The sequence below is a fragment of the uncultured Algibacter sp. genome (genome assembly GCF_947487575.1).
Taxonomy (GTDB): Bacteria; Bacteroidota; Bacteroidia; order Flavobacteriales; family Flavobacteriaceae; genus Algibacter_B.
The window spans coordinates 1-57,671 of sequence record NZ_CANKXG010000002.1; the positions used below are offsets into that span (position 1 = coordinate 1).

52 protein-coding genes and 2 tRNA genes (1 of these 54 running past the window's edge) are annotated in these 57,671 nt (G+C 31.0%); 34 read left to right on the top strand and 20 right to left on the bottom strand.

What is annotated here, in order from left to right:
• Positions 1-800 precede the first annotated feature (800 nt).
• From thrS to Q0870_RS02145, 5 genes are all read left to right on the top strand, one after another.
• Positions 801-2,735 carry a threonine--tRNA ligase gene (gene thrS, locus Q0870_RS02125; RefSeq protein ID WP_298550633.1) on the top strand — a complete coding sequence of 645 codons (1,935 nt, stop codon included), beginning with the start codon at positions 801-803 and terminating at the stop codon, positions 2,733-2,735.
• A gap of 33 nt (positions 2,736-2,768) precedes the next feature.
• Positions 2,769-3,314 carry a translation initiation factor IF-3 gene (gene infC, locus Q0870_RS02130; RefSeq protein WP_219930756.1) on the top strand — a complete coding sequence of 182 codons (546 nt, stop codon included), beginning with the start codon at positions 2,769-2,771 and terminating at the stop codon, positions 3,312-3,314.
• Positions 3,315-3,360: 46 nt separating this feature from the next.
• Positions 3,361-3,558 carry a 50S ribosomal protein L35 gene (gene rpmI / locus Q0870_RS02135; protein ID WP_067150881.1) on the top strand — a complete coding sequence of 66 codons (198 nt, stop codon included), beginning with the start codon at positions 3,361-3,363 and terminating at the stop codon, positions 3,556-3,558.
• A gap of 99 nt (positions 3,559-3,657) precedes the next feature.
• Entirely contained in the window at positions 3,658-4,002 is a 345-nt protein-coding gene (rplT, locus tag Q0870_RS02140) for a 50S ribosomal protein L20 (protein WP_298550635.1), read from the top strand.
• Between the two features lie 174 nt (positions 4,003-4,176).
• Positions 4,177-4,983, top strand: coding sequence for an HAD family hydrolase (locus Q0870_RS02145; RefSeq protein WP_298550637.1), 807 nt, complete (start codon positions 4,177-4,179; stop codon positions 4,981-4,983).
• Here Q0870_RS02145 and Q0870_RS02150 read toward each other — a convergent pair.
• The 7 genes from Q0870_RS02150 to tgt all read right to left on the bottom strand — a co-directional run bounded on the left by Q0870_RS02150 (position 4,980) and on the right by tgt (position 12,909).
• The gene (locus Q0870_RS02150) at positions 4,980-5,402 is read right to left on the bottom strand and encodes a secondary thiamine-phosphate synthase enzyme YjbQ (RefSeq protein WP_298550639.1); all 423 of its coding nucleotides are present in this window, start codon (positions 5,400-5,402) and stop codon (positions 4,980-4,982) included. The two genes, Q0870_RS02145 and Q0870_RS02150, sit on opposite strands and share 4 nt — an antisense overlap.
• Positions 5,403-5,696: 294 nt before the next feature.
• Entirely contained in the window at positions 5,697-6,881 is a 1,185-nt protein-coding gene (locus tag Q0870_RS02155) for an asparagine synthetase B (protein ID WP_298550641.1), read from the bottom strand.
• Positions 6,882-7,081: 200 nt separating this feature from the next.
• Positions 7,082-8,623 carry a replicative DNA helicase gene (gene dnaB / locus Q0870_RS02160; RefSeq protein WP_298550643.1) on the bottom strand — a complete coding sequence of 514 codons (1,542 nt, stop codon included), beginning with the start codon at positions 8,621-8,623 and terminating at the stop codon, positions 7,082-7,084.
• Between the two features lie 170 nt (positions 8,624-8,793).
• Entirely contained in the window at positions 8,794-9,747 is a 954-nt protein-coding gene (locus Q0870_RS02165) for an acetyl-CoA carboxylase carboxyltransferase subunit alpha (RefSeq protein ID WP_298550646.1), read from the bottom strand.
• Between the two features lie 69 nt (positions 9,748-9,816).
• On the bottom strand, positions 9,817-10,710 hold the full coding sequence (locus Q0870_RS02170; protein ID WP_298550649.1) for a DMT family transporter: 894 nt from the start codon (positions 10,708-10,710) through the stop codon (positions 9,817-9,819).
• The gene (locus Q0870_RS02175; protein ID WP_298550651.1) at positions 10,697-11,770 is read right to left on the bottom strand and encodes an LptF/LptG family permease; all 1,074 of its coding nucleotides are present in this window, start codon (positions 11,768-11,770) and stop codon (positions 10,697-10,699) included. The genes Q0870_RS02170 and Q0870_RS02175 overlap by 14 nt, the downstream gene beginning before the upstream one ends.
• Positions 11,771-11,778: 8 nt before the next feature.
• Entirely contained in the window at positions 11,779-12,909 is a 1,131-nt protein-coding gene (tgt, locus tag Q0870_RS02180; protein ID WP_298550653.1) for a tRNA guanosine(34) transglycosylase Tgt, read from the bottom strand.
• A 125-nt stretch (positions 12,910-13,034) separates the two neighbouring features.
• Between tgt and Q0870_RS02185 the strand changes: the two genes are divergently transcribed.
• Positions 13,035-13,670: an outer membrane beta-barrel protein gene (locus tag Q0870_RS02185; protein ID WP_298550655.1), complete on the top strand. Its 636-nt coding sequence runs from the start codon at positions 13,035-13,037 to the stop codon at positions 13,668-13,670.
• Positions 13,671-13,745: 75 nt separating this feature from the next.
• On the opposite strand, the gene Q0870_RS02190 is transcribed toward Q0870_RS02185, so the two are convergent.
• Positions 13,746-14,792 (bottom strand): hypothetical protein, encoded by a 1,047-nt coding sequence (locus Q0870_RS02190; RefSeq protein ID WP_298550657.1) that lies wholly within the window; start codon positions 14,790-14,792, stop codon positions 13,746-13,748.
• A gap of 83 nt (positions 14,793-14,875) precedes the next feature.
• Between Q0870_RS02190 and Q0870_RS02195 the strand changes: the two genes are divergently transcribed.
• Positions 14,876-15,247 carry a S4 domain-containing protein gene (locus Q0870_RS02195; protein WP_298550659.1) on the top strand — a complete coding sequence of 124 codons (372 nt, stop codon included), beginning with the start codon at positions 14,876-14,878 and terminating at the stop codon, positions 15,245-15,247.
• Positions 15,248-15,277: 30 nt separating this feature from the next.
• Positions 15,278-15,781, top strand: coding sequence for a phosphoribosyltransferase domain-containing protein (locus tag Q0870_RS02200; RefSeq protein WP_298550660.1), 504 nt, complete (start codon positions 15,278-15,280; stop codon positions 15,779-15,781).
• Here Q0870_RS02200 and Q0870_RS02205 read toward each other — a convergent pair.
• Complete coding sequence (locus Q0870_RS02205) at positions 15,773-16,294, bottom strand: shikimate kinase (protein ID WP_298550662.1); 522 nt, start codon at positions 16,292-16,294, stop codon at positions 15,773-15,775. The two genes, Q0870_RS02200 and Q0870_RS02205, sit on opposite strands and share 9 nt — an antisense overlap.
• Positions 16,295-16,435: 141 nt before the next feature.
• Here Q0870_RS02205 and Q0870_RS02210 point away from each other — a divergent pair.
• A tRNA-Lys gene (locus Q0870_RS02210) sits at positions 16,436-16,508 on the top strand.
• Between the two features lie 56 nt (positions 16,509-16,564).
• Positions 16,565-16,650: transfer RNA gene (locus Q0870_RS02215), tRNA-Leu, on the top strand.
• An 8-nt stretch (positions 16,651-16,658) separates the two neighbouring features.
• Here the strand turns inward: Q0870_RS02215 and Q0870_RS02220 are convergent.
• A complete protein-coding gene (locus Q0870_RS02220; protein WP_298550664.1) occupies positions 16,659-18,971 on the bottom strand; it encodes a tetratricopeptide repeat protein in 2,313 nt (770 codons plus the stop codon).
• A gap of 196 nt (positions 18,972-19,167) precedes the next feature.
• Here Q0870_RS02220 and Q0870_RS02225 point away from each other — a divergent pair, with 196 nt between their 5' ends.
• From Q0870_RS02225 to Q0870_RS02245, 5 genes are read left to right on the top strand one after another with little or no spacing between them, the layout of a single operon-like run.
• Positions 19,168-20,067 carry a MerR family transcriptional regulator gene (locus Q0870_RS02225; protein ID WP_298550666.1) on the top strand — a complete coding sequence of 300 codons (900 nt, stop codon included), beginning with the start codon at positions 19,168-19,170 and terminating at the stop codon, positions 20,065-20,067.
• Between the two features lie 48 nt (positions 20,068-20,115).
• Positions 20,116-21,588, top strand: coding sequence for a phytoene desaturase family protein (crtI, locus tag Q0870_RS02230; RefSeq protein ID WP_298550668.1), 1,473 nt, complete (start codon positions 20,116-20,118; stop codon positions 21,586-21,588).
• 24 nt (positions 21,589-21,612) lie between these two features.
• Positions 21,613-22,452 carry a phytoene/squalene synthase family protein gene (locus Q0870_RS02235; protein ID WP_298550669.1) on the top strand — a complete coding sequence of 280 codons (840 nt, stop codon included), beginning with the start codon at positions 21,613-21,615 and terminating at the stop codon, positions 22,450-22,452.
• Positions 22,453-22,462: 10 nt separating this feature from the next.
• Positions 22,463-22,912: a sterol desaturase family protein gene (locus Q0870_RS02240; RefSeq protein ID WP_298550670.1), complete on the top strand. Its 450-nt coding sequence runs from the start codon at positions 22,463-22,465 to the stop codon at positions 22,910-22,912.
• A 3-nt stretch (positions 22,913-22,915) separates the two neighbouring features.
• Positions 22,916-23,611, top strand: a complete 696-nt coding sequence (locus Q0870_RS02245) for a lycopene cyclase domain-containing protein (protein ID WP_298550671.1) — start codon at positions 22,916-22,918, stop codon at positions 23,609-23,611.
• Here the strand turns inward: Q0870_RS02245 and Q0870_RS02250 are convergent.
• The 7 genes from Q0870_RS02250 to Q0870_RS02280 form a co-directional block, all read right to left on the bottom strand.
• Positions 23,600-24,160, bottom strand: a complete 561-nt coding sequence (locus Q0870_RS02250; protein ID WP_298550673.1) for a TlpA disulfide reductase family protein — start codon at positions 24,158-24,160, stop codon at positions 23,600-23,602. The genes Q0870_RS02245 and Q0870_RS02250 overlap by 12 nt on opposite strands.
• Before the next feature lie 71 nt (positions 24,161-24,231).
• Positions 24,232-25,110: an anti-sigma factor gene (locus tag Q0870_RS02255; protein WP_298550675.1), complete on the bottom strand. Its 879-nt coding sequence runs from the start codon at positions 25,108-25,110 to the stop codon at positions 24,232-24,234.
• A gap of 76 nt (positions 25,111-25,186) precedes the next feature.
• A complete protein-coding gene (locus Q0870_RS02260) occupies positions 25,187-25,858 on the bottom strand; it encodes a Crp/Fnr family transcriptional regulator (protein WP_298550677.1) in 672 nt (223 codons plus the stop codon).
• Between the two features lie 111 nt (positions 25,859-25,969).
• Positions 25,970-26,395 carry a DUF5606 domain-containing protein gene (locus tag Q0870_RS02265; RefSeq protein WP_298550679.1) on the bottom strand — a complete coding sequence of 142 codons (426 nt, stop codon included), beginning with the start codon at positions 26,393-26,395 and terminating at the stop codon, positions 25,970-25,972.
• 54 nt (positions 26,396-26,449) lie between these two features.
• Positions 26,450-27,040 (bottom strand): peptide deformylase, encoded by a 591-nt coding sequence (def, locus tag Q0870_RS02270; RefSeq protein WP_298550681.1) that lies wholly within the window; start codon positions 27,038-27,040, stop codon positions 26,450-26,452.
• Between the two features lie 84 nt (positions 27,041-27,124).
• Positions 27,125-27,538 carry a Holliday junction resolvase RuvX gene (gene ruvX / locus Q0870_RS02275; RefSeq protein ID WP_298550683.1) on the bottom strand — a complete coding sequence of 138 codons (414 nt, stop codon included), beginning with the start codon at positions 27,536-27,538 and terminating at the stop codon, positions 27,125-27,127.
• Between the two features lie 103 nt (positions 27,539-27,641).
• Positions 27,642-27,953 (bottom strand): hypothetical protein, encoded by a 312-nt coding sequence (locus Q0870_RS02280; RefSeq protein ID WP_298550686.1) that lies wholly within the window; start codon positions 27,951-27,953, stop codon positions 27,642-27,644.
• Between the two features lie 325 nt (positions 27,954-28,278).
• Between Q0870_RS02280 and Q0870_RS02285 the strand changes: the two genes are divergently transcribed.
• The 6 genes from Q0870_RS02285 (at position 28,279) to Q0870_RS02310 (ending at position 34,080) form a co-directional block, all read left to right on the top strand.
• On the top strand, positions 28,279-29,094 hold the full coding sequence (locus Q0870_RS02285) for a 2,3,4,5-tetrahydropyridine-2,6-dicarboxylate N-succinyltransferase (protein ID WP_298550688.1): 816 nt from the start codon (positions 28,279-28,281) through the stop codon (positions 29,092-29,094).
• Position 29,095: 1 nt separating this feature from the next.
• Entirely contained in the window at positions 29,096-29,764 is a 669-nt protein-coding gene (locus Q0870_RS02290; RefSeq protein WP_298550690.1) for a 7-cyano-7-deazaguanine synthase, read from the top strand.
• Positions 29,765-29,948: 184 nt separating this feature from the next.
• Positions 29,949-30,992: a sugar-transfer associated ATP-grasp domain-containing protein gene (locus tag Q0870_RS02295; RefSeq protein WP_298550693.1), complete on the top strand. Its 1,044-nt coding sequence runs from the start codon at positions 29,949-29,951 to the stop codon at positions 30,990-30,992.
• Positions 30,993-31,132: 140 nt separating this feature from the next.
• On the top strand, positions 31,133-32,068 hold the full coding sequence (locus tag Q0870_RS02300; RefSeq protein ID WP_298550695.1) for an ATP-grasp fold amidoligase family protein: 936 nt from the start codon (positions 31,133-31,135) through the stop codon (positions 32,066-32,068).
• Positions 32,069-32,149: 81 nt separating this feature from the next.
• Positions 32,150-33,085: a Stealth CR1 domain-containing protein gene (locus Q0870_RS02305; protein ID WP_298550697.1), complete on the top strand. Its 936-nt coding sequence runs from the start codon at positions 32,150-32,152 to the stop codon at positions 33,083-33,085.
• A gap of 98 nt (positions 33,086-33,183) precedes the next feature.
• On the top strand, positions 33,184-34,080 hold the full coding sequence (locus Q0870_RS02310) for an ATP-grasp fold amidoligase family protein (protein ID WP_298550699.1): 897 nt from the start codon (positions 33,184-33,186) through the stop codon (positions 34,078-34,080).
• Here Q0870_RS02310 and Q0870_RS02315 read toward each other — a convergent pair.
• On the bottom strand, positions 34,073-34,885 hold the full coding sequence (locus Q0870_RS02315) for a glycosyltransferase family 2 protein (protein ID WP_298551243.1): 813 nt from the start codon (positions 34,883-34,885) through the stop codon (positions 34,073-34,075). The genes Q0870_RS02310 and Q0870_RS02315 overlap by 8 nt on opposite strands.
• Before the next feature lie 117 nt (positions 34,886-35,002).
• Here Q0870_RS02315 and Q0870_RS02320 point away from each other — a divergent pair, with 117 nt between their 5' ends.
• Together Q0870_RS02320 and Q0870_RS02325 are read left to right on the top strand one after the other, a co-directional pair.
• Positions 35,003-35,827, top strand: a complete 825-nt coding sequence (locus Q0870_RS02320) for a glycosyl transferase (protein WP_298550701.1) — start codon at positions 35,003-35,005, stop codon at positions 35,825-35,827.
• Between the two features lie 41 nt (positions 35,828-35,868).
• Positions 35,869-36,636 carry a glycosyltransferase family 2 protein gene (locus Q0870_RS02325; protein ID WP_298550702.1) on the top strand — a complete coding sequence of 256 codons (768 nt, stop codon included), beginning with the start codon at positions 35,869-35,871 and terminating at the stop codon, positions 36,634-36,636.
• Here Q0870_RS02325 and Q0870_RS02330 read toward each other — a convergent pair.
• The gene (locus tag Q0870_RS02330) at positions 36,633-37,385 is read right to left on the bottom strand and encodes a lipopolysaccharide kinase InaA family protein (RefSeq protein ID WP_298550704.1); all 753 of its coding nucleotides are present in this window, start codon (positions 37,383-37,385) and stop codon (positions 36,633-36,635) included. The two genes, Q0870_RS02325 and Q0870_RS02330, sit on opposite strands and share 4 nt — an antisense overlap.
• Before the next feature lie 13 nt (positions 37,386-37,398).
• Between Q0870_RS02330 and Q0870_RS02335 the strand changes: the two genes are divergently transcribed.
• The 4 genes from Q0870_RS02335 to Q0870_RS02350 all read left to right on the top strand — a co-directional run bounded on the left by Q0870_RS02335 (position 37,399) and on the right by Q0870_RS02350 (position 40,784).
• Positions 37,399-37,557: a hypothetical protein gene (locus tag Q0870_RS02335; RefSeq protein WP_298550706.1), complete on the top strand. Its 159-nt coding sequence runs from the start codon at positions 37,399-37,401 to the stop codon at positions 37,555-37,557.
• A 249-nt stretch (positions 37,558-37,806) separates the two neighbouring features.
• Positions 37,807-39,228 carry an HD domain-containing protein gene (locus Q0870_RS02340; protein ID WP_298550709.1) on the top strand — a complete coding sequence of 474 codons (1,422 nt, stop codon included), beginning with the start codon at positions 37,807-37,809 and terminating at the stop codon, positions 39,226-39,228.
• Positions 39,215-40,231 (top strand): COX15/CtaA family protein, encoded by a 1,017-nt coding sequence (locus Q0870_RS02345; RefSeq protein WP_298550710.1) that lies wholly within the window; start codon positions 39,215-39,217, stop codon positions 40,229-40,231. Before Q0870_RS02340 ends, Q0870_RS02345 begins: the two co-directional genes overlap by 14 nt.
• A gap of 40 nt (positions 40,232-40,271) precedes the next feature.
• Entirely contained in the window at positions 40,272-40,784 is a 513-nt protein-coding gene (locus Q0870_RS02350; protein ID WP_298550712.1) for a hypothetical protein, read from the top strand.
• Here Q0870_RS02350 and Q0870_RS02355 read toward each other — a convergent pair whose 3' ends face one another.
• On the bottom strand, positions 40,785-41,852 hold the full coding sequence (locus tag Q0870_RS02355) for a hypothetical protein (protein WP_298550714.1): 1,068 nt from the start codon (positions 41,850-41,852) through the stop codon (positions 40,785-40,787).
• 223 nt (positions 41,853-42,075) lie between these two features.
• Between Q0870_RS02355 and gap the strand changes: the two genes are divergently transcribed.
• From gap to Q0870_RS02390, 7 genes are all read left to right on the top strand, one after another.
• Positions 42,076-43,065, top strand: coding sequence for a type I glyceraldehyde-3-phosphate dehydrogenase (gene gap / locus Q0870_RS02360; protein WP_298550716.1), 990 nt, complete (start codon positions 42,076-42,078; stop codon positions 43,063-43,065).
• A 330-nt stretch (positions 43,066-43,395) separates the two neighbouring features.
• A complete protein-coding gene (locus Q0870_RS02365) occupies positions 43,396-44,292 on the top strand; it encodes an ATP-binding cassette domain-containing protein (protein ID WP_298550718.1) in 897 nt (298 codons plus the stop codon).
• 10 nt (positions 44,293-44,302) lie between these two features.
• The gene (locus tag Q0870_RS02370; protein ID WP_298550721.1) at positions 44,303-45,127 is read left to right on the top strand and encodes an ABC transporter permease subunit; all 825 of its coding nucleotides are present in this window, start codon (positions 44,303-44,305) and stop codon (positions 45,125-45,127) included.
• 28 nt (positions 45,128-45,155) lie between these two features.
• Positions 45,156-47,945, top strand: a complete 2,790-nt coding sequence (locus tag Q0870_RS02375) for a T9SS type B sorting domain-containing protein (RefSeq protein WP_298550723.1) — start codon at positions 45,156-45,158, stop codon at positions 47,943-47,945.
• Between the two features lie 4 nt (positions 47,946-47,949).
• Positions 47,950-50,403, top strand: coding sequence for a T9SS type B sorting domain-containing protein (locus Q0870_RS02380; protein ID WP_298550725.1), 2,454 nt, complete (start codon positions 47,950-47,952; stop codon positions 50,401-50,403).
• Between the two features lie 147 nt (positions 50,404-50,550).
• Entirely contained in the window at positions 50,551-55,488 is a 4,938-nt protein-coding gene (locus Q0870_RS02385) for a choice-of-anchor L domain-containing protein (RefSeq protein ID WP_298550727.1), read from the top strand.
• A 139-nt stretch (positions 55,489-55,627) separates the two neighbouring features.
• Positions 55,628-57,671: the beginning of a T9SS type B sorting domain-containing protein gene (locus Q0870_RS02390; protein ID WP_298550730.1), read on the top strand. 3,092 nt of this gene lie beyond the right edge of the window; only the first 2,044 of its 5,136 coding nucleotides appear in the window; it begins with the start codon at positions 55,628-55,630; its stop codon lies beyond the right edge, outside the window.

A 57,671-nucleotide genomic window follows, 5' to 3' on the forward strand; every position in this document is an offset into this window, starting at 1 on the left:
TTTTTAAGCTTTTTTTTATTCTTTTTTTACACCCTTTTTAAATGCCTTATTATCTGCGATTTATAATACATGTTTTTGTTAACATTTTTTAAATTAATATGTGTTGGGTATAATTATAGTGTCGTGTAGAAAATTTTTTGGCGCACAAAGGCACTTAGTCGCCAATTAAAGTAACTGGTTTTATTAAATTATTACTTTTTACTTTGACTTATTTGTCTTTGAATTGCTGGTTTGTGTGTTTGAATACTATCATATATAATAGATATAAAACTAAAAAACTTAATGTTCATTTTGCCTTGATGCTAAACGAACCAAAAAATCAAAGCGATTTATAAAAAATTACTAAAGCACCATTCGCTGATGATTTCGTATTTGTAGTCCTTAATAGTATTTATGATTTCAATCCTAAAATCAGGAATTTTAACTTAACCTGATGCTCATTATTTCGAAAATCGCTGTTTCCTACCTTATCGGAACTCCAAGTGCTATCAAAACTTTTGAGATATTGGAAATGGAACTATTCTGAAAGGTTTAACAACTAGGAAGTTTATTATCGAGGTTATTTTTTTGCAGATGGTTCTGATACTGGAAATTGTAATACTTTGGCGGATTTGTACGCGTTAAGGATAGTAGTGGATAGCCCACAGCCTAATCCCGATAGCTATCGGGAGAAGTGCGAGGACTTGGAACGAATAGCCTGACCCGACAGGGGAACGCCCAAAAAATAAATTATACCTTTATATATATTGTGTGGGTTTGTTTATACTATTATCTTTGCAGCCTTAATTTAATTTATTTTAATGATACATATTACTTTACCTGATGGTAGTGTGAAAACGTTTGATGAAGGCGTTACACCAATGGATGTTGCGAAAAGCATTAGTGAGGGGTTTGCTAGAAATGTAATTTCGGCGAACTTTAATGGTACAACAGTGGAAACTGTGACCCCATTAACCACCGATGGTTCGTTGGTTTTATATACATGGAGGGATGATGCTGGTAAAACTGCTTTTTGGCATAGTTCTGCTCACGTTTTGGCTCAAGCGATTGAAGAGCTTTACCCTGAAGCTAAACTTACTATTGGTCCTGCGATTGAAAACGGGTATTATTATGATGTAGACTTTGGTGAACATAATGTTTCTGAAAAAGATTTTAAAACTATTGAAACTAAAATGCTGGAGATTGCACGCGGGAAACATGATTTTAATTTAAGACCTGTTTCTAAGGCAGATGCTTTGTCTTTATATAAAGGTAACGAGTTTAAAACTGAATTGATTGAGAACTTGGAGGATGGTACGATTACATTTTGTGACCATTCTACGTTTACTGATTTGTGCCGTGGAGGACATATCCCGAACACAGGTATTATAAAAGCGGTTAAAGTATTGAGCGTTGCTGGTGCATACTGGCGTGGTGATGAAAACAAACCTCAGTTGACTCGTGTTTATGGGATTTCTTTCCCAAAACAAAAAGAGCTTACTGAGTATTTAAACATGCTTGAAGAAGCTAAGAAACGTGACCATAGAAAGCTTGGTAAAGAGTTGGAGCTTTTTACGTTTTCACAAAAGGTTGGACAAGGTTTACCATTATGGCTACCTAAAGGTGCTGCTTTACGTGAACGTTTAGAGAATTTTTTGAAGGCTGCACAGAAAAAAGCAGGTTATGAGATGGTGGTAACGCCACATATTGGACAAAAAGAACTTTATGTAACTTCTGGGCATTATGCTAAGTATGGCGAGGATAGTTTTCAGCCGATTACAACACCCAAAGAAGATGAGGAGTTTTTATTGAAGCCGATGAATTGCCCGCATCATTGTGAAGTTTATAATAATTTTCAATGGAGTTACAAGGATTTACCAGTACGTTATGCTGAATTTGGCACCGTATATAGGTACGAACAAAGTGGTGAGTTACACGGATTAACACGTGTTAGAGGGTTTACCCAAGATGATGCCCATTTGTTTTGTACGCCAGAACAGTTGGACGAAGAATTTAAAAATGTAATTGATTTAGTTCTTTATGTTTTTGGTTCTTTAGGTTTTGAAAATTTTACTGCTCAGGTTTCTATAAGAGATCCTGAGAATCCTGATAAATATATTGGTGATGTTGCTAATTGGGAAAAAGCTGAACAGGCTATTATTAATGCAGCTACTGATAAAGGTTTAGATTTTGTAATTGAGGAGGGCGAAGCTGCTTTTTATGGCCCTAAGTTGGATTTTATGGTAAAAGATGCTTTGGGCAGACGTTGGCAACTTGGAACTATTCAGGTAGATTACAACTTACCTGAACGTTTTGATTTGACCTATAAAGGCAGTGATAATGAGTCTCACAGACCTATTATGATACACCGTGCACCATTTGGTAGTATGGAGCGTTTTGTAGCATTGTTGCTAGAACATACGGGTGGTAATTTCCCGCTCTGGTTAATGCCAATTCAGACTATTATATTATCAATTAGCGAGAAATATGAAAAATACTCTGAAAAAGTTTTAAATTTGCTAGAAAATGACGAAATTCGCGCCCTTGTAGACCATAGAAATGAGACAATAGGGAAGAAAATTCGGGAGGCCGAAATGCAGAAACACCCTTATATGATTATTATTGGGGAACAAGAAGAGCAAGAAGGAAAAATTACTGTTCGTAAACACGGTGGAGAAGATTTAGGCATGATTTCTGTAGAAGCCTTCTCTGAAATAATAAAAGAAGACATTAAAAAAACGTTGAAATCGTTTTAATAAATAATAAGTTTAATTTAAAACCATAACGCCATAGCAATTAGAAGAAGACAGCAACCTAGAAGGGTTTCACAAGAGGACAAACATAAGATTAACTCTAAAATTACAGCACAGAAACTACGTCTTGTAGGAGATAATGTAGAAATTGGTATTTATACCAAAGGTGATGCTATGCGAATAGCAAACGAACAAGAGTTAGATTTAGTAGAAATTTCTCCAAATGCTGATCCACCTGTTTGTAAGGTTATGGATTATAAAAAGTTTCTTTACGAGCAAAAGAAACGTGATAAAGCTTTAAAGTCTAAGGCTACTAAAGTTATTATTAAAGAAATTCGTTTTGGTCCAAATACTGACGACCACGATTACGAATTTAAAAAGAAACATGCCGAGAAATTCTTAAAAGAAGGTGCAAAGCTTAAAGCTTTTGTGTTTTTTAAAGGACGTTCTATCATATTTAAAGAAAAAGGACATATATTATTATTACGTCTGGCTCAAGATTTAGAAGAGTTTGGTAAAGTAGAACAAATGCCAAGGCTTGAAGGAAAAAGAATGACCATGTTTATTGCTCCAAAAAAGTAATAACATTAAAGATAATTAAGCGAAATAATTAAAACTAGGAAAAGAAATGCCTAAAATGAAAACAAAATCTAGTGCCAAAAAGCGTTTTAAGCTTACAGGTACTGGTAAAATTAAAAGAAAGCACGCTTTTAAGAGTCACATCTTAACAAAGAAGTCTAAAAAGCGTAAGCTTAAGTTAACTCATGATGGTTTAGTACATAAAGCAGATGAGGATAACATTAAAACAATGATGCGTTTAAAGTAACATTTGTTTTAATCGGTTAAACAATTTATAAACCCTGGAGTTAGGCAAAAATTAAAGTGTTAAGCAATTAACCGCCTACTACAAAAAACAATTAAAATTATGCCAAGATCAGTAAATTCTGTAGCAAAAAGAGCCAGAAGAAAAAAGGTGCTTAAACAAGCAAAAGGTTACTTTGGAAGACGTAAAAACGTTTGGACAGTAGCAAAAAATGCGGTTGACAAAGCGATGCAATATTCGTATAGAGACCGTAGAGCAAAAAAGAGAACATTCCGTGCATTATGGATTACGCGTATTAACGCAGGAGCCAGAGAACATGGTTTATCTTATTCTCAATTTATGGGAAAATTAAAAGCTAATGATATTGAATTAAACCGTAAGGTTTTAGCAGATTTAGCTATGAATAATCCTGAGGCTTTTAAAGCTGTAGTAGAGAAAGTAAAATAAGGCACTTAGCCTATTGTAAAACATATTATTCGCTTAATTTAAAAATCCGATTCGTTTGAATCGGATTTTTTTATCTTAATTTTTGTTTAAAATTATAAATTAGACCTACAAGGTTTCTAAAACCTCGCAGGTCTTACATAAAATATTAATTTATAAATACTCATTTTAAACTCTATGGATTTATCACAAATAAAGCTTGTTGTAACAGATTTAGATGGTACGTTGCTTAATTCTAATCATAAAGCTAGCCCATTATTCTTTGAACAATTCAAATTATTAAAGAGCCATAATATTTTGTTTGTAGCTGCAAGTGGGAGGCCATATTATAGTATTATTAAAAAACTAAATCCCATAAAAAACGACACTATAATTGTTGCAGAAAACGGTGGTATTGTTGTAGCACAAGATAAACTTCTATTGTCTACACCAATGGATAAAAAAAGTTTACTGGATATGGAATCTGTAATCAACTCTAACGACCAAATTCATCCTATTTATTGCACAAAATCTAAAGCATATTTTAGTGATACTAGCTCTGAGGATCATATTAAAGCATTAATAGAATACTACCCAAAATTTTCTGTGATTAAAAGCATCAATGACATTAAAGAAGATATCATAAAGATTGCCATATATAACTCTGAAGACTCAGAAAAGCATATATATCCTTTATTCAAAAAATTTGAAACTGAATACAAAATAAAAATTTCTGGAAAGTATTTTTTGGATATCTCTGATAATTTAGCCAATAAAGGACACGCTATACAAATGCTACAGAACACTTATAATATAAGCGCAGATGAAACACTTATTTTTGGTGATTATAATAACGATATTGAAATGCTAAAATTAGCAACTTATAGTTTTGCCATGGAAAATGCACACGAAAATGTATTAAAAATTGCCAATTACAAAACAAAAAGTAATGATAATTATGGTGTTGAATTTATATTAGAAGCGCTTATAAAATCGAAAAGTTAGTTACCAAATGCAGTAATTACTATATTTCTAGAACTCGCGTGGTTTCTATGCTCACATAAATAAATACCTTGCCAAATACCTAAGTTTAATTTTCCGTTAGTTATTGGAATTTGCACAGATGCACCAAGTACTGACGCTTTTATATGTGCTGGCATATCATCCGAGCCTTCATAGGTATGCTCATAATATGGAGCGTTTTCAGGAACCATTTTATTAAAGTGGCTTTCAAAATCTGTTCTAACTGTATAATCTGCATTTTCATTAATAGTTAAACTTGCAGAAGTATGTTTTATAAACACCTGTAATTGCCCAATATTAATTTGAGCGATTTCAGTAATGGCAGTCAAAATCTCATTGGTAATTAAATGAAAACCTCTTGAATGTGGTTTAAGTTGTATTTGCTTTTGATAAAACTTCATAAAAAAATTATTTTATCTCTTTTGCCATTTCATAAATAGCTTTTAAATTTCTTTCTATCAATTTTTCCGTCTCTATTTTCACCTCAATTTTCGTCATATACTTAAATAATTTGAGCCTACTAACCACAAAATCTATTGATTTCAAACTCCTTCAAAAGTTTAACCGCTTCTTTTTTTGATAATTTTTTATCTCCGCTTTTATCAAAGCAATTAAAATATATCTTCCATAGAATAGAAATGTTTGGTAAACACCATATGAATCTTTCTTAGAATTGATTTTTAGATGCTATAGTTTTAAGTTTTTTGTTTCTTTTTCTTTGCTGCAGGAAATAAAACGTTATTTAATATTAATCTATACCCTGGCGATGTTGGATGCAAATCCAATTCTGTTTTAGCGTCTCCTACCCTATGTTGATAATCTTCAGGGTCATGCCCACCATAAAAAGTAAAAAAGCCTTTTCCTTTTATACCATGGATATATTTGGCTTCACTATTTATCTTGGTCTCACCCATTACCAAAACGTTTGATTTTATTTCATCTCTAGAAAATGATGTTGTTTGTCCCATAAAACCTTTAACTAATGCGGTATGGTTTTGACATAGCATTGTTGGTATTGGGTCCCATTTTGCAGAAAACTCCATAAGGGAAAAATAATCAGTAGTTTTAGAAATCTTCCGTTTTCTTGTCATATCTATTGAAGAGAATTCATAAATTTTTGGGCTTCTTTCTAAAATATAATTTGAAAATGCGAATGTTTTACTGTAATCTATTTTGTTTTGATATCCAGCATCACTACCATCTCCATCAAACATAGGCTCGCAAATATCAATACCTTCAGCAGACAGTGCTATATCAAAACTATCTGTAGCACTACACATAGCAAACATAAAACCACCTCCAATTACATAATCTCTAATTTTTAAAGCAACAGCTAGCTTTTCTTCTGAAACCTTATTGTAACCCAATTTTTGAGCTAAATTTTCTGCTTGTTTTTTTTCTTCTATATACCATGAAGATGCTCTATATTGCGCATAGAACTTGCCATACTGTCCTGTAAAATCTTCGTGATGAAGATGTAGCCAATCAAAAAGTAATAGTCCATCATTTAAAACGGCTTCATCGTAAACGGTTTCATAAGGAATCTCTGCATATTTCAAAACCATGGTAACAGCATCATCCCAAGGTTGTTTTCCGTTTGGTGTATATACGGCAATTTTTGGTGCTTTCTCTAAAACTACAGCTTCCATATTTTGACTAGGACTTGCTATATTTTCTAGAATACTTTCAGCTTTAGCATTTGAAATAATTTCAAAAGAAACACCTCTTATTTGACATTCTCTTTGAATGGATTCCGTATCTGGTAATAAAAAAGAGCCTCCCTTATAGTTAAGTAACCATTTTACTTTTAGCTCTTTACTAAGTGCCCAGTATGTAATTCCGTAAGCCTTTAAATGGTTTTTTTGACTTTCTACATCCATGGGAACTAGGATGTAGGATGCGTATGATTTAAACCCTAGACATATAAACAATAAGATGATAAGTGTTTTTTTCAAATCAAAAATTGGGCTTAATGAGGTTTCTCGGTTATTCTTTCTTCAAAATGACCAAAAGCTCTTAATTACCCGGAAAGGTAATTAAAATTTATTTTTATAGAATTTATTTAACAGGAGTTTAATTTTTAAAATGGTACTTCATTGTCATCATCATCATTAAACGAACTACCAAAAGCTTGGTCTGGACTTGCTTTAAAATTATCTGTTTTAAACGTATCATCATTAGCTGCTGCATTCATTTTAGAATGAAACTCAAATGGTGAATCAAAATCATCTAAATTGTCAAATTTACCTAAATGCCCAATAAACTTTAAACGTATATTCTCTAAACCACCATTACGGTGTTTAGCTACAATAAATTCAGCTTGACCTTCAGTTGGTGAACGCTCTTCATCATCCCATTCATCAATTTTGTAATATTCAGGTCTAAAAATAAAACTAACAATATCTGCATCTTGTTCAATAGCTCCAGATTCACGTAAATCTGATAGCAATGGTCGCTTACTTCCGCCTCGAGTTTCAACAGCACGAGACAATTGAGACAACGCAATTACTGGAACCATAAGCTCTTTTGCTAAAGCTTTAAGGTTTCTGGAAATCATAGAGATTTCTTGCTCACGGTTTCCTCCATGGTTACTTCCTCCCGTCATTAACTGTAGGTAATCAATCATGATTAGTTTAATACCGTGTTGCGATGATAACCGTCGTGCTTTTGCTCTTAAATCGAATATAGATAGTGATGGTGTATCATCAATAAATAAAGGTGCTTTTTCTAACCCTTTTACTTTAACGTTAAGCTGCTCCCACTCGTGTTTTTCAAGTTTGCCAGTTCTTAATTTCTCTGAAGACAAACCTGTTTCGCTAGAAATTAAACGCGTTATTAATTGTACAGAAGCCATCTCTAAAGAGAAAAAAGCTACTGGGATGTTTTGATCTACAGCAATATTTCTAGCCATAGATAATGTTAGTGCAGTTTTACCCATACCTGGACGAGCAGCTACAATAATTAAATCTGATGGTTGCCAACCTGATGTTAGTTTATCTAATTTATTGAAACCTGTTGGAATTCCGCTAAGCCCTTCTTTATTTGAGATTTCTTCAATTTTCTTTTTAGCTTGTATTACTAAATCTTGAGCTGTTTCACTCGATTTTTTGATGTTTCCTTGGGTAACTTCGTATAATTTAGATTCTGCTTGATCTAATAAATCAAAAACATCTTTAGTTTCATCATAAGAATCTTCAATAATTTCACTTGAAATTTTTATTAAACTACGTTGTATAAATTTTTGTAAAATGATACGAGCATGAAACTCAATATGAGCTGAAGATGATACTTTCTGTGTTAAAGAAATAAGATAAAAATCTCCTCCTGCTAACTCTAATTTTGAATTTTTCTTTAATTGTGAAGAAACCGTTAATAAATCAACTGGCTCACTATTTTCGAATAATTGAAAAATAGCTTCAAAAATATGTTGATGTGCTTCTTTATAAAAGGCATCTGGGCTTAAAATATCAATAACCTCATCAACACCCTTTTTATCAATCATCATAGCTCCTAGAACAACCTCTTCTAAATCTAGTGCTTGAGGGGGTATTTTGCCTTTTTCAAGGTTGATAATTGTACTTTTATCAACTTTAAATCCTTGTAAATGGTTGGGTTGTTTCATAGTATCAAAAGTAATTAAAAAGATAAAGGTTTAGGAGTTTTATAATTTCTCTATGTTAACTACTCGTTAACAATTGAACTGTTAATAAGTTAAAAATATTGTCAATAAGCATAAAAAAGCCGAAGTTGGCCACTTCAGCTTTTTTTATAAGTCGTTGTGTTTTAAGAGCCTTATCCTTTAAAAACTCCCATTTGTGTATATTTATCCATACGCTGAGACACTAAATCTTTTGGTGATAAGTTTTTAAGCTCCTCATAATTTTTTACAATCGCGTCGCTAACAGACTTAAATGTTTTTTCTCTATCTCTATGTGCTCCTCCTAGGGGTTCTTTAATAATTCCATCAACTAACTTTAGCTTTTTCATATCTGTAGCAGTCAATTTTAAAGCTTCAGCCGCTTGTTCTTTATATTCCCAACTGCGCCACAAAATAGATGAGCACGATTCAGGAGATATTACAGAATACCAAGTATTTTCTAGCATTAAAACTCTATCTCCAACACCAATTCCTAGTGCACCTCCAGATGCACCTTCACCAATAACAATAGTAATAACCGGCACTTTTAAACGAGTCATTTCTAAAATATTTCTTGCAATGGCTTCTCCTTGCCCTCGTTCTTCTGCTTCTAATCCTGGATAAGCACCCGGTGTATCTAAAAGCGTTACAACAGGAATACCAAATTTTTCAGCAGATTTCATTAAACGCAATGCTTTTCTATAACCTTCTGGATTTGCCATTCCAAAATTTCTGTATTGTCGCGTTTTGGTATTAAATCCTTTTTGCTGCCCGATAAACATAAAACTTTGATCTCCAATTTTACCTAAACCACCAATCATGGCTTTATCATCTTTAAAGCTTCTATCTCCATGAAGTTCTAAAAAAGATTCTCCACAAATTGCTTTAATATGATCTAATGTATAAGGTCTATCTGGGTGGCGAGACAATTGAACACGCTGCCAAGGTGTTATGTTTTTATATATATCTTTTTGAGTTGCTGACAACTTCTTTTCAATTTGTTTGCAAGTTTCGGTAACATCAACATCACTTTCATCTCCTATTACTCTACACTTTTGTAATTGATCTTCAAGTTCTTTAATTGGGAGTTCAAATTCTAAATATTCCATAAGAATTTCAATTTAGGCTATTAGCTTTAGTTAGTAGACAAATATAAAAACTTTAATTCTGTTTAATGTCTATGAAGACTTTCTTTTTATTTTTTTGTTATTTTTCAATAGAGCGTTTAAAAGTACTACACTAATAATAATTGCACCATAATAAAATGAGGTACTCATTTTTTCCTTTTCAGGAAATAGTATTAACGCCATAATAATACCATATACAGGCTCCAAATTATATGTTAAAACTACTGAAAAAGGACTTATAGTCTTCATGATATAAACCGATGCAATAAACGCATAAGCCGTGCAAATTGATGCCAGTATAAATAAATACCAATAATCTGATTGACTTAAACTAAAGAAATCCATAGAAAAGCCTCCTCCAAAAAACAAAATATAAATAGATATAAAACAGACACCACTTAAAAACTCATAAAATGAAATAACAGTTGCTGTATGCTGGTTTAAAAAACGTCCATTTAGAACCGCAAATAATGCCGAAAAAAAAGCAGATAAAATTCCTAAAACAATCCCTGTAAGGTATTTTATTTCACTTTGTGTTATAATAAAAACACCTAAAATAACAATAATACCAAAAAGGATTTCGTACCAAATAATTGGGCGTTTATAAATTATAGGTTCTATAAAAGAAGCAAAAAAAGCTCCTGTTGAAAACATCGCTAAGGCTATAGATATATTTGCCTCATCAATAGCTGCAAAAAAAGTTATCCAATGCAATGCTATTATAACACCTGCAATTGATAGTCTAAAAATTGATTTTAAATTTATTTTCAATTTTACCTTAACCACTTTAATGTATATAAACATTAAAACAGAAGCTATTACCATTCTAAACCAAACTAAAGGAATTGCTTTTATTGTTATAATTTCTCCTAAAATGGCAGTAAAACCTGCTATAAAAACTAAAAAATGAAGGTGGAGAAAATTTTTTACTTTATCGTTTAGCATTGTACAGCATGTATGCTGCTAAAATACCAAAAATGATGTTAGGAAACCATACTGCAATTATGGGATTGAAATCTGATTGCTCAGCCATAACTCCAAAAATTTTATCAAAAAACACAAAAACCATTGCAATACAAATTCCAATTGCCAAATTAACCCCCATACCGCCTCGTCTTTTCTTAGAAGATACGGCAACAGCAATAATTGTTAAGATAAACACAGAAACAGGTAAACTCCATTTTCTATATAAAACCAATTTAAAACGCCCCACATTTGAGGAGCCTCTTGCTTCTTCTTTAGCAATAAATTCTTTTAACTCTCCGTACATTTTGGTTTCGGCAGCATAAATTACTGGTATTAAATCATCTACATCAAAAGAAAGCAGTGTATCCTTTCTTCTTAAAATTTCAAGTTCATCCTCATGCTCTCCTATATCTCGTTTAACATAATTTGTTAACTTATAAAGAGTATCTTTTGGTATATATTTAATACTTGAGGCTGTTATTTTATATTTTAGTTTGTTATCTTCAAAATGTTCTAAAGAAAAATTATTACCAACATTATTACCAACATTGAAGTTACTTACATAAATAATTTCGTTGTCATTTATTTGTCTAAATACATTTTTGCTATCAACTGCACCTCCTCTCTTAAAATATTTATAATGAAAATCATTAAAACCTTCACTCGCTTTTGGAGCTAGAAATAACCCTAAAATTATTGCCAATATTCCAACAATTGTAGCGCCTATCATATAAGGTCGTAAGAAACGTGTAAACGAAACTCCTGAACTTAAAAATGCTATAACCTCAGTATTGTTTGCTAGTTTTGATGTAAACCAGATAACAGATAAGAATAAAAATAATGGAAATAACAGGTGGGCAAAGTAGATAGTGAAGTCTAAAAAATAAACAAGCACTTCGTTTATAGGTACTTCATTTTCAAGAATTTTACCTATTTTTTCTGCAAGATGCACTGTTATTCCAATTGGAATAAATAATAGTAACATCATAGAAAATGTAAACAGATAACGTTTTAGTATATACCAGTCTAAAATCTTCATTAATATCTCTACAAACGTTTATTCATTTGTTTTACCATTTGGTCTTTCCAAGTTTTAAAATCTCCTGCTAATATATGTTTTCTTGCTTCGCGAACCAACCACAAATAAAAACCCAGATTATGGATGGTTGCTATTTGTTTCCCTAACAATTCATTAACAGTAAATAAATGCCTTAAATACGCTTTACTATATTCTGTATCAACAAACGTAATTCCCATGTCGTCGATTGGCGAAAAATCATCAGCCCATTTTAAATTCTTAATATTTATAGAACCATGAGCTGTAAACAGCATACCATTTCTTGCATTTCGGGTTGGCATAACACAATCAAACATATCTACACCTAACGCAATATTTTCTAAAATATTGATTGGTGTTCCTACTCCCATTAAATATCTTGGTTTTTCTTCTGGCAAAATGGAGCAAACTACATCGGTCATAGCATACATTTCTTCGGCAGGTTCACCAACCGACAAACCTCCAATAGCATTGCCAACCGCTCCAGAATTTGCAATATATTCAGCAGATTGTTTACGTAAATCTTTATAAGTACTTCCTTGAACTATTGGAAAAAATGCTTGATTATAATTGTACTTTAATGGTGTTTTTTCTAAATGATTTATACATCTATCTAACCAGCGATGCGTCATGTGCATAGAGCGTTTTGCATAATTATAATCACAAGGGTATGGCGTACATTCATCAAAAGCCATAATAATATCTGCTCCAATAGAACGCTGAATTTCCATAACATTTTCAGGCGTAAAGGTATGATAACTGCCGTCAATGTGCGATTTAAACTTAACGCCTTCCTCTTTAATTTTTCTATTAGCTGACAAAGAATACACTTGATATCCTCCTGAATCGGTTAAAATATTTCTATCCCAATTCATAAATTTATGAAGTCCTCCAGCTTTTTCAATAATATGTGTTTGCGGACGTAAATATAAATGGTAAGTGTTTCCTAAAATTATATCTGGATTTATGTCATCTTTTAATTCACGCTGATGCACCCCTTTTACCGTAGCTACAGTACCTACTGGCATAAAAATAGGTGTTTCAATGACACCGTGATCTGTAGTTAGTTTTCCTGCTCTGGCTTTACTTTGAGCATCTTTTGCTAATAATTCAAATTTCATTAATCTACAATATATAACCGCAAAGATAAATAACTGAAAAATGAAAATGATTGTAATGAAAAGAAAATAAATTATGTTTGGCAACGTTTTTGATACTGTTAATGAAATCTAAAAAAACGAACATTATGAAAAGTTTACAAAACTTTCACGAACACTTTAAAAATTTTAGTGGCGTGAGTAAAAATTTATTTTTTATTTTAATGATTGCTATTGCAATTCCTGCGACCTCAATGGCACAAACGGCATACGGTATTGGTTTAAAGGCAGGATTAAATTACAATGCCAATGGAGACTACTTTGAATCGATTAGTAGCAACTCAAAAAATCCTGATAGAAATGTTGGTTATCACATTGGTATATTTGGTAAAATTGGAAACCGGATTTATTTTAGACCTGAAATTGTTTACACCAATACAAAAAGCGATTATGACGATGATAGCTTTAAAATGCAGAAACTAGATGCACCGCTTTTAGTTGGTGTAAAAGTGTTAGGGCCAATTAGCGTATTTGGCGGGCCTGCTTTGCAATATATTTTAGATACTGAATTTGATGGTATTGCAATAAATGATATTGAAAATGAATTTTCGGTTGGTTTGAATTTTGGTATAGGACTAAACTTTAAGAAACTTGGTGTAGACTTAAGATACGAACGTGGTTTTAACAATAATGAAGCAACTTTCTTAGGAAACAATGGTATTAATACTAATAGGCTTGATACCAGACCAAACCAATTAATTTTAAGTTTATCACTTTTACTGTAATAAACACACATACTACATAAAAACAAAACACCTCGCAATTGCGAGGTGTTTTGTTTTATATCGAATTTTTAACCTCTAGTAATCTTCTGTATTATTTACTTCCATAATATCGGCGTCTAAATAATCTTTAATATTATCACCATTAGAATCTACAATTTTTAAAGTTTTAATAGTAATTACGCCATCTGCATCTTCTTCTCTACTTACTTCAAATTCTATTGTACCATCCAATACAGGCTCAATACCTCCATTTTTAGTATCTACCATATAAGTATTAGATTTTAGCTCGTCTCTGGTTAAAATACCATCTCCGTCATCATCATTATCAACAAAATTATTTAGGTTATCTCCATCAGTATTATCTTCTTCTATACTCTCACCAAATAAAATTAAATCATCATCTAAATCTTCCAAATAAGATGGTATGCCATCATTGTCGTGGTCATTCTCAAACGAATCTAATAATTCAAACTTAAAAACTAAAGGCACTAATTGAAGTGGTGACCTAACATCAAAAAGATAAGCTAATCCAGAAGGGATAAACATCATCCCTGCTCCAGAGTTATTATATGTAAAAGTACCATCTCCATTATTAACAGGATTAATAGACGTGTTAAAGCTCGGAATTACCAGTTTCCACCCATTAATTGTACCTGATAAATCTAAGCTACTTGGGTTTGGGTTTAATCTACTGTCGAAAACAGCATCATTTAATAAACTAAATCCTTCATAAGCTATTAAAACATGATCAGAAAATTTAGGCGATTTATAACCTCCTCCTTGATTTATTCTTAAAATATAATACTCATAAATAATATCTCCTAGAGTATATGATTCCTTTTCAACATTATCGAATAATAACGTATTACCAGCAGGAACGTCATCCCCCTTATTAATTTCAGTAATGACTAAATTATTAATATTTGTATTGTTAGCATCAAATGCGCTAGAATTATAATAGTGCGTCTCTAAATAACTAACTATAGAATCATTATCAGCATCTCTTTTTTCTTCTAAATCTATTTCAATTGTAGATGAAATAGCAGCGACATCATCATTTGTACATGAAGCGAAAACCAAAACAAAACTTAATATAAAAAAACCTATTTTTCTTAAACTCATTATTCCGTATTTTTGAGGCTGCAAGATACAATTTTAATATATTCTTGCACAACAATATTAACGTCCTTTAACACAATAATTGTATGCGTGTAGATAAGTATTTATGGTGTATTAGATATTATAAAACAAGAACCCTTGCTACAACTGCATGCAAGAAAGGGCAAGTTAGAGTAAATGAAGATGTTATTAAACCCAGCAGAGAAGTTTACCCGCTAGACATTATTCAATTAAGGAAAGACCAAATAAATTATAAATTAAAAGTTAATGACATACCTGAAAGTCGAGTTGGCGCGAAACTTGTTGATATTTATAGAACTGACATTACGCCTAAAGAGCAGTTTGAAGCACAAGAACTTTTAAAATATTCAAAAGATTATTATAGAAATAAAGGAGTTGGAAGACCTACAAAAAAAGATAGGCGAGATATTGACGATTTTACCAATGAAAATGAGTAATTTTATATTTTAATGTTGACAAGTACAATTATGAGTAGTAATACCAATGTAATCCTTAATCATAACCAAATTACGCATAAAATACGTCGTATTGCTTTTCAAATATATGAAAGTAATGTTGATGAAAAGGAAGTTATTCTAGCAGGCATTGATAAGAATGGTTATGTATTTGCAAAAAAATTAAAAACTGCACTTCAAAAAATATCTGATATTGACCCTGTACTTTGTAAGGTTAGTATTGACAAAAAACACCCTTGGCAAGATGTAAAGACTTCTATCTCTGAAGATGATTACAAAAACAAATCTATCGTACTGGTTGATGATGTTTTAAACTCTGGAACCACCTTAATATATGGTGTTAGACATTTTTTAAATGTGCCTTTAAAGCAATTTAAAACAGCCGTATTGGTTAACAGAAATCATAAAAAATACCCCGTCAAGGCAGATTTTAAAGGTATTTCTTTATCAACATCTTTACTTGAGCATGTTGAAGTGGTTTTAGAAGGGAAAACTTATGAAGTTGTTTTAGAATAATTCAAGAATAATATCTTCAACAACATCGTCCTTAGTTTTATTATCAATAGATACTTGAATTTCTGCCTGATTATAAAATTGAATACGTTCAAATAGATGCTTCCCAATAAATTCAGTCATTTCTTCAATAGTTTCGATATGTGAGATTAGAGGGCGTTTTGCTTTTTTTTGAATTAATTTATTAGCTAAAGTATTTAAAGATGCTTTTAAATATATGCATTTAACGTTTGTAGCGCTATTAATAACATCCATGTTTCCGCTATAACAAGGTGTACCTCCTCCAACTGATAAAATAGTGTCATTCTCAGACTCTATTAATGACTTAAGGTAATAAGATTCTTGTTTTCTAAAATAAATTTCACCTTTCTCACTAAAAACCTCGCTAACAGACATATTTTCTTTTTCTTCAATAAAATCATCTAAGTCAAGAAAATTATAATTTAATTTTCTTGCCAATTTCTTTCCAATAGACGTCTTTCCAGAAGCCATATATCCAATTAATATAATGATCATTTTCTCGCTATAAATTGATTATTAAAAACATACGTATTTGAACCACAAAAAAACGAAAATTTCTTCAAAAAAAGTATTGTTTTATTAATTAAACATTTTATATTTGCACCCGCTAACAGGAATATGTTAGTTTGGAATAATGACCTGGTAGCTCAGTTGGTAGAGCATCTCCCTTTTAAGGAGAGGGTCCTGGGTTCGAGCCCCAGCCCGGTCACAAAAAAAGTTAAGCTTTATTGCTTAACTTTTTTTATTTTTACTTACTCCATTAATGCGCACGTGGCGGAATTGGTAGACGCGCTGGCTTGAGGGGCCAGTATCCGTTTTAGGATGTGGAAGTTCGAATCTTCTCGTGCGCACTTTTAATTTACTTAACTTGATTAACTCTAGACTTAAGTTGATTGAAAAAGTTCAAGTAATTTGTGTTATTGGGATACAAATCTATTAATGTCTTGCAAATATTTAATGCCTTTTGCAATTGATTATCTTTTGAGTAAACATAAGCTAACATATATAGCAAACTCTCATTCTGAGGATCTTTTTTTAAACCTACAACTACATACTTTTCAGCATTTTTTAAATCGTTTACTTTATCGTATAACAGACTTATGTTGTAGTAAGTCCTCACATTATCAGGCATATGCCTTATAGCCAATTTCATTTGCTCAATAGCCTCAGGGTATCTGTTTTTTTCAGCCAGTAGCAAAGCATATGAATAGTAGGTTTGTCCAAAATCTGGCTCTTGTTCAATAATTGTTTTAAACGCCTTTTCTGCTTTTTCAAAATCTCCATTCCTATAATAAAGATTAGCTAAGTTTGATCTTACTATGTTATTAATTTTATCAATAGCTAATGCACTTTCGTAACCTTTAATTGCAGCTAACAAGTCCCCTTTCTTTAAATAATAATTAGCCTTTTTAATTCTACCTCCAACAAAATCTGAACTCATTTTTAAGCTTACCTCAAACTCCTTTTTTACTTTTATATAAGTGTCTTTATAGTCCTCAGGAATTTGAATCTCATCTAAAGAGGCCAAAGCAAAAAAAGCTTTTACCCTAATAGTTCTTTTTTCATCTTTAAGCAATGGAAAATAATAGTTTAAATACTCATTAGACTCCATATCTCCTAAAACATCTATAGTCGCCCCTCGTACCAAAGGTGAATCATCATCTAAAAAACTAATCATTTCATTAATGGTATTAGTATCTAAATAATTAATCAAGTTTTTAACTGCTGAAGCCCTTGCTATTTCGGGATATACTGTATCCTGTGCTAATTCTAATAATGATTCCAAACCATTTTCCGCATTGGTAACCCCAGGTGCTAATAAATCTGAAAAATGTTTACTATCGGGTTTGCCATGTTGTGTTTTAAATTTTTCCCAAGCCCAAGTGTCATCTTTATCTTTATGACATTGTGTACATGCATTTGGTGTACCGTATTTTAAACTCAAGTCTGGTCGAGGAACTCTAAAACTATGGTCTCTTCTAAAATCATTACCCATATAATGCTTACCTGTCATATGGCAATTTATACATTGAGCACTTTCTGTACCCTTTTCGTGAAAATGATGAGAAGGCGTATCATAAGTTTCAGGAACATGGCATTGTGCACATAAATTATTACCATCAAACTTTAACTCTAATGAATGCGGGTTATGGCAATCTGTACACGAAACACCATTATGATACATTTTACTTTGAACAAAAGAACCGTATACGTAAACCTCATCTAAAATTTGTCCATCCGCGTGATATATGTTTTGTTGTATAAGTTGCGGGAAATAATGATCTAGCATGGTGCCTTCAAAATTAAAACTAGATGTGATATGCTCTCTTCTCATATGACAACGAGCACATTGATTAACAAGTTCCTTAGAATCGGTGCCAAGAGTCATTTTCAAATCGTCTAAAACCTTATAATCCTTTCCTTGAATATTTACTTGCTCCACATGGTCTTTCCCTGGTCCATGACACGCTTCGCAACTTACATTGATTATAGCGTATTTAGTATCATAACTATGAGTTTCTTCATTGTAGTTCTTCCTTACATTGGTAGAATGACAATCAGAACACATGGTATTCCAATTTAAACCACCTCTAGACCAATGTAACCACTCTGAATGTACAACTTTAAAATCTGGATATAAGTCAAACCACTTTTTCTTTTCCGTATCCCAGGCAGTTCGCAAACATTGATAATGACCATCAGGAAATTTCACTATATATTGTTGCAGAGGTTTGATTCCAAAAACATATTCAATTTTATAATCATGCTGCTTTCCATCACGCCCCTCGGTATTAACATAAAAGTTATTATCCTTTTTAAAAAAATGAGAAGTTACCCCTTGGCTTGTAAATTTAACATCATTAAAATCACCTAAAACTGTAGAGTTTGAAACTTCCTGCATGGCCTTATCATGATGAGAACCTTGCCAAGTTTTAAACTCACCTACATGGCATTCCTGACACTTTTTATCTCCTAAAAAGTGACTGTCTGATATTTGTTTTGTAGAAGAAAACACATCATCCTTAGCTTGAGAAACGGATATATAATCAGTTTTTTTCTTTCCACATGAATAAAACAATGATATAATAATGAGACTAGTAAAAACTACATTTGAAATTTTCAATTCTAATTTACTTTTAAACACAAAAAACAATGCATAAAAATAACTCATTTATATTCCAAAAATGTTACAAAAATTGATATTTATTAAAAAATATTTAATCATTCACAGCACCAATAACTTTTTTTAAAAAGCGGTATTCTTTAAAAAAAATCTAACTCTAGCATAAAAAAATGATACTAAAATGAATAAAAAATGTAACTGTTAATAAAAATATGTACTTTTGTTTAAGAAAAAACAAATATCAATGAACAATATTAAGGTTAATTTTAGTATTAAGGATTTAGAAAACCTTACTGGTATTAAAGCTCATACCATTAGAATATGGGAGAAGCGTTACAATTTACTTAGTCCCAATAGGTCTGATACAAATATAAGAAACTACAGTTTGGGGAGTTTTCAAAAACTATTAAACATATCTTATTTAAACAATAATGGCTTAAAAATATCTAAGATTGCCAACTTAAAAGAAGAGGAAATCCCAATTAAGGTTAGGGAAATTGCTTCAAGAGCTAAAGTTGAAGACCACGCCATTAATGCTCTTAAAATGGCCATGATTAATTTTAATCAAGTTTTATTCTATAGTACTTACAATAACCTCTTGGAAAATAAAACATTTAGTGAAATATTCTATTCCGTTTTTCTTCCGCTTTTAAATGAAATTGGGCTTTTATGGCAAACTAATACAATTACCCCTGCTCATGAACACTTTTTGTCTGTTCATATTAAACAAAAAATACTATTAAATACTGAACGTATTCAACTTTTAGAACCAAAACCTAAATCAAAGACTTTTGTTCTGTTTTTGCCTGAAAATGAAATACATGATATAGGATTACTTTTTATTAACTATCAACTAAGAAGTAAAGGGTACCACACTATATTCCTTGGTGAAAGTGTGCCTATGTCGAGTCTTACTGATTTATTAGAATTTTTTGACCAAATTGCTTTTGTAAGCTACTTTACAGTATACCCTTCAGAAAATGACATTCCCGAATATATTAATAGTTTTAATGAGTTACTTTTAAATAAAAATAACACAGAACTTTTATTACTAGGCAAAAAATTTAAGGATATGGAATTAAATGATTTCCCGAAAAGCGTTAGCATCTTTAATTCCATTGAAAATTTAGTTAAAGATTTGTAAATATTTTATTATTGTTTATCTTTTTTGTATATTTGTTAAACAAAAAAAATGAAAGCAACTATAAATATAATTGGGTCAGGGTTTTCTTCACTTGCAGCTTCATGCTATCTGGCTAAAGCTGGTTATGAAGTCACTGTTTTTGAAAAAAACAAAACTATTGGTGGGCGAGCAAGACAATTAATTAAAGATGGGTTTACTTTTGATATTGGCCCTACTTGGTATTGGATGCCAGATGTATTCGAACGTTTTTTTGCCGATTTTAACAAAAAATCTTCAGATTATTACACGTTGCAGAAATTAAATCCTGCATACAGCGTCTATTTCGGAAAGGACGATTACATTACTATTGAAGATACTTTAGAAAAAATAACAATAGCTTTTGAAAAAGAAGAATCTGGTAGTTCAAAAAAACTCAATAAATTTATAGAAGATGCCAAAAGCAATTATGATATTGCTATTAAAGATTTGGTTTATAATCCAGGAGTTTCCCCTTTAGAATTAATCACTCCTGCAACAATAAAAAAAATTAATCAATTCTTTAGTACTATCAAAAAAGATGTTCGTAAAGAGTTTAAAAATGAAAGGTTAATTAAAATTCTTGAGTTCCCTGTATTATTTTTAGGGGCAAAACCAAGTGACACACCATCGTTTTATAGCTTTATGAATTATGCCGATTTTGGATTAGGCACTTTTCATCCTAAAAAAGGCATGTATCAAGTTATATTAGCAATGGAACATTTAGCTAAGGATCTTGGAGTTACAATTAAAACTGAAGCAAATATTGATAAAATTATAGTTGAAGATGGAGTTGCTAAAGGTTTGGTTTCAAATGGAGAAAGTATATATTCTGATATTGTTTTAAGTGGTGCTGATTACCACCATACAGAAACACTGTTAGATAAACCTTTTAGACAATATTCTGAAAATTATTGGAAAAAGAAAACTTTCGCGCCTTCATCACTCCTATTCTATATAGGTTTTGATAAAAAGCTAAAAAACGTTAATCACCACACTTTATTTTTTGATGTAGATTTTGAAGCGCATGCTGAAGCTATTTATGATACTTGCAAGTGGCCAGAAAACCCACTATTTTATGCTAGTTTTCCAAGTAAAACAGATTCAAGTTGTGCTCCTCAAGATAAAGAAGCAGGGATTTTTTTAATTCCTTTAGCTCCTGGACTAGAAGATACACCTGAGCTAAGAGCAACTTATTTTGAAAAAATCATCACGCGCTTTGAAAATATGACATCTCAAAGTGTGAAAAATAATATTTTATTTAAGGAAAGCTTTTGCTTAAACGATTTTATTAAAGACTACAATTCTTATAAGGGCAATGCTTATGGTATGGCAAATACGCTATTGCAAACAGCATTTTTAAGACCAAAATTAAAAAGCAAAACAGTTCGAAATTTATTTTTTACAGGTCAACTTACCGTTCCGGGACCTGGTGTTCCTCCATCATTAATTTCAGGAAAACTAGCTGCCAATTTAATAACAAAACATCACAGCATTTTAGTTTAAAAAAACTTTTGTAAATTTAAAAATATGAAGTCATTATTTGATACGGTATCCTACAAGAGTAGCAAAATTGTAACTAAAGCCTATAGTACATCGTTTTCTTTAGCGACCAAAATGCTATATAAATCAATACGTAGTGATATTTACAACATTTATGGCTTTGTACGTTTTGCTGACGAAATTGTAGACTCCTTTCATGACTATGATAAAGAACTCTTGTTTAATCGATTTTCAGATGATTTAGAGCTTGCTTTAAAACTAAAAATAAGTTTAAACCCTATTTTAAATGCGTTTCAACATACGTATCACAAATACAATCTAGATAAATCATTAGTAGATGATTTTATAAATAGCATGCGTTTAGATCTACACAAAACAGAATATTTAACCGAAGAAGAATATAAAGCATATATATATGGTTCTGCAGATGTAGTTGGGCTTATGTGCTTAAAGGTTTTTGTTAAAGGAGATACTGAGAAATACGAAGAACTTAAGGATACCGCTATGTCATTAGGTTCTGCTTTTCAAAAAGTGAATTTTCTTCGAGATTTAAAAGCTGATTTTGAAGGTTTAGATAGATCATACTTCCCTAATACCGATTTGAAAAATTTAAATGAAATATCAAAAAAAAATATAATAGATGATATTGAAAACGATTTTGAAAAAGGATTAAGTGGTATAAAAAAATTACCTATTGAAGCTAAATTTGGTGTTTTTATGGCGTACAGATATTATAGTCAACTCCTTAAAAAACTAAAAAATACACCTGCATTAAAAATAAAAGATTCAAGAATACGAGTTTCTAATCCAAAAAAAATTGAGCTTTTAATGCGTAGTTATGTGAAATATCAATTAAATTTAATGTAAATTTTAGGTGATGCATACTCTTTACTGGATACTTATATTTTTAGGCACATATTCCTTTATGGAATTTATGGCTTGGTTTACTCATAAATACATTATGCATGGTTTTTTGTGGCGTTTACACAAAGACCACCACCATAAAGAGCATGATAGTTGGTTTGAGCGTAACGATACTTTTTTTATCTTCTACGCTATAGTTAGCATTGGTTTCTTTTTACTTTGGAAACATACCACCTTTTGGGCTGGACTACCTATTGGTTTAGGAATTTTTGCTTATGGGCTTTCTTACTTTTTAGTACATGATATTTTTATTCATCAACGTTTTAAGCTTTTTAGAAATGCTAATAATTGGTATGCCAGAGGAGTTAGGCGTGCGCACAAAATGCACCATAAACACCTAGGAAAAGAAGATGGGGAGTGCTTCGGAATGTTATTTGTTCCTTTTAAATATTTTAAGAAATAATAGATGAATCATTTATATCTATTGTTAAACTTAGGGTCTTTAGTAGTCCCTTTTATTTTCAGCTTTCATCCTAAATTAAAATTCTATAAACTTTGGAAACCTTTATTTATTGGAATAGTAATTAGTATGTCTATTTTTATTCCTTGGGATATAATTTTCACAAAACAAGGTGTATGGGGTTTTAATGATGATTACTTTTTAGGAATTAAACTATTTTCTCTACCCATAGAAGAATGGCTTTTTTTTATATGCATTCCCTACGCATGTGTTTTTACACATTATGCATTACTTTATTATTTCCCAAGTTTAACGTTGTCAAAGTCAACAACAAAAACCATTAGTTACGTATTTGTTTTATTATTAATTATACTTTCAGTATACAATTACAATAAATGGTATAGCCTAATAAACTTCTCATTAGCTGCAATTTTAATCATTTTTGTAATAAATTATAGTATTGAGTTATTAGGTAATTTCTATCTCACTTTTATAGTTATGCTAGTCCCCTTTTTTATTGTTAATGGTACCTTAACAGGTAGTTTTATTGAAAATGAAGTCGTTTGGTATAATAATTTAGAGAATTTAAATATCAGGTTATTTACTATACCTATTGAAGATACTGTATATGCTTTTTCTCTTATTCTACTAAATTTATTTATTATGAATTTGTTAAATAAAAACAAAAAACTACTTCAATAACTCATCAATAGTTTTTCTTACTGTTTCACTATTCCAATTTGCAGCTCCGGTTTTATCAATTACCTTTCTTCCTTGTTTATCTATTAAAAATGTTCTAGGGATACTTGTAACATCAAAAGCATCAGGATACTTAGTTATTGGGTTAAATACTCTGAAGGTATAACCCTTATTACTTATAAACTTATTGATTACTGAAAACTCCTCATTTGAAACAAATACGAATTCAATTTCATCTTTGTAGTCTTCATATAATAATTGCATACTAGGCATTTCCGCAATACAGGGAGGGCACCAAGTGGCCCAAAAATTGACTAAAACCACCTTACCTTTTGTGTTTTCAAAATTTAAAATAGCACCATTTTCATCTTTTAATTTCCAGTTATAATGCTCAATTTTTAATTGTTTAGATTCATCAATTATTGAAGGACCAAAAAGAGCCAGTGTTTTGTGAAGTAAAACTTGTATAGGCTGGCGAGTTTGCGGCACAAGCAATAGCCCAATCATTATAAAAAATATAATATTCTTTATTTTACTGTTAGTAAGTTTCATTTAAATAATATTAAAAGGCACAGCTTCAAAACTGAAACCATGCCTTAAATCTAACAAAATAAACTTTAATCTTATCTAGTAACTTCACCCCAAGGTAAAGACCCTAAGTTTTGACCAAAGTTATGTGTTGCAGGAGCTGTCTCTTGTCCAGCAGTTCCCACTAATGGTTTAATTGCAAAAGGTGCAGGAGAATCATCTGGAACAGGTTCAACTGAAACTACTACAGTTCTTCCTCTAACATCTAAAGGAAATGTTTCCCCAGCTGGAGCATTTAAAAAGAAATCTTCTCCTGGAATTGGTGGTCCCATTTTAAATTCATCTCCACTAAAATCATTAAAACTATCTCGTGCTCCAAAATCGGTAAACACACCTGTACTAATTGGTCCTGCTTCACCAATAACCCAACCTTCATAAGCCCAGCCTGCAGGTAAGGTAGGTAATACAAAATTTGGAGTTGGTGGCGCTCCTGGTGTACCAAACCAAACACCAAACTGATCATTCATATTATTTGGGTTTCCTGGTTCAAGTTCATCTGTAGGGGATCTTAAAAAGAAAGCTCCTGCTGCATTACTAAAATCTCCAACAATAGCAGAATTTACATCTGCAGCATTTCCTGTAAAATCGCCTACTAAAAGCTTAGTGTCTGCTGGTGCTGGGTCTGCATCAACTGCTGGTTCAATTGAAAGCACAAATGTTGTTGCACTACTTAATTGAGCAGCATTAACTGAAAAAACTTGCGGAAATGTAACTGAAGAAAAAGTTCCAGTTGAAACTGGTGATCCATCAACTATTATCCATCCTTCATAAACATAATCACTTCCTAAAGCTTCTAAACCATTTAAATTTAAGGTTAAATTTGCATTTGTCGGTGTGGTGTTATCATCATCATCGCTACAAGATGTAGCAAAAATTCCTAGGGCTATTATTGCCAAAAACATTTTTTTAATCATGGTATTTTTTTTTAAGTTTTTAATTATACTTCAAAAGTATACCACGTAACTATTATAAAATGTTAGCTACCTAACATTAGGCGCTTTTTTCGTGAATTCTTATCTCTTTTCTTGTAAATTCTATGATATTTTCTTCTTTTAATTCGTTTAAAAGAATATTTAATGTTGGTCTAGACGTACCAATTAATGAAGCAATGTCTTTTTGTGTATAAGGGTGTTGTATAACTTTATCTCCTGTTTTTTCACAATCATAACCGAATTCCATACATAACTCATCTAGAAATTCAATCAACCTTGTTTTTGCATCTTTGAAAAGTAAAAGTTGAAGACGTCTTTCCAATTTTTTCAATCTGAAGCCAATAACTTTATATATTTTTAAACTAAACGTTTGATTGTTACGCATCAAATCATGCATTGTATTTACGCCTACAGGGCAAATACTTGTGGTATTATCAATAGATTGCGCAAACTCTTCTCTTGTAGACTCGCCTAAAATAGCAGTTTCGCCAAAAATTTCGCCACGTGTTAAAATGGCTTTTACAACTTCTTCACCATCTTCATTATAATAACCAATTTTCACTTTTCCTTTTTCTATTAAATAGACTTTATTTGCAGAGTCTTCTTCAAAATAGATATAGTCTTTCTTTTTGTAGGCATCAAAATCATGCTCTTTTTTGTAGGCTTTGAACTTATGCGGGCAAAGTACCTTGAAAAGATTGACATCATCAAAGAACCAAAGTGATTTCATTTTATTTAAGATTTGTTAGATTATTTTAGGTCGCAAAAACCTCAAAACCTTACAAAAAGACATAAAAAAAGCCTCCACATATAGGAGGCTTTCATTGATCTATTTTAAAATCTATTCTTCTTCATCAGAGGTGTTTTCAACCTCATCAACTAAAGCATTTAACATATTATGTTCTTGCAATAAATTATACCATTGAATTACTTTTTTAATATCGCTAGCATATACTCTATCCTCATCATAATCTGGTAAAACATTAAAGAAATATTCTTCCAATTTATCTTTACTGTCTTTAGCTTTTACAGATGCTTTCTCACCGTTTTCCTTTTCCTTAATATTTATAAAAACTTGGCTTAAAGGAATTTCTTCAGTTAATGTATATATAGCTATTTCGCTTAATACACTAACATTATTTTGCATACTAACAGAAATACGTTTGTTATCAATTAATGATTCTGCTACAAAACCACCACGTGTTTGAGTTATTAACTTGTATAATCCTGGTTTTCCTGAAATTGAAATTACTTTATCTAAACTCATAAATTGCTTTTTGAAAGGCGCAAATATCAACTGTTTATTGATGTCTTGCAAATATTATCGCCTCTTTTTTTGGTCTGGAAAACGCATTCTGTAGTCTACATTTATTTTTCCTTTAGAAATGTTTGTAAGCCTTCCTTTTATTAATCGCTTTTTTAAACTTGATAATTTATCCGTAAATAAAACACCTTCAATATGATCGTATTCATGCTGAATGACCCTCGCTCTCAAACCATCAAAAGACTCTTTATGCGCGTTAAAATTTTCATCAAGATATTCAACAGTAATAATAGGTTTTCTAAAAACATCCTCTCGAACATCTGGAATACTTAAACAACCTTCATTAAAAGCCCACTCATCGCCTTCCTCTTCAATAATTTTTGCATTTATAAAGACGCGCTTAAATCCATTTAAAGCTTTTTGTTCTTCTTTACTTAAATCTTCATCTTCTGAAAACGGCGTAGTATCCACCAAAAATAATCTAATAGGTAATCCAATTTGAGGTGCCGCTAAACCAACTCCATAAGCGTTGTACATGGTTTCAAACATGTTTTCTAAAAGGTCATCAAAATTTGGGTAATCCTTGGCAATATCTTTTGCTTTTTTCTTTAAAACAGCGTCTCCGTAAGCTACTATAGGTAAAATCATTCTGTGTTATATTAATCTTTACAAAAATACAATACTTATACTTTATGCATTGTATTTAACAAAAATTTATTGTTCCTTAATCTTCTATTGTTTTGAATATAAATAACTCTGCAGAATAAGTGTTGCACTAATTTCGTCAATTAATGCTTTATTTTTTCTTTGACTTTTCTTTAATCCACTATCTATCATGGTTTGAAATGCCATTTTTGATGTAAATCGCTCATCTACTCGTTTTACAGGAATATTAGGTATTTCTTTTTCTAACTTAGAAAGAAATTTAATAATATGAACTTCGCTATCAGAAACAGAATTATCCATTTGCTTTGGCTCTCCAACTATAAATAATTCGACAGATTCATTCTTTATGTAGTCTTTTAAGAACGAAAGTAACTCTTTAGTATTAACAGTAGTAAGTCCAGAGGCTATTATCTGTAACTCGTCTGTTACAGCAATACCTGTTCTTTTAGTGCCAAAATCAATCGCTAAAATTCTTCCCATATTATTTTTTTTCAAAAATAGTTTAATAAAACAAGAAAGGCTATCCATATGGACAGCCTTTCTCAATAGTTAACCTTAATTATTAATACTTGAACATTATCTTTTAAGCTCTTGCAGAACTACTAATTTCTTTAAATACTAATTTGATGTTACTCACTTTTCTTTTGCGGTTTAAGTAAATTCTAATATCACTAGAACTACGAGCAATCGTTTCATTTACTTTAGCAGCATCAATTAATAATGAATCATTTTCTTTAATAGTATTAACCGCTGCAATTACAGTAGCTATATCATCTCCATTAGAGAAAGAAATAGTCTTATTAGTTTCAATACTTACAACTTCCGTAGTACTTTGAGCGTTTCCGAAAGAGAAACTTAGTAATAAGATTAATAATATGTAAAAATTTGTTTTCATGTCTTTATCCTTGTTCGATGGGTCAAATATATATCGAGAATTGATTCCATTAATAATAAATTAGTTATACGCCGTGTATTTTCGATTATAAGAGAACCGCCTTGTTTTTACCGATAAACAGTTGAAATACACAATTACAGGATGAAAAACACTTTATTTTACATCTTATCCTAAATAGGTATAGCTCAAAAGACGAAATACACATTTACATCTATTAAAAACTACTTATAAATTTAATATTTCTTATAGATTCCCATTTATTATTATGGCTATTTCAATGTCTTTTTAATTGATAGCTATTATATTTGCCTAAAAACAAATATTAATGACAGAACTACAACAAATCATAGAAAAAGCTTGGAATAATAGAGATCTTTTAAATGAAGAAACTACCACCACAGCAATAAGAAACGTAATAGATTTATTAGATAAAGGAGAATTAAGAGTTGCCGAACCTATTACTGATGGTTGGCAAGTTAACGAGTGGGTTAAAAAAGCAGTTGTTTTATATTTCCCAATTCAAAAAATGGAAACCTTAGAAGCTGGTATTTTTGAATACCATGATAAAATTCCTTTAAAGAAAAACTTTGCAGAGCGAGGTATTAGAGTTGTGCCTAATGCAGTCGCTAGACATGGTGCTTATATTTCTCCTGGAACTATATTAATGCCAAGTTATGTAAATATTGGTGCTTATGTAGATAAAGGTACTATGGTTGATACTTGGGCTACGGTTGGTAGTTGTGCACAAATTGGTAAAAATGTACATTTATCTGGAGGTGTTGGTATTGGTGGTGTTTTAGAACCACTACAAGCCGCACCAGTTATTATTGAAGATAACGCTTTTATTGGAAGCCGCTGTATAGTTGTAGAAGGTGTGCGTGTTGAAACTGAAGCTGTTTTAGGTGCTGGAGTGGTATTAACAATGAGTACAAAAATTATTGATGTAACAGGGGATGAACCTATAGAGTACAAAGGTATTGTACCAGCACGATCAGTTGTTATTCCTGGAAGTTATGCAAAACAGTTTGCTTCAGGAAGTTATAATGTACCTTGTGCGTTAATTATTGGAAAGCGTAAAGAGAGTACAAACAAGAAAACATCGCTTAACGATGCGCTTCGTGAGCATAGTGTAGCAGTTTAATATGAGCCAAATAAAACACGTTTTGTGGACTGGTGGCTGGGACTCAACATTTAGAATTATCCAATTATATAGATTAAATGCCACTATTCAACCACTTTATGTTGTTAATGATGAAAGAGTCTCTACTAAAAGAGAATTAGAAGCTATTGAAAAAATAACTAAGGGTATACAAACACAATTCATACAATCTAAAGGAGAAATTCTTCCATTACAAATTATTAAAAAACAAAATATCCCATCAAACATATTAATAAAAAAAATACATAAGCATCTTAGACGAAAAGTAAAATTAGGCAAGCAATATTATTGGTTAGCTTGTTTGGCAAAAAAATATAAGTCTAAGAACTTAGAATTATCTTTACATAAGGAAGATTTAGATAAGTTTTTTGTTAAAGAACAACTTATTGAATTTAAGGATGAACATTTAGGTTCTAATTGGAAAATAAATCCTAAAAAGGTTGGTTTTTTTAAAAGGCAGCTTTTTTCAAATATGGTATTTCCTTTGATTGATATTTCTAAAATTGAAATGAAAGCTGTTTCAGAAAAAAATGGTTTTTATAATTTAATGGAGTTAACATGGTTCTGCCATAATTCAGACAAAAAGCCCTGTGGAGATTGTCCACCATGCAGGCAGTATGTTAGAGATGGATTTGGGTTTAGGCTACAGTAATTTCTTTTTGAATAAATTAATTGTATTACCCAAATTAATAGCCTTTTAATAAAAGAACACTAGTATTCACCAATTAAAAAGAGCTAATAATTTTGTTTATATTTACTCAAACTATTTATTTATATATAGTTATTAAAATTAAAGCTAATTTTTATTTATGCTTTAAAAATTATAATCCAACTTAATGATTAAAAAGGATACAAAAGATAATATACGATGGCATTTCAGGCTTAAACGGTCTAACAAAAAAGCTTTAAATGCTCTTAAAATTATTGAAGATTATAAAGGGGAAATCAACCCGAAATTAGTTAAACTGTCAAATGAATACGCTAAAGAAGTTCTAGGAAGTAAGGCTTACGCACCTTGGCTTTATGTTTATGCAGCGCTTCAAAACAAGTTTGAAGAAGGTTGGATTCCAGATAATTATTATAATAAAGAAGTCGTACAAAGACAAAAAGGGGAATATGGAGAACTGGCTGACAGAAATTTTATAACACCTTTACTATTTCCAAAAATGGAAACTTTAAATGTTGGTTATTTTATTAATGGTAAGTTTTGTACAACTGATAATAAAATTATAAATCCTGAAAATTTTAAAGATTATATTTTTAAAAAAAACAGTAAATTAGTTTATAAGTTAGAGAATTCAAAACGAGGAAAAGGGGTCTTCGTAATGGACAGAAACAATTTTAACACTTCTTTCTGTCTTTCATGTAAAAACGACAATGGTGTTTTTCAAAAATTTATTGAGCAACACCCCTTTTTTTTAGAATTTACGGATAATGCTGTAGCAACAATTCGAATCACAACAGTATCAAATGAAATAGGAAATATATCTGCAAAAGCGTCATTTATAAAAATGGGGCGTAATAATGACACACACGTCATGTCAAGTTCTGCTATAAACATTCCAATAAACATTAAAACTGGAGAATTAAGCTCTAAAGCTTACATGAATTGGAAAGAACTTGATTCACACCCAGATAGTAAAGTTACCTTTGAAGGTAAAAAAATCCCACATTTTGAAAAGTGTATAGAAAAAGGGATACAAATGCATAGTGAAATTCCTTTTATAGGCTGCATAGGTTGGGATTTTGCTATTGATAAATTTGAAGAAGTACAGCTTATAGAATGGAATGGACGCCACAATGGCATTAAATTTAGCGAAGCCACTACTGGCCCATGCTTTAAGGGTTTAAATTGGGAAAATCTTTGGAAACAGAAATAACTCAAACCTAATTAAACTGAAAAAACATCATTTTAAATACCAAATAAAATACATCAATTCATCCTGATGTATTTGAAAAAAATGCGATTTTACACCAAAATTCTATTGTAAAATACGATATAAAAAAATGATTTAATTTTATGACAAAACTATTCCAAATAATTAAGAAAAAAGCAAAGAGAAATCATCTAGTATTATTAAGGAAATTAAAATTCGTATCACCAGAAACCTACGTACATTATCTTTATAGTTATTATACTGGCAAAAAATTAGATTTAGTTAATCCAAAAGAATTTAATGAAAAAATTCAATGGTATAAAGTACATTTTCATCCTAAAATTTTAAATCAACTTGTAGACAAATATGCTGTAAGAGCTTATGTTAAGGACAAAATTGGGGCACAATATCTCAATGATATTTACGGTGTATATAAGAAGCCTGAAGAAGTACCTTTTAATGAATTACCAAAACAATATGTCATTAAAGCTACAAACACAAGTGGATATAATCTTATTGTAACAGACAAAGAAAATCTTGATAAAAAAAAGACACGTAAATTACTTAAAAAATGGTTGAGTAAAACCCAATATTACTTAAGAAGCAGAGAGTGGGCTTATAAAGATGTTGAACCAAGGTTAGTCGTTGAGAAGTTTTTAAAAGAAGAAGGTAAAAGTTCACTTGTTGATTATAAATTTTATTGTTTTGATGGAGTTGCTAAATTTGTTGATGTTCATATAGATAGAGACAAAGAACATAAACAGGGATGTTTTGATCTGGATTTCAACTTGTTACCTTTTGGTAAAAGCATTAACTATAAAAGTATATCATCAGGGTTGGCAAAACCGACTAACTTTGATGAAATGGCAGAATTATCTCAAACTTTAGCTGCTAATCTTCCTTTTGTTCGCGTTGATTTTTATTCGGTTAATGGAAATTCTATATTTGGAGAAATGACTTTTTACCCCTCAGGTGGCAGAAAAGATTTTTTTCCTGATAAGTATAATAAAATTATCGGAGATTATTTTAAGCTACCAAAACTTAAAAAAGGACAAAAAATAATAACCGAAATAGATTAATTGCTTAGATTTATTTTTTTATAAAATAGCATTTGTTGATTGATGAGAAACAAGAATCATAAAAATAACGTTATTGACAAAATGCAAATAGACGTCGTTCTACCATGGGTTGATGGGAATGATGAGAAACATCGTTCTAAGATGTTACCGTATGTAAAAGATAAATCTAAATTTCAATCTGAAATGTTTAGGACTCGATTCGACCATGTAAATGAAATAAAATTTGCGGTTGATTCCATTTTAAAATTCGCACCATTTGTCACGAATATTTACTTAATTACTGATAAACAAACACCAGATTTTCTCACTAAGGAAAATAATGCAGAATTTTATAATAAAGTGTCCATAATTGATCATACCCTGATTTTTTCTGGATATGAAGAATACTTACCAACTTTTAATAATAGACCAATTGACACCTGTTTACACAGAATACCAAACTTGGCAGAACACTTTCTTTATTTTAATGATGATGTTTTTTTAATTAATAAAACGCAACCTGAAGATTTTTTCAAAAATGAATGGCCTATAATTAGAGGGGAATGGACAAAATTTGAAGAAGATAAGATTAAAAAATTGGTCAAAAAACCCAAAGTTGGTCATAAAACCGCACAACAAATAGCAGCAAAGCAATTAGGCTTTAAAAAATATTATAGATTCAGACATACGCCACATCCACTACGTAAATCAACTTTCGTTAATTATTTTAAAGAAAACGAAGATATATTCATAGAAAATATAAAACATAAGTTTAGACACCCAAACCAATTCACTCCACAGGGCTTAGCCAATCATATAGAAATAAAAAATGGCACCTGCTATTTTGAAAATGATTTGAAGCTTAAGTATTTTAGATCTTATAAAAAACCTTTGTTTTGGTATAAGTTTAAACTCAATGTAATAGGAAAAGGAAAATTGTTTTTAGGACTGCAAAGTTTAGATCACTGTCCCCCTATAATTTTAACATATTTATTAAAATGGCTTGATAAAAAAACTAATACTAAAATTAATTACTAATGGTTAAAAAAGGTCACACTAAATAGCATATCCTTAAATAACTAATATTTAAATCTTTTTTTTGATAGAATAAATACTTCGAAAAAACATATTACAAAATGATAAAAAAAATAATTTATGGTCTTATAAAAAAGCTTAAATTCTTACCAGCCGATGTGTATATGAAATATTACTATGAGTATTATTCTGGCAAAAAATTGAATTTAAAAAACCCTACTGAATTCAATGAAAAAATTTCTTGGCTAAAAGTTTATTACCACCCGCCTATTTTAACCCAATTAGTAGATAAATATTCGGTTAGAACTTATGTGCAAGAAAAAGTTGGTGAAGCTTATTTAAACGAGCTCATTGAAGTTTACGATAGTGCTTCAAAAGTTGATTTTAAAAAACTCCCAAACCAATTTGTGATTAAAGGCGTACATGGATTTCATTTTAATCTTATTGTTGAAGATAAAACTCAATTAAATAAAAAGCGTGCAAAATACCTTATGCACAAATGGATGCGAAAAAATCAATATTATAGAGGTGGTTTAGAATGGGCTTATAAAAATGTTAAACCAAGATTAATTGCTGAAAAATTTTTACCAGAAATTGGTGAAGAAACTATTGGCGATTATAAATTCTTCTGCTTTAATGGCACACCTAAATTTGTTCAAGTAGATGTTGATAGAGGTACAAATCATCAACGCGTTTTTTATGACTTAGATTGGAATAAATTGGAATTTCATGATGAGTTAAAAGTATACAACAAAGAACTTGAACAACCTATAAACTTTAACGATATGATTATTACTGCTACAAAATTAGCTGATAAATTTCCATTTGTTAGGGTGGATTTATATTCTATAAAAGGTAAAACTATTTTTGGTGAAATGACTTTTTACCCTGCTGATGCTAGATTTGAATTCTATCCTCCTAAATATAATACCATCATAGGGAGTTATATAAAATTACCAAAGCTTAAATCTGGTCAAAAAGAAATAACTACTATTTAACTATTCCAAAATCAGTCCAAACTCTTTTATCCTTTTTTGTAGCTTCTCTAATTGATAAATTTTTATTGATTGATTCTGGCGTTTTATACCCTCTTTTATGATCTAAATGTACACATATTGCACTATAACGTATTTGCTTAGGTTTAATCCCGTAATTTACTAAACGCTCTCCCAATTCTCTATCTTGACCACCATATTGCATACGTTCATCAAAACCATTTATGGCTAAAATATCTTTTTTCCAACCAGAAGCATTGTGTCCATTCCAGCTAGGTCTAGTTGGTGTTAATTTATTTAATAATATAGATTTATAGCCTTTAGCACTTAACTTATTATTTTTAAAAGATGGTTTCAGCCCATTATTTTTCAACCATTTTACGTCAAAACAATGTCCTGAATAAATGTTATTTTTATTAATTTTATGTGATATATCAAGAGGAAACATAAAGTACCCACCAGATAAAAAATAACCAACTTCTTTTTTCGTTTCATGAATTTCTAAAAAATCAACTCTTGGAATACAATCGCCATCACTCATAACAATATACTCACTTTTACAAGCTACAACTGCTTTATTTAGAATTCTCGATTTCTGAAAGCCATCATCTTCCTGCCAAATATGATTAATATCTAAATCATATTCTTCTCTAAAACTGTCAATTAAGTTTTTAGTTTTTGGCCCGGATCCATCATCTGCAATAACAATTTCAAAATCTTTAAAAGTTTGACAGCTATAACCCCATAACACCTTTTCTAACCAAGCTTCAGCATTATATGTGCTAATTATTACTGAGATTTTTGTCATCATTTTTCTATTAAAAAAATTGGTAGTATAAAACAGCAAATTAATAAAACAAGTTGTAATATTTAAAAAAAAATGACATTAAGTATTTACTATATTTGTTTTTATATTTAATCGCCTATGAAAATTGTTAAAGAACTTCCGAAGTCTATACTTCACAGTTTATTTTTACATTTTGCGCCTTCATCATTTTTATTGAAAAATAAAAAAACGTTACCAGTTATTGTTTCATTAACCTCTATTCCATCTCGTATTAGTACACTCCATTTAGTAATTAAAAGTTTGTTTAATCAAAGTTATTTACCCTCCAAAATTGTTTTATGGCTACATGAAGATTTAAAAAACAATCTACCAAAATCTTTAAACAAACTGCAATCTGCTTTATTTGAAATAAAATATTCGCCTTTAACGTGTTCACACAAAAAACTAATTCACACCTTAGAAAACTACCCTGAATCTATAATTATCACTTGTGATGATGATTTAATTTATAGAACAGAATTGGTTAAAAACCTCTACGATGAACATTTAAAATACCCAAAAGATATTATTGCGAATAGAACTAATCAAATAAAACTCGACAAAAATAATGAGTATAGACCTTTTAGTCAATGGAAGTTGAAAGATGTAGAGATTAACCAAAAAGCATTATGCCCTATAGGTGCTTGGGGAATTTTATATCCGCCAAAATCATTACCAAGCGAAGTATTTAATCAAGAACTATTTTTAAAATTAACTCCTAAAGCAGATGATTTATGGTTTAAAACCATGTCTTTAATAAATGGGACTACTTCTAGAAGATCACAAAATACACCTAAAAGCCCAATTCCTATCTGGGGTACTCAAAAAATAGCTTTAAAAAATGATAACATAAAGAATAATAAAAATGATACGCAATGGCTTGCTGTATCCAAATATTTTAATTTAAAAGAATTATTAAAATAATAATTCTTGTCTTAGAAAAACTAATTTACCATTATTATAATTTGAATAAACACAATAAAATATCAGCTTTACTAATAACTTATAATGAAGTTAATCATATTGACCAAGTCATTGATAATATTAGTTTTGCTGATGAAATTATAGTGATAGATTCTTTTAGCAATGATGGTACTTTTGAAAAATTAAAGGCTTTAAAAAATGTAAAAACTATTCAACGTGAATTTAAAAACTTTTCAGATCAAAGAAATTTTTCATTAAAACAAGCAAATCATAATTGGATTTTATTAATTGATGCTGATGAGCGCATAACCGATAAACTGAAAACTGAAATATTTAAAGAAATAAACACTCCAAATAATATAGCTGGTTTTATGTTTAAACGGCTATTTTTCTTCAAACAAAAAAGAATTCGTTTTAGTGGTTTTCAAACAGACACAACTTATAGATTATTTAAAAAAGGGAAAGTAAAATATAATGAAGACAAAATAGTACATGAGATGCCAATAATAGATGGAAAAAGTAAATTACTAAAAAACTACATGTTACATTATTGTTTTGAAAGTGCTGAACATTATAAATCTAAAATGGAACAATATGCAGAACTTAAAGCTTTAGAGTTATTTAATAAAGGTAAAAAAACAAATATTTTTAATTTCTATATAAGGCCTTTATATAAATTTATTACAAACTACTTTTTTAGATTAGGTTTCTTAGATGGTAAAGAAGGATTTATAATTTGTAATTTAAGTGCGTATGGTGTTCGTTTTAGATATAAAAAACTTAAAGAATTATGGAAACAAAAACACTAAAGTTTTAATTTACTCTTTAACTCTCTTTTTCGTGTAAGTTTTGCTCTAAAATCTTGTGTTTCTTGCCACATTAAACTAAAAACTTTATTATAATCTTCTCCAATACATTTAGCATATTCATCACTCATAACTTCAACCATAAATTTATACTTACTTAATCTTGAAAAATTTTTAATTCGAGTCTCAAAATCTAGATTTCCAAAATTCATTCGATTTAAATCAACTAAATAAAATTTATAAGTATTCTTTTGCTTTTTTATCAATGTATTTCCTGGAGAATGGTCTAGAAAATGGATACCTTTTTCATGCAACTCAAAAGTAAACCTTGTAAAGGTTCTTAGAATATTATCGTAATCAGGGTAATCAAAATTAGTTATAAGTTCTCGGTAAGTTAAATCACAATCTAACTGTTCACTTACATAAAAGCTTTTTTTTAATAAAAATGCTGTTTTATATTCAAAATATGCTATTGGCTTTGGTGTTCCCACTTTTAAACTAATAAGTTTATTAGCATATTCAAAAGAGCGTTCCGCTTTACTTTTTCTAAAAAGCTTATAAGCAATTTGGTTAATAATGTTTGGAATTTTAAAGGCTTTAATATTAATATTTACTCCGTCCAAATCGACAATTTTAATAATATTTCGCTCTCCTTCACCTCCACTTACATTATCAAAATCATGAATTAAATTAGTAAGTTTATTACTGAATTTTTTGTTAAAATTTTGATTAAACACTTTACTTTCCGTCATTTCAACTAAATAAATGGATACAATTATTATGATTATTATTATGATTTCTATCGTAAATTTAGAACTCTGCAAATATAAGGTTCAAAACATGAATGAAGAAATAAACATAGCTTTACATAGAGGTCTTATTCTTTATCCAACAGATACGGTTTATAATATTTTTCAATTTTGACGCTGTTGAAAAAATTTATGCATTAAAACAACTAGAAAATAGTCATGTATTAATTTGTTGGTGATGATACTAATGATAAAAAACAAATACCCAAAACCTATAAAGAAATTACTCTCGAGGTTTTAAAAGGTGTGGACTATGTTGTAAATTTGCACCACAAAAAACAAGCTCTAAGCCATCATCAATTAGAAAGTTACACAACAATGGTATTGTTAAAATAATTCGAGAGTAAAACCTCAAAAATTATCAATGAATTACAAAGAAGCATTACAACATTCTATTTTTAAAATCATTTCTCAATCTGCAGAAGAATTGCAGTTGGACTCTTTTGTAATTGGTGGTTTTGTTCGCGATTTTCTGCTTAAACGAGGCCATGCTAAAGATATTGATATAGTTGCCATTGGAGATGGCATAAAACTGGCTAAACAGGTAGCAAAAAACTTACCTGACAAACCTAAAGTTCAAGTCTTTAAAACCTACGGAACGGCTATGTTAAGGCATGATGATATTGAAATTGAGTTTGTTGGTGCCAGAAAAGAATCCTATACCGAAGATAGTAGAAATCCATTCGTAGAAAATGGCACTTTAGAAGATGACCAAAACCGTAGAGATTTTACTATTAATGCCTTAGCATTAAACCTAAGTAAAGATAGTTTTGGTGAATTGCTAGACCCTTTTAAAGGTATTGAAGATTTAGAAAACAAAATCATTAAAACACCTTTAGCCCCAGATATAACTTATAGTGACGACCCACTTAGAATGTTGCGAGCCATTAGGTTTGCCACACAACTAGATTTTACAATTGAAGAGAAATCTCTTGAAGCCATATCAAATAACAGCCATAGGATTGAAATCATTACAAACGAACGTATTGTAACCGAACTCAATAAAATTCTTGAAAGTAAAAAACCATCAAAAGGGTTTTTGCTATTAGAAAAAGCTGGATTATTACAATATTTTTTACCTGAAATTACAGATTTAAAAGGCATTGATGAAGTTGAGGGACAACGCCATAAAGACAATTTTTATCACACACTTGAAGTTGTAGACAATATATCTAAAAAAACTAATAACCTTTGGTTACGTTGGGCAGCTTTACTACATGATATTGGTAAAGCCCCAACAAAAAAATTTAATAAAAAAGTGGGATGGACATTTCATGGACATGAATTTGAAGGTTCAAAAATGGTCTATAAATTATTTAAAAGACTAAAGATGCCATTGAATGATAAAATGAAATTTGTTCAGAAAATGGTATTCATGAGTTCTCGACCTATTGTTTTAGCTGATGATATAGCTACAGATTCTGCAGTACGCCGTTTAGTATTTGATGCCGGAGATTATGTTGATGATTTAATGACTTTGTGTGAAGCAGATATAACCACCAAAAACCCTAAAAAATTCAATAAGTATCACAATAACTTCAAAATTGTTCGTGATAAAATTATTGAAGTTGAAGAAAGAGATCATGTTAGAAATTTTCAACCTCCAGTTTCAGGTGAAGAAATAATGGCCGCATTTAATTTAAAACCTTCTCGTGAAATAGGCATAATTAAAGAAACCATAAAAGAAGCAATTCTTGAAGGTGATATTCCAAATGAATATGATGCTGCCTATAAATTAATGCTTGAAAAAGGAAAAAAATTAGGTTTAATAAATGAAAAAGGATAACAAAAAAGTAATATACTGGCTTTTAATAGGGTGTACCTTAATTTTCATCATGGTTGTTGTTGGTGGTATAACACGACTAACGCACTCTGGCCTATCTATTTCAAATTACAAATTAATATCAGGAACTATCCCCCCAATGAGCGATGCCGAATGGAATACCGCCTTTGATTTATACAAACAATATCCTGAATATCAGAAACTTAATAATCAATTCACCATTCAAGAGTTTAAAGATATATATTTCTGGGAATGGCTACATCGTGTTATTGGCAGGTTTATTGGTATCGTATTTCTAATTCCTTTTTTATATTTTTTAATCACCAAACAACTTACCAAACCAACTATAAAAAAAGCTATTATTTTATTGTGCTTAGGGGCATTTCAAGGGTTTTTAGGCTGGTATATGGTTAAAAGCGGTTTAGTGGATAATCCAGATGTTAGTCATTATAGGCTAGCAGCTCATTTAACAACAGCCTTTATAACATTTGCATACACGTTTTGGGTAGCATTAGATTTAATATTCCCTCAAAAAAAAGACATAAGTACATCATTTAGAAATTTAGTACGTTGGGGATTGGCTATCTTAATACTACAAATTATTTACGGTGCATTTGTAGCTGGATTAGATGCCGGTTTTATTCACAACCATTGGCCCATGATGAGTGAAGGAAAATTTATTCACGAAACTGTTTACATAGAACAAAACCCTGTTTACAAAAACTTTATTGAAGGTAAAAGCGGCGTGCAATTTGTTCATAGAATATTAGCATTTGTCGTTTTAGGTTTCATTATTGTAATTTACATGAAGGCAAAAAGAATGCTCCTTACTAATTACCAAAAAAAAGGTATAAACCTTCTTTTAATAATAGTTGGCATTCAATTTCTACTTGGCGTTTTCACAATACTATTACAGGTTCCGGTATGGCTTGGTGTAGCTCACCAAGTTGGAGCATTTTTCTTATTAAGCGCCATGACATTTACCCTACATCGTTTTACCAAATAATTCAAAAAAAGCCTACCTTTGTAGCATAATTTCATAGTTAATGATTTACAGATTTAGAGTAATTTTAGATAATGATACTGAAGAAGATATCTTTCGCGATTTAGAAATTCGAGAAACAGATACGCTTGAAGACCTACATAATATTATCACACAATCATTTGGATTTGATGGTTCTGAAATGGCATCATTTTATATTAGTAATGATATTTGGGAACAAGGTGAAGAAATATCATTGTTTGATTTAAGTGAAGATAATTCTGCTCGATTAATGAATGAAACATCTTTAGATGGTGTTGTGCATGAGGCACAAACAAAACTTATATATGTTTACGATTTTATGAGCATGTGGACCTTTTATGTAGAATTAGCTGAAATTGTTGATGAAACTGAAGGTAACGATTATCCAAACCTCATGTTTGTACAAGGGCAAGTTCCTGATACAGCTCCAGAAAAAATATTTGAAACAGATGATGATGACAACTATAACGAATTTGATGACGGCATTGATGTTGATGACTACGAAGATTTAGACTTCAACGAAAACTGGAATTAATTAACGATACTTATTTTCTAAAGGATTTACATTTTCGTAATTTCTGGTTAAGAACTCTAAAGAATATTTTAGAATCTCCCCCATACTTTTGCTCTTTTTAAAGTTTACATCGTGGGTATAATCAAAAACAGTCATTTTCAACAATTTTACATTTTCCTTAGTTGAAATATCACTAGCTTCCATACATGCTATTAACCGTCCCATTCTATTATAAAAACTTTTAAGTCGTTTTACCAAAATAGAACGTTCTTCAGTTTTATATTGATCTATAGATAGTTTTTGAATACTATTTGAAACCAGCTGAACCATTTCATAATTTTCTTTAAAAAATTGCGGTCTGTAAATATTAAATTTACCTTCATAAGATTGTTGATCAAAATCTATAGCTCTTATTCTATAAACTACCTTATCAAAATCATGCGTAGGTACAATAACATAGTTGTAAGACCTCATATCTCCTAACATACGAATCATACAACGCTCGTTAAACTTTACAAACTCTTTGGCTATTTGAGATTTTTCAGACTTGCTACATTTAGGTAGCATATTCTTTATAAATTCATCTCCTGGAATTCCTGCAATATGTTCCTCAATTAAAGTATTTTCAAAAACTAAAAAATTTAAATTATAAGGAGAAAGCATATGCTCTAATTCTAAACCATAAACCCTTGAAGCATCAGCAACTTTAACATAGAAGTATGTAGAATTATCATTTAAAATATTTCTAATTTTTATCCTAAAAGGCTTAGAATTACCAAAGGTGCAGTAATCAACAGCATCAACACTTAAAAAAGGTAAAATATTTTCATTACCATCAGAATGAAAAATGGTGTACACTTTTTTTAATGCAGAATCAATTTCTTCTCTTTCAAATTCATTATAATACACTCGAACCCACAAAGTATCATTATCCTCTTTATCATAAACAACTATAGAACCTTGAAAACGGAGCAAATCATCATAAAAAATAGGAATCTTAACATTTCTATTATACTTAGAAAGATACTCGTGTAACTTAGGTGTTACCGGAAAAGATGGTTTTCTTTTAGAAATTTTTAAATCTTGCATTTATACTAAAATATTAAATGAAATATACACTTTTATTTATTAAGCCCATAATGTATACCCTTTAAACATTAAACTAATTGAATAAATTCAACTTTTAAAATTAATATTAATTTAACTAAATTTTGAAACAAATATCATAGATTGATAAAGACTTTAAAAACACGTTTTAAAAAAGTAAGGAATACAAGTAATTAAGACTAAAAACAAATAAAATTAAAAACACATGAAAAGAATTGCCATTAATGGAATGGGGCGTATTGGGCGTGCCGCTTTAAAAGTTATTTTAGACACACCAGGATTAGAAGTTGTTGCTGTAAACGATTTAGTAACTACAGATAATATTGCCTATTTACTAAAATACGATACCGTTTACGGAATCTACGAAAAAGAAGTATCTCACGATGATAACCATCTTATAATAGATGGAAAAAAAATAAAATACTATTCCAACCGAAACCCAGAAGAATTACCTTGGAAAGAAAACAACATAGACATAGTTATTGAAAGCACAGGTTTCTTTACAAAGAGTGAAGATGCTGCAAAACATATTACTGCCGGAGCTACAACAGTTGTTATTTCTGCGCCAACAAAAAGTGCAGACACACCAACGGTAGTACATGGTGTAAACTCCAAAGACGGTAAAGCAAGCATATTTTCTTGTGCCAGCTGTACCACAAATAATATTAGCCCCGTAGTTGAAGTTTTAGGGCGTAGAATTGGTATAAAAAAAGCAATCATGACCACCGTACATGCCTACACAGCATCACAAAATATGGTAGATTCTGTGTCAAAAAAGAATTACAGAATGGGTCGTGCAGGAGCAGCAAACATAGTACCTACCTCAACAGGAGCAGCCATTGCCACAACCAAAGCCTTACCGCAATTTACTAATAAATTTGATGGTGTTGCCTTGCGTGTCCCAATCCCAGTAGGCTCCATTTCAGACATGACATTTGTTACAGAAAAAAACGTCACTGTAGAAGAAGTTAACGCCATTTTACAGGAAGAAGCCGCTACAAACCGTTACGCAAAAGTACTTTCTACAACTTATGAGCCTATCGTATCTTCAGATATTGTTAAAAGTCCGTTTGCCTCAACCGTCGATTTAAGCATGACGCGCGTTGTAGATGGCGATTTACTAAAAGTAATGACTTGGTACGATAACGAGTGGGGATTCACAAATCAAATGATTCGTCAAATTCAAGAAATCTAGAATCAAAATATAGAAAACTAAAAAGATCATTTGTTTAAATGGTCTTTTTTTTTGATTAAAATTATTTGGGCGTTACCCGAAAAGGGTCGGGCTATCCGTTACAAGTCCTCGCACTTCCTTCGTCAGGCTGTGGGCTATCCACTTCTATCCCTAACGCACTCATCCGCCAATACAAAACCTAACTTAAAGTCATTTTTCATTTCAAAATACCGATAATACATCATTTTAAAAAGAATATATTTACTAGATGTAACAAAATTTAATCACGCTCGTCTTACTTAAATAACTAACCATTGCTGGCATCTTCAGTTGGCAAAAAAACTTTATAGCTTGGAATCTATACTAACAATTAACAATCTTACTAAAAAATTTGGCTACTTAACCGCAGTTAAAGATTTATCATTCACCATAAACAAAGGCAATGTTTACGGTATTTTAGGCCCAAACGGAAGTGGAAAATCTACAACTTTAGGTATTGTACTAAATGTAGTTAATAAAACCGAAGGCAACTTTCATTGGTTCGACGGAAACACATCAACACACGATGCATTAAAAAAAGTAGGAGCTATAATCGAGCGACCAAACTTTTACCCATACATGACGGCAGTACAAAACCTAAAACTAGTTTGTAAAATAAAAGGTGTTGATAAAAGCAAAATAGATGAAAAACTAGAAATAGTTGGACTTTTAGAACGTAAGGACAGTAAATTCAAAACCTATTCTCTCGGGATGAAGCAACGCTTAGCCATAGCCTCTGCCCTATTAAACGACCCTGAAATATTAATTTTAGACGAACCAACAAACGGTTTAGACCCACAAGGTATTCATCAAATTAGAGAAATTATAAAGCAAATTGCAGCCAAAGGCACCACCATTTTATTAGCATCACATTTACTTGATGAAGTAGAAAAAGTATGCTCTCACGTTGTTGTGCTGAGAAAAGGCGTAAAACTATATTCTGGTAGAGTTGACGAGATGATTTCAAGTCATGGTTTCTTTGAACTGAAATCAAATCAAGAAAAAGAGTTAGTAACCTTATTAGAAAACCATAAATCATTCGAAAAAGTTAAAGTTCACGAAAACTTAGTTACAGCTTTTTTAAATGAGCCAATGAAATCTGACGATTTCAATAAACTCCTTTTTGAACAAGGTATTATTCTAACCCATTTAATACAGCGTAAGGAAAGCTTAGAAGAGCAATTTTTACAATTAACTGACAACAATTAAAATTAACCAGATGTTACGACTTTTAAATTTAGAATTACAAAAGCTTTTACTTAACAGAACAAGTAAAATACTCATATTCGTTTCATTTATATTACCATTTTTTGTGATATTATTATCATCATTAAAAATTAATGTTTTTGGTTTTTTCACATTAGAATTAGGTGAATTAGGCGTTTTTAACTTCCCTATAATTTGGCATCTTACTACGTTTTTCGCTTCTCAATTCAAATTCTTTTTTGCTATTGTAGTAGTAAGTATGATTGGTAACGAGTATAGTAACAAAACCATAAAACAAAACCTTATTGATGGTTTAAGTAAACAGGAGTTCATACTATCGAAGTTTTATGCTATTATATTTTTCTCATTAATTTCAACCATACTTATTGGTCTTATATCATTATCTATAGGTTTATACTATTCAAGTTACACAGAACCTTCAATAATATTTAGAGGTATTGAGTTTTTAATGGCATATTTTGTAAAATTAATAGGGTTCTTTAGTTTGTGTTTATTCTTTGGTATGTTAGTAAAACGATCTGCATTTGCATTAGCATTTCTATTTATATTGTTTATTTTAGAGTGGATATTATTTGGCTTAATAGCGTGGCAATCAAACAATAACTTAGCAGATAAAATTCAAAATTTCTTCCCATTAAAATCCATGTATAAATTAATTGACCAGCCTTTTCAAAGAGTAGCGATGTCTAAATTCCCAGATAAAGCCCAATTAGCTTATGATTATGGTGCACATGGATACGAAATTCTTATTGTTTTGTGTTGGACAGCCTTATTCATCTTTTTATCGTTTAGATTATTAAAAAAGCGAGATTTATAATATATTTGGTAGCTTTTGCTACTGAAAAATGAAAAACGCTATATTATTCGTAATTTTTAGCCTATTTAGTCTATCTATATATGCTCAAAACGAAGCATCTACTTGGTACTTTGGAGAAAATGCTGGGATAAAATTTAATATTTTTACAGGTGGAGTCACACCTCTTTCTGATGGTCAAATTAATACTCGAGAAGGTTGTGCTTCAATTTCAGATTCTAGTGGTCAGTTATTGTTTTATACAGATGGTACAACCGTTTACAATTCGGTTCATGATGTTATGCCAAACGGAAATGATTTATTAGGTGATGAGTCTAGCGCACAATCTGCAATTGTGGTTCCCAAACCAAATGAACCTAATATTTATTACATTTTTACTGTAGGTTCAAATCAAACCCTTACTGGTCTAAACTATTCTATTGTTGATGTTTCAGCAAACTCTGGAGCTGGAGAAGTAACACGTAAAAACACAAATTTAATTCCTGATTGTGCCGAAAAAATATCAGCTGTAGTTAAAGATTGTGATACAAAATCTATATGGGTTATTGCTCTTTCAACAGCATCTGGTTTTATAGCCCCCTCCTCTTCTTTAAACACATTTTATGCCTTTGAAATTAATGGCTTTGGTGTTAATTCCATTCCAATAAAAAGTACATTACCAATTACTATTTCAGATCGTCGTGGTTATTTAAAACTCTCCCCAAGTGGTTCGAAATTGGCTTGTGCAAATGTTATATCTGGTTTATTTTTATTTGATTTTGATTCTGATTCAGGTCTTGTTCGCAATTCTAATCAAATAAATATTGATGGCATCAATAATAAACCTTATGGAATTGAGTTTTCACCTAATAGTGAATTGTTATATGTAACGTCCACAAATAATTTTTTTGATAGAATAAATAGTGCTAATAATGATAACCCTGCAAATCACACCTCTGTTCTGTTACAATATGATTTAAATGCCACAGATATTGAAAGTAGTCAAGTTGTAATAGATAATCGAAATTTATACCGTAGCGCATTACAATTAGGACCTAATGGAAAAATATATAGATCCTTAAGTGAAACGTACAATAAAGGTTTGAATGGACTAGGAGCAATTAACAATCCAAACGTAATAGGAACTGCAGCTTCTTATCAACATGATGCCGTCAATCTGGGTAGCAGAAACTCTACCCAAGGACTTCCTCCATTTATAGCTTCTTTTTTCAACGAACAGATTGACATTATAAAGAATGGAAATTCTACAGCTTATTTGTCATTATGTGAAGATGACTCTTACACATTGGTTGTTGATAATATTCCTGGGGCAAAATATATATGGACTCGTGATGATATTTTACTCCCAGAATCAGATTTTGATTTAGTTCTGTCAAAAACTGGATTATATTCAGAAAGTGGAGTATACAAAGTTGTAATAGAACCTTTAGGCACTGTAATTACTAATTCATGTGGGTTCCCTCAAGGCCAAGCGACTGTTCAATTTTTTGATTACCCTACTGCTATGGATGCTTCTTTGTTTCAATGTGATTTAGATTTAAGTTCAATAGGTATAACGACATTTAATTTAACTGAAGCTAATGAAATTATAACCAATCCTTCAGAAGAAATAACAGTTACTTTCCATAATACCGCGAATGATGCTACTAATGGCGCTAATGCCATATTACATCCTGGAAACTATGAAAACAACCATCCAAATGAACTATTATTTACTAGAGTAACTCATAATTTTAGTGGGTGTTTTGAAACAGCTACCCTCAGTCTAGGTGTTAGCAATACTCAAGTACCTACTTACAAGGCAGAGCCTGTTTGTGATGAAGAAGATTCTCCTGATGGATTAAATTTGTTACAACTTAAGCCCTATGAAGCAGAAATATTAAATGGCTTACTTATCCCTATAACTGATGCTCGAGTAAAATTTTTTAAAACTTTGAATGATGCCCTAGTAGAAGAAAATGAAATTTTAGAATTTCAAAACACAACACCATACGCCCAAACAATATTCTATAGAGTAGAAACTACAAGCAATAATGAATGCTTTGGTATAAATGAAATTGAATTAACAATAGATAAATTACCAGATATTGTTGAAAATGAGACCATATTTTATTGTTTAAATACTTACCCACAAACCATTTCTATTGACGCTGCTCTTATTAATGATACTCCTAATAATTATACTTACAATTGGTCAAATGGAGAAAGTGATTATGAAATTCAAATAAATGAAGCTGGTACCTATACCGTTGATGTTATCAATGCTAATGGTTGTTTCAAAACAAGAACAGTAATTATTAAACCTTCTAACACCGCTACATTTAGCACACCTTCTTTTAATATTAATAATGAATTTTCTTCAAACGTTTCAGTTACCGTTTTTATTAATGAAGATAGTTTAGACACTTACCAATTTGCTTTATTAGGTGCTGATAATCAAATTTACAGAGGTTTTCAAGACAGTAATATATTTGAAAATATTTATCCTGGTATATATACTATTAATGTGAAAGAAATCAAAAACAATTGTGGCACTATTGATTTACCAGTTTCAGTTATTGGTTATCCAAAGTTTTTCACTCCTAATAACGATGGCGTAAATGACACTTGGCAAATTTTAGGTGTTTCAGAACAATTTCAATCAAATTCATTAATTAATATTTATGATAGATTTGGAAAACTTTTAAAACAGATTTCACCTACTGAAAAAGGATGGAATGGTACCTTAAATGGTAATGTTTTACCAGCGGATGATTATTGGTTTTCAGTAAAACTAGAAGATGGCAGATTATTTAAAAATCACTTTACTTTAAAATATTAGCGTATTGAAATTACTACTTAAGCTTAATCTTATATTAACTGTAATATTCTTTTCAAACCTTGCAATATCACAAGAACCCACAGATTGTGTTAATACTGTTATTGCATGTGGAAATTCTAATATCACACTAGATGTTAGCGGTGTTGGCACTCAAGAACTATCGGGATCAAACACTTGTTCCAGTCAAGAAAACAATAGTGTTTGGCTTAGTGTAACTCCCATAACAAGTGGCACGTTAGGTTTTACATTAACCCCAAACAGTAAAGCTATTACTGAAGATTATGATTTTTTTGTTTTCGGACCGGATGTAGCTTGTGGTAGTATAGGACAGGCTATTCGATGCTCAACAACAAATCCTCAAAATGCTGGTTTAACAAGTAATGAAACTGGTATGAACGGTACAGAAACAGACACTTCCGAAGGTCCAGGAGCTAGCGGTAATAGTTTTGTAAGATGGCTAGATGTAAATGCTGGAGAAACCTATTTTATAGTCATTGACAGACCTATTGGAAATAGCCCTTTTAACTTAGAATGGACAGGTAGTGCAACTTTTTCAGAACCACCAACAGACGAATCAAGCTCATCTGGAGCTGCCCTAGACTTTGAAAAATGTGATGATTTAGCTCCTTTTGATGATGGATTTGTAGAGTTTAATTTATCAGATAATACTACGCCAATAATTGGAACGCAAACTGACGTAACTGTTACTTACCATGAATCTGCAAGTAATGCTAATATTGGCATTGGCCCTTTAGCAAGTCCTTATACAAATATTAGAAATCCGCAAACTATTTATGCGAGAATAACAAACAATACAACAGGCTGTTTTGAATTAACAGATTTTCAATTAAATGTTAATTTAGGGCCAGACTTTGTTGTCCCTACAGACTTTATTTTATGTGATAATCTAAATGATGCAGATGATAAAAATGGACAAGTAATTTTTGATTTATCAACCAGAATTGATGAGATTTTAAACGGACAAAATTCGGCAGATTTCAACGTATTTTATTATACTTCCAGATTTAATGCTGAAAACAATATCAATCCACTTCCTTATTCCTATTATAATACAACCGCTTTCAATGAAAAGGTTTTTATTAGAATTGAAGAAGTAACTAATGCAAACTGTAGAAGTATTACAGAATTAAATTTAAGAGTAAATGAAGCTCCTGATGCTTTTAATGATACATTAATTCAATGTGATGAAGATGGGTTGGCTGATGGATTAACAACTTTTAATCTTAACGAATCTATTGATGCACTTACCGGAGGCCTTACAGATAGATCTGTAAAGTTTTATACGGACACCTTAAGAACTATTGAAGTTAGCGGAGATTCATTTAATAATACCATAAATCCGCAAACTATATTTATTGAAGTTATTAATAATACAACTGGTTGTACTAGTAATTCAGAATTAATACTAGATGTTACTGCAACAGATTCTAATAATGCATTTTTAACTGCTTGTGATGATGATGGTGTTGAAGATGGTTTACATACTTTTAATTTAAATGATGCAGAAAGTGACATTTTATTTGGTCTTCCAAGTGGACTAAATATTGTTTACTATGCAACTTTTAATGACTCTGTTTTAGAACAAAATCCATTAAATACAACATTTACAAACACCAATCCTTATACTCAAACCGTTTATGCTCGTGTAGAAAATGCTAATGACTGCTTCGGTATAAGTCAAGTTTTTCTTTATGTGTTTGCTTTACCAGATATAAAAGCTGAAGATTTATTTTATTATTGTTTAAATCATTTTCCGGACACTAAATCCATAGATGCAGCAATTTTAAACGACGACCCAAATAATTATACATACAATTGGTCAACTGGAGAAAGTGATTATGAAATTCAAATTAATTCACCTGGAGTTTACACTGTTACAGTAACAAATACTAATAATTGCTCTAAAGTGCGAACTGTAACTGTAGAACCTTCAAATATTGCAACTTTTGAGATTCCTGCTTTTGATGTAATAGATGCTTCACAAAATAATATAATAACGGTTTATGTTACTGGAGAGGGTAATTATCAGTATAGTTTAGTAGATGAAAACAGCAATACTATACAACCTTATCAAGATAGTAATATATTCGAAAATGTATTTCCAGGTATTTATACTGTTTTTGTTAGGGATATTAAAAATGATTGTGGTAATATAGATAAAATCGTTTCTGTTATTGGTTTTCCAAGGTTTTTTACACCTAATAATGACGGCGTGAATGATATTTGGAACGTATATGGTGTGTCAAGTATGTTTCAACCCAATACTAAAATTCAAATCTTTGATAGATATGGAAAACTAATTAAACAATTAGATCCTTTGGGCGAAGGTTGGAATGGATTGCTAAATGGCCAAAAATTACCAAGTGATGACTACTGGTTTTCAATACAGCTACAGGATGGTAGAGTATTTAAAAATCATTTTGCATTAATTAACTAAAAACCATATCACAAAAAACTAATAAAACTGCTTTTAATCGATTTTTTTTGCGTTTCATCTAAATTATATCTATTTTTGGGCTCAAATTAGCCCCAATAAATTGTATTACTTAACCAAAAAAAAGAACTAAAGAACACCTACTAGGTTATGAGATTTATTCACTTCACCATATTTATACTGTTTTTTAGTAGCAATTTTGTGTTTTCTCAGCAAATATCTGTAGATGACACTGTTGGTTTAGAGCCTCTAATAGAAAACAATTTAGTTAATGGCTGTGTAAATATTACAAACATCAATTCATCTATAAATGGAGCTTCAAGTGGCCTTTCCAGTTATGCTTATTTCGAAAGAGCAAGTTCAAGCTTCCCTTTTCAAAATGGAATTATGTTATCTACAGGAGGTGCTGCATCTGGTGGTAACGCTCAAATAACACCAACCCTAAGCGAGGGTTCTAATACGTGGGGAACTGATCCCGATTTAGAAACTGCATTAGGCATTACAAATACTGTAAATGCTACATCTATAGAATTCGATTTTGTTTCAATTTCAAATCAGTTTCAATTTAATTATTTGCTAGCTTCAGAAGAATATTTTGGCATTAATCCATGTCAATTCTCTGATGGTTTTGTTTTTCTAATCAGAGAAGCAGGAACAACAAACCCTTATCAAAATATAGCCGTAGTACCAGGCACCTCTACACCTGTAAACACAAATACTATACATGATGAGATTTTTGGTGTTTGTCCTGCAGAAAACAATCAATATTTTCAAGGCTATAATTTAGGAGACACAAATTATAATGGTAGAACAACAGTTTTAACAGCCTCTGGTACAATTTTACCAAATGTAACCTACCACATAAAATTAATAATTGCCGACCAAACCGATGGTACTTTCGATTCTGCTGTATTCATTGAAGGTGATAGTTTTAGAGTTTTAGATTTGGGAGAAGACGTTACAACCTGTGCCAGTTTTGTAACACTTGATGCCGATTTAGAAAATAGTTTAGTTTCATATGCATGGTATAGAGATGGTGTTTTAATTAGTGGAGCTGTAGGACCTACTTATACTGCTGTTCAAGATGGTACTTATCTGGTTCAAGCTTCAGTTCCTGTAAATGGAACAACTTGTATTGAAGAAGACGAAATAGTTGTTATTATTAACGCAGAAGAGCCTATGGATCCTGTTAGCGACTATGAATTGTGTGATATTAATTCAAGTGGAGATGAAATTGAAATATTTGACCTTTCCACAAAAGACTCAGAAGTTATCGCTAACATTCCTTTTTCTAATTACACATTTAGTTATCATCGTTCGGATAATGATGCTAGGCTAAACATTAGCCCAATAACAGTTCCTATACCAAACACATCAAATCCACAACCTATTTTTGTTAGAGTTCAAGACATAGATAGTGATTGTTTTTCTTTTACAACTTTTAACATAATTGTTAACCCTATTCCTAATATAGTCAACCCGACCCCTTTAGAAATTTGTGATAATGATGATATACCTGATGGTTTAGCAATTATTGATTTAACAGAAAAAGATGATGAAATTACATCTGGAGACCCCAATTTATTTGTTACCTATCATTATAACCCCTTAGATGCTAGTACAGGAGATAACCCAATACCATCACCTTATATAAACTCTACTAACCCAGAGACCGTTTACACAAGAATTGTAAATACCGTAACAGGCTGTGTATCAAACACAACTTTAGATGTTGATGTTACAGTTAGTCCAATTGTTAACAGAGACACCCAATACATTGATGCTTGTGATAGAGATTTAGATGGTGAAGCCACTTTTGATTTAACAGAAGTAATTAGTAGTGTTTTAAATGGGTTAACAGGAGTTTCAACCACATTTCATGCAACATTTGAAGATGCTGAAATGAACGCAAATGTTATAGCCGATGAAACAAACTATCAATATACTAATGCTGTACTAGAGCCTGGTTCTGCAACTATATACTTAAGAATTGTTGACGACACTACAGGTTGTGCTACCATAGTACCATTTGAAATTCATACTAATTTATTATTAACAGGAACAGATACAGGAGATTTTGCGCTTTGTGATACAAATGATGATTCTACTGACTCATTAGAATTTGATTTAAACACTATTGAAAACTTTATTGCTAATGACTTACCCAATAGTATTTCTGTAACTTTTTATGATGATGAAAACAACAGAGACAATGGAACAAACCCATTAGACAAAACAGCTCCCTATTCAGCACTAAGCCCACAAGTACTGTATATAACAATTGAAGATGGTGGCTGTTTAGAAAGTGCAGAGATTACATTATTAGTTAACCCGATATTACTATTTGGAAACGTAACAATAAACTATTGTGATGATGATAATGATGGTTTTGCAAGCATCGATTTACAATCTACAGACCCTGATTCTGTAACCGATATTGTTACAGGAAGTAATACAGATTTCACAGTCACTTATTTTTTAGATGAAACGGATGCCAACAACAATAACACCGCAAACCAACTACCTCCTTTTTATAATAATACATCTCCTATTGAAACGCTTTATGCTCGAATAGAAAATATAAATTCTGGATGTGCCACCGTTAACCCTTTTCAAATACAAATATTAGTTGCTCCTCCTACAAATCAACCCATAGATGAATTTCGTTGTACTGATGATGGTTTTGATGATATCGATTTGGAAGCCAAAATTGACGAAACCGTAAATAGCAGAGCCGGATTAAATATTGATGTGTTTACAACTTTTGATGATGCAGACAATAATATTATAGCCAATGCTATTCCCGTTTCAGATAGAAACGCATATAATACAGATACTCAAACTATTTATATAAGAGTTGAAGATGCTGTAAGTGGTACAGGTTGTTATTCTGTTGTATCCTTTGAAGCCATTATAAATACAGAGCCAATTATACCAACAGATATCCTTTTTCAAGTATGTGAAGATGATGGAGACAGTTTTGCAGATTTTATATTACAAGATACCGATCTGGAAGTTTTAAATGGACAAACAAATAAAGAAGTCTACTATTTTGAAAATGAAATTGATGCCCTTAATGGTAATTTAGGAAACGCTATACCTAAGGATACAGCATATAACTCTGAATCTAAAACTATTTACGTTAGAGTAGAAAACATTACAGATTCAGCATGTTTTAATACAGGTTCAATTGAAATTCAAGTAGCTCGAAACCCAGTTTACGCCCCTATAATACCATTTTTAGTTTGTGACGACCCAAGTAATGATGGTATCCATGAATTTAATTTAGTTGAAAAAGCCAATGAAATTCAGTTAACTTCTCCAGACCCTTTAAACATTTCTTTTCATTTAACGCCCCAACAGGCTGAAGATAATGACAGTCCTTTATCTGATACCTATACTAATGTTTCCAATCCACAGAGTATTTATATAAGACTAGAAAACGCTTCTTTTTGTTATTCTGTTGAGCAACTTGGTATTAACATTGTAGCTGCTCCAGATGTTCTTGTGGGCGTGCCTTCTTTAACCGAGTGCGCACCAGCCTCTGATGGTTTTGCAACTTTCGATTTAACTTTTTACGACTTAGATACCCAAACTGTAGACTTTGAAATTTTAGATAGAGTAAAAAGCAATCTGATAATAAACTATTTTGAAAATGAAACTGACATTAATCCAGCTGATGGATTAGATAATTCAAATGAAATTTCTGACCCATTAAACTTTAATTCAGTTGCAAAAACTATTTTTATTAAAGTGGCAAATAGCTTAACGGGCTGTTATAATGTAATTCCTCTGGAGCTTAGAGTAAATTTTCCACCAACACTAAATACAATTGGTACCATACCCATTTGTGATAATGTTGATGACACCTATAATTTGTCGCAAATTAATACTATAGTTGTTGATGATGTTTCATTAGTAAATATATCTTATCACGACAACCTAATTGATGCCAATGACAATGCATCACCATTAAATAGTATATTTGATTATACAGCAAGTAGTCATGAAATTTTTATTAGAATTTCTGATATTAATACTGGATGCCCAATAATTACTTCTTTTATTTTACAAATAAATGAAAACCCTGTTGCGAATACGCCTCCAGATTTAGTAGACTGTGATAATGATTATGATGGTGTACAAAATTTCGATTTAACTACAAATAACAGTATCATTCTAGGCGGTTTGAGTCCTTCTAATTATTCTATTTCTTTTTATGATACAATAGGTAATGCAGAAACAGATACTGATGCATTATCAAATAATTATCCTTCCGTAAATGGAGAAACAATTTTTGTAAGACTTGAAAATAACAATACAGGATGCTTTAGTACAACTCAATTTAATTTACGAGTTAACCCATTGCCAATTGTCCCTTTAAATGAAATTATCCCACTATGTAATAATGAGCCTATACGAGTTATTGCAGATACACAAGTTTCAGGAGATACTTATTTATGGTCTACAGGTGAAACGTCTAGCGAAATAATTATTAACCCAGCAAATATTGGAAATTATTTTGTAACAGTAACCAGACCAAATGTAATTGGAAACGACTGCTCTTACACGCACAACTTTGAAGTTATTCCTTCTGATGAAGCAGAAATAATAATCACACCAACAGTTAATTTTGCAGACCCTAACAGCATTACTGTCGAAATAAATAATTCTAGAATTGGAGATTATATCTTTATTTTAGATGGTGTTGAAAATACACCCGAAAACTCTAATGTTTTTAATGATGTTTCTTTTGGTGAGCATATTGTAACTGTCAGAGATTTAAATGGATGCATGGATATTTCCAAGCCTGTTTTTGTATTTGATATTCCTAAATTTGTAACACCTAATAATGATAATGCCTATGATACCTGGCATATTGTTGGCGCAGACCAATTACCTGGAACTTTAGTATATATTTATAACAGACATGGTAAATTATTAAAAATGCTACCTTATAATTCTACTGGATGGGATGGCACTTTTAATGGACAACAAATGCCCTCTGATGATTACTGGTTCTCTGCAGATATTGTACAAAATGGAGAGGCATTTAATATTAGAGGTCATTTTGCACTAAAAAGATAAACCTAATATTATAAAAATCTTATTAATTCTTTACATTATACCTATAAAATTAAACCTTCAAAGGTTTTATAAGTCCAATAATATTAAATGTTCTATTTTAGTTTCCTAAACATTTTAAATTATTACTTATTTAAAAAAAATGCCTACGAATCGACTTTTACAAAGTTTTTTATTTGCTCTAATTATCCTTTTAAGCTTTAAAGGGTTTTCTCAATTAAGCAAAACGCACTATATACCGCCACTCACATTTGCAAACTCAGGAAGCTCATCTCCGCAAGACCAGTATATTTATTTATCAACCCCAAGAACATCTGATGTCCCATATACCATAAAACCAATAGGGCAACCAGAAGTTAATTATATCACTGGCGTTGTTAGTAATAATAACCCTGCCGAAATATCAATAGGTAGTGGTGGAAACACACAGCTTTTTATTCAATCACCTGCTTCAAGTGTTGTAACTAACAACAAAGGTTATATTATAGAATCAGAAGATGTGATTTACGTATCTGTTAGAATGAATGCAGGTTATCAAGCTGGTGCCCTAGTTAGCAAAGGGCTTTCAGCTCTAGATACCACATTTAGAATTGGTAGTTATACCAATGAAAACCCACAAGACAATTACCTTAACTTTGTTTCTGTAATGGCAACAGAAGATGATACTGAAATTAACTTTAGTAATCTTCCTAGTGGAATTATTATACAAAACTACAGCGGATCAACACCTGTAAACGTTACTTTAGATGAAGGTGAAAGCTATACCTTAGCCATCAATAGTAATGATACTAGTATAAATAGAGATGGGTTAATTGGTTGTCTTGTGAATTCAGATAAGCCAATTGTTGTTAATTGTGGTTCTGCTAATGGAAGTTTTGGTAGTGGTGACGCCAGAGATTATGGAATAGATCAAATTGTAGGATTAAGTAAAATTGGCACAGAATATATTTTTGTTAAAGGTGACGGCGCAAATGATTGGGAAAATGTTTTATTAGTAGCCCATACTAACAATACTTCTATAAATATTAATGGAAATGCTACAGGCGTTACAATCAATACCGGAGAGTATTTTGTCATAGAGGGCAATAATTATAGTAGTAATGGTAATATGTATGTTGAAACCTCCCAACCTGTTTTTGCATATCAAGGTGTTGGTGGGTTAAACAATGGTGGTTCACCTTCAGAAGCCAACCAAGGTATGTTTTTTGTACCTCCACTTAGTTGTGAAACGCGAGGGAATTTAGATAATATCGCTAATATAAATAATATAGGCTTTAAACCCTATGATGGAGGTATAACTATAGTTACTAAGGTAACTGCAAATGTTACGGTTACATCATCTATAACTGGAAATATAAACTTAGGCACTCCAAATCCTGTAACAGGAAAAACGGACTACATTACATACAAAATAAAAGATATCAATGGCAATATAACTGTCACAAGTGATGACGAATTATACTGCGCTTATTTTAATTATAGTGGTGCTGCGACTTCAGGGAGTTTTTATTCTGGTTTTCCATCACCTCCAGAAATTAATTTTAATGCAGAATTTGCAACACTTGGAAACTGCATTCCTAATATAACCTTAGAAGCTGCAAATGCTGAAAATTTTGATAGCTTTAAATGGTTATTTGATGATGGCTCTGGCTTTATGGATTTAATGATTACAACGTCTCAAATAACACCTTCTATACCTGGAAAATATAAGTTAGTTGGTATCATAACCTGCACAGGAGAAGAACTTGAATCTATAGAAGTACCTGTAAGCATCTGTCCAGATGATAGAGATAATGATGGGATTATTGATAATATAGATATTGATAATGATAATGATGGAATTTTAAATTGTACAGAATCAAACGGAGATGTTATTTTAAATATTCAAAACATAAACGTACCGCAACTCATATTCCAAGATGGTTATACAAACAATACTATAACTTCCGCAAGTTACACCCAAACAAGTAGTTCTGGAGGTATAAATACATTAAATGCTAATAACTTAGGTGATTTCACAAGCATGGTTTCACCTGCCAATGATGCCGAAAGCGACTATTCATTAACTTTTACAGAATCCGTAAACATAAAATTCAGTGAAGATATTAGTAACACACATATTTCTACTGATGGTGAATACTTTATAGCAAGAATTTTGCCTGTAAACAAAAACATTACAGTAATTA

Excerpts from the sequence above, each read along its gene's own strand:
- thrS (WP_298550633.1), top strand. The coding sequence starts at position 801 with ATGATACATATTACTTTACCTGATGGTAGTGTGAAAACGTTTGATGAA.
- rpmI (WP_067150881.1), top strand. The coding sequence starts at position 3,361 with ATGCCTAAAATGAAAACAAAATCTAGTGCCAAAAAGCGTTTTAAGCTT.
- rplT (WP_298550635.1), top strand. The coding sequence starts at position 3,658 with ATGCCAAGATCAGTAAATTCTGTAGCAAAAAGAGCCAGAAGAAAAAAG.
- Q0870_RS02145 (WP_298550637.1), top strand. The coding sequence starts at position 4,177 with ATGGATTTATCACAAATAAAGCTTGTTGTAACAGATTTAGATGGTACG.
- Q0870_RS02150 (WP_298550639.1), bottom strand. The coding sequence starts at position 5,402 with ATGAAGTTTTATCAAAAGCAAATACAACTTAAACCACATTCAAGAGGT.
- Q0870_RS02155 (WP_298550641.1), bottom strand. The coding sequence starts at position 6,881 with ATGGATGTAGAAAGTCAAAAAAACCATTTAAAGGCTTACGGAATTACA.
- dnaB (WP_298550643.1), bottom strand. The coding sequence starts at position 8,623 with ATGAAACAACCCAACCATTTACAAGGATTTAAAGTTGATAAAAGTACA.
- Q0870_RS02165 (WP_298550646.1), bottom strand. The coding sequence starts at position 9,747 with ATGGAATATTTAGAATTTGAACTCCCAATTAAAGAACTTGAAGATCAA.
- Q0870_RS02170 (WP_298550649.1), bottom strand. The coding sequence starts at position 10,710 with ATGCTAAACGATAAAGTAAAAAATTTTCTCCACCTTCATTTTTTAGTT.
- Q0870_RS02175 (WP_298550651.1), bottom strand. The coding sequence starts at position 11,770 with ATGAAGATTTTAGACTGGTATATACTAAAACGTTATCTGTTTACATTT.
- tgt (WP_298550653.1), bottom strand. The coding sequence starts at position 12,909 with ATGAAATTTGAATTATTAGCAAAAGATGCTCAAAGTAAAGCCAGAGCA.
- Q0870_RS02185 (WP_298550655.1), top strand. The coding sequence starts at position 13,035 with ATGAAAAGTTTACAAAACTTTCACGAACACTTTAAAAATTTTAGTGGC.
- Q0870_RS02190 (WP_298550657.1), bottom strand. The coding sequence starts at position 14,792 with ATGAGTTTAAGAAAAATAGGTTTTTTTATATTAAGTTTTGTTTTGGTT.
- Q0870_RS02195 (WP_298550659.1), top strand. The coding sequence starts at position 14,876 with ATGCGTGTAGATAAGTATTTATGGTGTATTAGATATTATAAAACAAGA.
- Q0870_RS02200 (WP_298550660.1), top strand. The coding sequence starts at position 15,278 with ATGAGTAGTAATACCAATGTAATCCTTAATCATAACCAAATTACGCAT.
- Q0870_RS02205 (WP_298550662.1), bottom strand. The coding sequence starts at position 16,294 with ATGATCATTATATTAATTGGATATATGGCTTCTGGAAAGACGTCTATT.
- Q0870_RS02220 (WP_298550664.1), bottom strand. The coding sequence starts at position 18,971 with ATGAGTTATTTTTATGCATTGTTTTTTGTGTTTAAAAGTAAATTAGAA.
- Q0870_RS02225 (WP_298550666.1), top strand. The coding sequence starts at position 19,168 with ATGAACAATATTAAGGTTAATTTTAGTATTAAGGATTTAGAAAACCTT.
- crtI (WP_298550668.1), top strand. The coding sequence starts at position 20,116 with ATGAAAGCAACTATAAATATAATTGGGTCAGGGTTTTCTTCACTTGCA.
- Q0870_RS02235 (WP_298550669.1), top strand. The coding sequence starts at position 21,613 with ATGAAGTCATTATTTGATACGGTATCCTACAAGAGTAGCAAAATTGTA.
- Q0870_RS02240 (WP_298550670.1), top strand. The coding sequence starts at position 22,463 with ATGCATACTCTTTACTGGATACTTATATTTTTAGGCACATATTCCTTT.
- Q0870_RS02245 (WP_298550671.1), top strand. The coding sequence starts at position 22,916 with ATGAATCATTTATATCTATTGTTAAACTTAGGGTCTTTAGTAGTCCCT.
- Q0870_RS02250 (WP_298550673.1), bottom strand. The coding sequence starts at position 24,160 with ATGAAACTTACTAACAGTAAAATAAAGAATATTATATTTTTTATAATG.
- Q0870_RS02255 (WP_298550675.1), bottom strand. The coding sequence starts at position 25,110 with ATGATTAAAAAAATGTTTTTGGCAATAATAGCCCTAGGAATTTTTGCT.
- Q0870_RS02260 (WP_298550677.1), bottom strand. The coding sequence starts at position 25,858 with ATGAAATCACTTTGGTTCTTTGATGATGTCAATCTTTTCAAGGTACTT.
- Q0870_RS02265 (WP_298550679.1), bottom strand. The coding sequence starts at position 26,395 with ATGAGTTTAGATAAAGTAATTTCAATTTCAGGAAAACCAGGATTATAC.
- def (WP_298550681.1), bottom strand. The coding sequence starts at position 27,040 with ATGATTTTACCTATAGTAGCTTACGGAGACGCTGTTTTAAAGAAAAAA.
- ruvX (WP_298550683.1), bottom strand. The coding sequence starts at position 27,538 with ATGGGAAGAATTTTAGCGATTGATTTTGGCACTAAAAGAACAGGTATT.
- Q0870_RS02280 (WP_298550686.1), bottom strand. The coding sequence starts at position 27,953 with ATGAAAACAAATTTTTACATATTATTAATCTTATTACTAAGTTTCTCT.
- Q0870_RS02285 (WP_298550688.1), top strand. The coding sequence starts at position 28,279 with ATGACAGAACTACAACAAATCATAGAAAAAGCTTGGAATAATAGAGAT.
- Q0870_RS02290 (WP_298550690.1), top strand. The coding sequence starts at position 29,096 with ATGAGCCAAATAAAACACGTTTTGTGGACTGGTGGCTGGGACTCAACA.
- Q0870_RS02295 (WP_298550693.1), top strand. The coding sequence starts at position 29,949 with ATGATTAAAAAGGATACAAAAGATAATATACGATGGCATTTCAGGCTT.
- Q0870_RS02300 (WP_298550695.1), top strand. The coding sequence starts at position 31,133 with ATGACAAAACTATTCCAAATAATTAAGAAAAAAGCAAAGAGAAATCAT.
- Q0870_RS02305 (WP_298550697.1), top strand. The coding sequence starts at position 32,150 with ATGCAAATAGACGTCGTTCTACCATGGGTTGATGGGAATGATGAGAAA.
- Q0870_RS02310 (WP_298550699.1), top strand. The coding sequence starts at position 33,184 with ATGATAAAAAAAATAATTTATGGTCTTATAAAAAAGCTTAAATTCTTA.
- Q0870_RS02315 (WP_298551243.1), bottom strand. The coding sequence starts at position 34,885 with ATGACAAAAATCTCAGTAATAATTAGCACATATAATGCTGAAGCTTGG.
- Q0870_RS02320 (WP_298550701.1), top strand. The coding sequence starts at position 35,003 with ATGAAAATTGTTAAAGAACTTCCGAAGTCTATACTTCACAGTTTATTT.
- Q0870_RS02330 (WP_298550704.1), bottom strand. The coding sequence starts at position 37,385 with ATGACGGAAAGTAAAGTGTTTAATCAAAATTTTAACAAAAAATTCAGT.
- Q0870_RS02335 (WP_298550706.1), top strand. The coding sequence starts at position 37,399 with ATGGATACAATTATTATGATTATTATTATGATTTCTATCGTAAATTTA.
- Q0870_RS02340 (WP_298550709.1), top strand. The coding sequence starts at position 37,807 with ATGAATTACAAAGAAGCATTACAACATTCTATTTTTAAAATCATTTCT.
- Q0870_RS02345 (WP_298550710.1), top strand. The coding sequence starts at position 39,215 with ATGAAAAAGGATAACAAAAAAGTAATATACTGGCTTTTAATAGGGTGT.
- Q0870_RS02350 (WP_298550712.1), top strand. The coding sequence starts at position 40,272 with ATGATTTACAGATTTAGAGTAATTTTAGATAATGATACTGAAGAAGAT.
- Q0870_RS02355 (WP_298550714.1), bottom strand. The coding sequence starts at position 41,852 with ATGCAAGATTTAAAAATTTCTAAAAGAAAACCATCTTTTCCGGTAACA.
- gap (WP_298550716.1), top strand. The coding sequence starts at position 42,076 with ATGAAAAGAATTGCCATTAATGGAATGGGGCGTATTGGGCGTGCCGCT.
- Q0870_RS02370 (WP_298550721.1), top strand. The coding sequence starts at position 44,303 with ATGTTACGACTTTTAAATTTAGAATTACAAAAGCTTTTACTTAACAGA.
- Q0870_RS02375 (WP_298550723.1), top strand. The coding sequence starts at position 45,156 with ATGAAAAACGCTATATTATTCGTAATTTTTAGCCTATTTAGTCTATCT.
- Q0870_RS02385 (WP_298550727.1), top strand. The coding sequence starts at position 50,551 with ATGAGATTTATTCACTTCACCATATTTATACTGTTTTTTAGTAGCAAT.